General features: G+C 59.9%; 53 protein-coding genes and 11 pseudogenes (2 of these 64 cut by a window edge). 30 read left to right on the top strand and 34 right to left on the bottom strand.

Features of this window, described 5'->3' with window-relative positions; genetic code table 11:
* Positions 1 to 669, top strand: the 3' portion of a protein-coding gene (locus ATY29_RS06350) for an IS110-like element ISRel25 family transposase (RefSeq protein ID WP_011053446.1). Its footprint begins 591 nt before the window's first position; only the last 669 of its 1260 coding nucleotides appear in the window; the start codon falls outside the window, past its left edge; its stop codon occupies positions 667 to 669.
* Positions 670 to 912: 243 nt separating this feature from the next.
* On the opposite strand, the pseudogene ATY29_RS06345 reads toward ATY29_RS06350, so the two are convergent.
* Positions 913 to 1721 (bottom strand): annotated as a pseudogene (locus ATY29_RS06345) (IS3 family transposase); the annotation flags it as partial.
* Between the two features lie 164 nt (positions 1722 to 1885).
* On the opposite strand from ATY29_RS06345, the gene ATY29_RS36755 reads away from it, so the two are divergent.
* The 8 genes and pseudogenes from ATY29_RS36755 to ATY29_RS06300 form a co-directional block, all read left to right on the top strand.
* Entirely contained in the window at positions 1886 to 2392 is a 507-nt protein-coding gene (locus ATY29_RS36755) for a hypothetical protein (protein WP_165779392.1), read from the top strand.
* Positions 2393 to 2840: 448 nt separating this feature from the next.
* On the top strand, positions 2841 to 3047 hold the full coding sequence (locus ATY29_RS37500; RefSeq protein ID WP_225882632.1) for a hypothetical protein: 207 nt from the start codon (positions 2841 to 2843) through the stop codon (positions 3045 to 3047).
* A gap of 195 nt (positions 3048 to 3242) precedes the next feature.
* Positions 3243 to 3608: a pilin major subunit VirB2 gene (gene virB2, locus ATY29_RS06325; RefSeq protein ID WP_077991700.1), complete on the top strand. Its 366-nt coding sequence runs from the start codon at positions 3243 to 3245 to the stop codon at positions 3606 to 3608.
* Between the two features lie 62 nt (positions 3609 to 3670).
* The gene (locus ATY29_RS38475; protein WP_406550286.1) at positions 3671 to 3802 is read left to right on the top strand and encodes a VirB3 family type IV secretion system protein; all 132 of its coding nucleotides are present in this window, start codon (positions 3671 to 3673) and stop codon (positions 3800 to 3802) included.
* 19 nt (positions 3803 to 3821) lie between these two features.
* Positions 3822 to 4292 (top strand): annotated as a pseudogene (locus ATY29_RS06320) (SUMF1/EgtB/PvdO family nonheme iron enzyme); the annotation flags it as partial.
* Between the two features lie 393 nt (positions 4293 to 4685).
* Positions 4686 to 5192 carry a hypothetical protein gene (locus ATY29_RS06315; RefSeq protein WP_011427416.1) on the top strand — a complete coding sequence of 169 codons (507 nt, stop codon included), beginning with the start codon at positions 4686 to 4688 and terminating at the stop codon, positions 5190 to 5192.
* A 1065-nt stretch (positions 5193 to 6257) separates the two neighbouring features.
* A pseudogene (locus ATY29_RS06305) lies at positions 6258 to 6464 on the top strand (DUF1403 family protein); the annotation flags it as partial.
* A 2-nt stretch (positions 6465 to 6466) separates the two neighbouring features.
* Positions 6467 to 6853 (top strand): annotated as a pseudogene (locus ATY29_RS06300) (SMC-Scp complex subunit ScpB); the annotation flags it as partial.
* Between the two features lie 48 nt (positions 6854 to 6901).
* On the opposite strand, the pseudogene ATY29_RS06295 reads toward ATY29_RS06300, so the two are convergent.
* Positions 6902 to 7108: pseudogene (locus ATY29_RS06295) on the bottom strand (DUF1403 family protein); the annotation flags it as partial.
* A 218-nt stretch (positions 7109 to 7326) separates the two neighbouring features.
* On the opposite strand from ATY29_RS06295, the pseudogene ATY29_RS06290 reads away from it, so the two are divergent.
* From ATY29_RS06290 to ATY29_RS06280, 3 genes and pseudogenes are all read left to right on the top strand, one after another.
* Positions 7327 to 8227 (top strand): annotated as a pseudogene (locus ATY29_RS06290) (site-specific integrase); the annotation flags it as partial.
* A gap of 186 nt (positions 8228 to 8413) precedes the next feature.
* Positions 8414 to 8815 (top strand): annotated as a pseudogene (locus ATY29_RS06285) (IS256 family transposase); the annotation flags it as partial.
* A 192-nt stretch (positions 8816 to 9007) separates the two neighbouring features.
* Positions 9008 to 9460 carry an RICIN domain-containing protein gene (locus tag ATY29_RS06280; protein WP_011427421.1) on the top strand — a complete coding sequence of 151 codons (453 nt, stop codon included), beginning with the start codon at positions 9008 to 9010 and terminating at the stop codon, positions 9458 to 9460.
* 194 nt (positions 9461 to 9654) lie between these two features.
* Here the strand turns inward: ATY29_RS06280 and ATY29_RS06275 are convergent.
* Positions 9655 to 9850, bottom strand: a pseudogene (locus ATY29_RS06275) (IS256 family transposase); the annotation flags it as partial.
* A 1494-nt stretch (positions 9851 to 11344) separates the two neighbouring features.
* Between ATY29_RS06275 and ATY29_RS06270 the strand changes: the two are divergent.
* The 3 genes from ATY29_RS06270 (at position 11345) to ATY29_RS06260 (ending at position 14843) form a co-directional block, all read left to right on the top strand.
* Positions 11345 to 12958 carry an RcgA family putative transporter gene (locus ATY29_RS06270; protein ID WP_077991565.1) on the top strand — a complete coding sequence of 538 codons (1614 nt, stop codon included), beginning with the start codon at positions 11345 to 11347 and terminating at the stop codon, positions 12956 to 12958.
* Complete coding sequence (locus tag ATY29_RS06265) at positions 12948 to 13955, top strand: alpha/beta fold hydrolase (RefSeq protein WP_097535548.1); 1008 nt, start codon at positions 12948 to 12950, stop codon at positions 13953 to 13955. Before ATY29_RS06270 ends, ATY29_RS06265 begins: the two co-directional genes overlap by 11 nt.
* A 303-nt stretch (positions 13956 to 14258) precedes the next feature.
* Positions 14259 to 14843: a hypothetical protein gene (locus tag ATY29_RS06260; RefSeq protein ID WP_077991567.1), complete on the top strand. Its 585-nt coding sequence runs from the start codon at positions 14259 to 14261 to the stop codon at positions 14841 to 14843.
* A gap of 66 nt (positions 14844 to 14909) precedes the next feature.
* Here ATY29_RS06260 and ATY29_RS06255 read toward each other — a convergent pair whose 3' ends face one another.
* From ATY29_RS06255 to ATY29_RS06235, 5 genes are all read right to left on the bottom strand, one after another.
* Positions 14910 to 16922, bottom strand: coding sequence for a relaxase/mobilization nuclease domain-containing protein (locus tag ATY29_RS06255; protein WP_077991569.1), 2013 nt, complete (start codon positions 16920 to 16922; stop codon positions 14910 to 14912).
* Positions 16888 to 17280, bottom strand: a complete 393-nt coding sequence (locus tag ATY29_RS06250; RefSeq protein ID WP_077991571.1) for a hypothetical protein — start codon at positions 17278 to 17280, stop codon at positions 16888 to 16890. Before ATY29_RS06250 ends, ATY29_RS06255 begins: the two co-directional genes overlap by 35 nt.
* Before the next feature lie 4 nt (positions 17281 to 17284).
* A complete protein-coding gene (locus ATY29_RS06245) occupies positions 17285 to 17671 on the bottom strand; it encodes a hypothetical protein (RefSeq protein ID WP_077991572.1) in 387 nt (128 codons plus the stop codon).
* A gap of 3 nt (positions 17672 to 17674) precedes the next feature.
* A complete protein-coding gene (locus ATY29_RS06240) occupies positions 17675 to 18424 on the bottom strand; it encodes a ParA family protein (RefSeq protein ID WP_244597355.1) in 750 nt (249 codons plus the stop codon).
* A gap of 102 nt (positions 18425 to 18526) precedes the next feature.
* Positions 18527 to 18925 (bottom strand): hypothetical protein, encoded by a 399-nt coding sequence (locus tag ATY29_RS06235; protein ID WP_077991704.1) that lies wholly within the window; start codon positions 18923 to 18925, stop codon positions 18527 to 18529.
* Between the two features lie 129 nt (positions 18926 to 19054).
* Between ATY29_RS06235 and ATY29_RS06230 the strand changes: the two genes are divergently transcribed.
* From ATY29_RS06230 to ATY29_RS06210, 5 genes are all read left to right on the top strand, one after another.
* Positions 19055 to 19741, top strand: a complete 687-nt coding sequence (locus tag ATY29_RS06230) for a thermonuclease family protein (protein WP_077991576.1) — start codon at positions 19055 to 19057, stop codon at positions 19739 to 19741.
* Between the two features lie 17 nt (positions 19742 to 19758).
* Positions 19759 to 20385, top strand: a complete 627-nt coding sequence (locus tag ATY29_RS06225) for a nuclease (protein ID WP_077991577.1) — start codon at positions 19759 to 19761, stop codon at positions 20383 to 20385.
* Complete coding sequence (locus ATY29_RS06220; protein WP_077991578.1) at positions 20382 to 20978, top strand: thermonuclease family protein; 597 nt, start codon at positions 20382 to 20384, stop codon at positions 20976 to 20978. Before ATY29_RS06225 ends, ATY29_RS06220 begins: the two co-directional genes overlap by 4 nt.
* A gap of 25 nt (positions 20979 to 21003) precedes the next feature.
* Positions 21004 to 21318, top strand: coding sequence for a hypothetical protein (locus ATY29_RS06215; protein WP_077991585.1), 315 nt, complete (start codon positions 21004 to 21006; stop codon positions 21316 to 21318).
* Between the two features lie 133 nt (positions 21319 to 21451).
* On the top strand, positions 21452 to 21997 hold the full coding sequence (locus tag ATY29_RS06210; protein ID WP_077991586.1) for a hypothetical protein: 546 nt from the start codon (positions 21452 to 21454) through the stop codon (positions 21995 to 21997).
* 32 nt (positions 21998 to 22029) lie between these two features.
* Here the strand turns inward: ATY29_RS06210 and ATY29_RS06205 are convergent, their stop codons facing one another.
* Positions 22030 to 22371 carry a helix-turn-helix domain-containing protein gene (locus tag ATY29_RS06205; protein ID WP_077991587.1) on the bottom strand — a complete coding sequence of 114 codons (342 nt, stop codon included), beginning with the start codon at positions 22369 to 22371 and terminating at the stop codon, positions 22030 to 22032.
* Between the two features lie 33 nt (positions 22372 to 22404).
* Between ATY29_RS06205 and ATY29_RS06200 the strand changes: the two genes are divergently transcribed.
* The 4 genes from ATY29_RS06200 to ATY29_RS36750 all read left to right on the top strand — a co-directional run bounded on the left by ATY29_RS06200 (position 22405) and on the right by ATY29_RS36750 (position 24881).
* Entirely contained in the window at positions 22405 to 22755 is a 351-nt protein-coding gene (locus ATY29_RS06200) for a hypothetical protein (RefSeq protein ID WP_097535545.1), read from the top strand.
* Positions 22756 to 22768: 13 nt separating this feature from the next.
* On the top strand, positions 22769 to 23056 hold the full coding sequence (locus ATY29_RS06195; protein ID WP_077991590.1) for a hypothetical protein: 288 nt from the start codon (positions 22769 to 22771) through the stop codon (positions 23054 to 23056).
* A 9-nt stretch (positions 23057 to 23065) separates the two neighbouring features.
* A complete protein-coding gene (locus ATY29_RS06190) occupies positions 23066 to 24451 on the top strand; it encodes a DUF8535 domain-containing protein (protein ID WP_077991593.1) in 1386 nt (461 codons plus the stop codon).
* Between the two features lie 133 nt (positions 24452 to 24584).
* Positions 24585 to 24881 (top strand): hypothetical protein, encoded by a 297-nt coding sequence (locus ATY29_RS36750; protein ID WP_165779400.1) that lies wholly within the window; start codon positions 24585 to 24587, stop codon positions 24879 to 24881.
* A gap of 22 nt (positions 24882 to 24903) precedes the next feature.
* Here the strand turns inward: ATY29_RS36750 and ATY29_RS06180 are convergent, their stop codons facing one another.
* From ATY29_RS06180 to ATY29_RS06105, 16 genes and pseudogenes are all read right to left on the bottom strand, one after another.
* Positions 24904 to 27615 carry a type IV secretory system conjugative DNA transfer family protein gene (locus ATY29_RS06180; RefSeq protein WP_077991598.1) on the bottom strand — a complete coding sequence of 904 codons (2712 nt, stop codon included), beginning with the start codon at positions 27613 to 27615 and terminating at the stop codon, positions 24904 to 24906.
* Complete coding sequence (virB11, locus tag ATY29_RS06175; RefSeq protein ID WP_049730566.1) at positions 27584 to 28633, bottom strand: P-type DNA transfer ATPase VirB11; 1050 nt, start codon at positions 28631 to 28633, stop codon at positions 27584 to 27586. The genes ATY29_RS06180 and virB11 overlap by 32 nt, the downstream gene beginning before the upstream one ends.
* On the bottom strand, positions 28630 to 29964 hold the full coding sequence (gene virB10 / locus ATY29_RS06170; protein ID WP_077991599.1) for a type IV secretion system protein VirB10: 1335 nt from the start codon (positions 29962 to 29964) through the stop codon (positions 28630 to 28632). Before virB10 ends, virB11 begins: the two co-directional genes overlap by 4 nt.
* A 10-nt stretch (positions 29965 to 29974) precedes the next feature.
* A complete protein-coding gene (locus ATY29_RS06165) occupies positions 29975 to 30808 on the bottom strand; it encodes a TrbG/VirB9 family P-type conjugative transfer protein (protein WP_077991600.1) in 834 nt (277 codons plus the stop codon).
* Positions 30805 to 31539, bottom strand: coding sequence for a VirB8 family type IV secretion system protein (locus ATY29_RS06160; protein WP_077991601.1), 735 nt, complete (start codon positions 31537 to 31539; stop codon positions 30805 to 30807). Before ATY29_RS06160 ends, ATY29_RS06165 begins: the two co-directional genes overlap by 4 nt.
* A 59-nt stretch (positions 31540 to 31598) precedes the next feature.
* Positions 31599 to 32672, bottom strand: coding sequence for a TrbL/VirB6 family protein (locus ATY29_RS06155; protein ID WP_077991602.1), 1074 nt, complete (start codon positions 32670 to 32672; stop codon positions 31599 to 31601).
* A 21-nt stretch (positions 32673 to 32693) separates the two neighbouring features.
* Entirely contained in the window at positions 32694 to 32903 is a 210-nt protein-coding gene (locus ATY29_RS06150) for a hypothetical protein (protein WP_077991605.1), read from the bottom strand.
* Positions 32900 to 33691: a conjugal transfer protein gene (locus ATY29_RS06145; RefSeq protein WP_077991608.1), complete on the bottom strand. Its 792-nt coding sequence runs from the start codon at positions 33689 to 33691 to the stop codon at positions 32900 to 32902. The genes ATY29_RS06150 and ATY29_RS06145 overlap by 4 nt, the downstream gene beginning before the upstream one ends.
* 22 nt (positions 33692 to 33713) lie before the next feature.
* Positions 33714 to 34802 carry a lytic transglycosylase domain-containing protein gene (locus ATY29_RS06140; RefSeq protein WP_244597354.1) on the bottom strand — a complete coding sequence of 363 codons (1089 nt, stop codon included), beginning with the start codon at positions 34800 to 34802 and terminating at the stop codon, positions 33714 to 33716.
* Positions 34803 to 34863: 61 nt separating this feature from the next.
* Complete coding sequence (locus tag ATY29_RS06135; RefSeq protein ID WP_077991614.1) at positions 34864 to 37383, bottom strand: VirB4 family type IV secretion/conjugal transfer ATPase; 2520 nt, start codon at positions 37381 to 37383, stop codon at positions 34864 to 34866.
* Positions 37384 to 37386: 3 nt separating this feature from the next.
* Positions 37387 to 37713, bottom strand: coding sequence for a VirB3 family type IV secretion system protein (locus tag ATY29_RS06130; protein ID WP_077991619.1), 327 nt, complete (start codon positions 37711 to 37713; stop codon positions 37387 to 37389).
* 2 nt (positions 37714 to 37715) lie between these two features.
* Positions 37716 to 38087, bottom strand: coding sequence for a TrbC/VirB2 family protein (locus ATY29_RS06125; RefSeq protein WP_077991620.1), 372 nt, complete (start codon positions 38085 to 38087; stop codon positions 37716 to 37718).
* Complete coding sequence (locus ATY29_RS06120) at positions 38084 to 39004, bottom strand: lytic transglycosylase domain-containing protein (protein WP_244597353.1); 921 nt, start codon at positions 39002 to 39004, stop codon at positions 38084 to 38086. Before ATY29_RS06120 ends, ATY29_RS06125 begins: the two co-directional genes overlap by 4 nt.
* Positions 39005 to 39817: 813 nt before the next feature.
* Positions 39818 to 40618: a hypothetical protein gene (locus ATY29_RS06115; RefSeq protein WP_077991710.1), complete on the bottom strand. Its 801-nt coding sequence runs from the start codon at positions 40616 to 40618 to the stop codon at positions 39818 to 39820.
* A gap of 291 nt (positions 40619 to 40909) precedes the next feature.
* Positions 40910 to 42105 (bottom strand): annotated as a pseudogene (locus tag ATY29_RS06110) (IS256 family transposase).
* Positions 42106 to 43283: 1178 nt separating this feature from the next.
* Entirely contained in the window at positions 43284 to 43769 is a 486-nt protein-coding gene (locus ATY29_RS06105) for a hypothetical protein (protein WP_077991622.1), read from the bottom strand.
* 505 nt (positions 43770 to 44274) lie between these two features.
* On the opposite strand from ATY29_RS06105, the gene ATY29_RS06095 reads away from it, so the two are divergent.
* The gene (locus ATY29_RS06095) at positions 44275 to 44544 is read left to right on the top strand and encodes a WGR domain-containing protein (protein ID WP_077991624.1); all 270 of its coding nucleotides are present in this window, start codon (positions 44275 to 44277) and stop codon (positions 44542 to 44544) included.
* Positions 44545 to 44630: 86 nt separating this feature from the next.
* Here the strand turns inward: ATY29_RS06095 and ATY29_RS36745 are convergent, their stop codons facing one another.
* A complete protein-coding gene (locus ATY29_RS36745) occupies positions 44631 to 44795 on the bottom strand; it encodes a hypothetical protein (protein WP_165779399.1) in 165 nt (54 codons plus the stop codon).
* 396 nt (positions 44796 to 45191) lie between these two features.
* On the opposite strand from ATY29_RS36745, the gene ATY29_RS06085 reads away from it, so the two are divergent.
* A complete protein-coding gene (locus ATY29_RS06085) occupies positions 45192 to 45470 on the top strand; it encodes an HU family DNA-binding protein (protein WP_077991628.1) in 279 nt (92 codons plus the stop codon).
* 46 nt (positions 45471 to 45516) lie between these two features.
* Here ATY29_RS06085 and ATY29_RS06080 read toward each other — a convergent pair whose 3' ends face one another.
* The 3 genes from ATY29_RS06080 to ATY29_RS06065 form a co-directional block, all read right to left on the bottom strand.
* A complete protein-coding gene (locus ATY29_RS06080) occupies positions 45517 to 45828 on the bottom strand; it encodes a DUF736 domain-containing protein (RefSeq protein WP_077991631.1) in 312 nt (103 codons plus the stop codon).
* 496 nt (positions 45829 to 46324) lie between these two features.
* A complete protein-coding gene (locus ATY29_RS06070; protein WP_077991642.1) occupies positions 46325 to 46720 on the bottom strand; it encodes a hypothetical protein in 396 nt (131 codons plus the stop codon).
* The gene (locus ATY29_RS06065; RefSeq protein WP_077991644.1) at positions 46713 to 46958 is read right to left on the bottom strand and encodes a type II toxin-antitoxin system prevent-host-death family antitoxin; all 246 of its coding nucleotides are present in this window, start codon (positions 46956 to 46958) and stop codon (positions 46713 to 46715) included. Before ATY29_RS06065 ends, ATY29_RS06070 begins: the two co-directional genes overlap by 8 nt.
* Before the next feature lie 369 nt (positions 46959 to 47327).
* Here ATY29_RS06065 and ATY29_RS06060 point away from each other — a divergent pair, with 369 nt between their 5' ends.
* Positions 47328 to 47741 (top strand): hypothetical protein, encoded by a 414-nt coding sequence (locus tag ATY29_RS06060; RefSeq protein WP_077991647.1) that lies wholly within the window; start codon positions 47328 to 47330, stop codon positions 47739 to 47741.
* Positions 47742 to 47915: 174 nt separating this feature from the next.
* Entirely contained in the window at positions 47916 to 48482 is a 567-nt protein-coding gene (locus tag ATY29_RS06055; RefSeq protein WP_146053991.1) for a hypothetical protein, read from the top strand.
* 91 nt (positions 48483 to 48573) lie between these two features.
* Here ATY29_RS06055 and ATY29_RS06050 read toward each other — a convergent pair whose 3' ends face one another.
* The 4 genes and pseudogenes from ATY29_RS06050 to ATY29_RS06035 all read right to left on the bottom strand — a co-directional run.
* A complete protein-coding gene (locus ATY29_RS06050) occupies positions 48574 to 49506 on the bottom strand; it encodes an ArdC family protein (protein WP_077991712.1) in 933 nt (310 codons plus the stop codon).
* A 285-nt stretch (positions 49507 to 49791) separates the two neighbouring features.
* A complete protein-coding gene (locus ATY29_RS06045) occupies positions 49792 to 50376 on the bottom strand; it encodes a hypothetical protein (RefSeq protein WP_077991651.1) in 585 nt (194 codons plus the stop codon).
* A gap of 497 nt (positions 50377 to 50873) precedes the next feature.
* Positions 50874 to 51526 (bottom strand): annotated as a pseudogene (locus ATY29_RS38470) (DUF7007 domain-containing protein).
* Between the two features lie 326 nt (positions 51527 to 51852).
* A pseudogene (locus tag ATY29_RS06035) lies at positions 51853 to 53550 on the bottom strand (ParB N-terminal domain-containing protein); the annotation flags it as partial.
* Positions 53551 to 53885: 335 nt separating this feature from the next.
* Between ATY29_RS06035 and ATY29_RS06030 the strand changes: the two are divergent.
* Together ATY29_RS06030 and ATY29_RS06025 are read left to right on the top strand one after the other, a co-directional pair.
* Positions 53886 to 54626, top strand: coding sequence for an NYN domain-containing protein (locus tag ATY29_RS06030; RefSeq protein WP_077991652.1), 741 nt, complete (start codon positions 53886 to 53888; stop codon positions 54624 to 54626).
* Between the two features lie 9 nt (positions 54627 to 54635).
* Complete coding sequence (locus tag ATY29_RS06025) at positions 54636 to 54836, top strand: BrnA antitoxin family protein (protein WP_077991655.1); 201 nt, start codon at positions 54636 to 54638, stop codon at positions 54834 to 54836.
* A gap of 1 nt (position 54837) precedes the next feature.
* Here the strand turns inward: ATY29_RS06025 and ATY29_RS06020 are convergent, their stop codons facing one another.
* On the bottom strand, positions 54838 to 55991 hold the final stretch of the coding sequence (locus ATY29_RS06020) for a helicase-like domain-containing protein (RefSeq protein ID WP_077991659.1). Its footprint extends 3934 nt past the window's final position; 1154 of the gene's 5088 nt are visible here — the last part of the coding sequence; the start codon falls outside the window, past its right edge; it ends in the stop codon at positions 54838 to 54840.

Genomic DNA, 55991 nt, shown 5'->3' with positions numbered 1-55991 from the left:
GCAGCCATGAACAAGGACGCTTTCATCAAAGCTGCCTGGGAGGTGGTTGGTCGCAAAGTTGGCAAAGAGCGTTTGTTGGCAGATATTTACGCAACGTCCGCCCGTTCGATAGGCCTTCCAGTTGCACCGGACTCTGACGCTATCTGCATGTTTCGTATGATCCTGGCCGAGGGCAGAAGCCTAATCGCCCAACGTAATGAGATCGAGGCGCGTGCGGTTGCGATGCTGAAGGACAACGCAGATTACCAGCTCTTATGCACAATCCCCGGCATTGGCCCAATCAATGCTCTGACAATCATGGCAGAAGCTGGGGACCTGCGCCGGTTTCAACACCATCGCCAGTTCCTGAAGTTCTGCGGCATGGATCTTGCGACAATCCAGTCAGGAATGTTTCGAGGCCAGACCAAACTCTCCAAATATGGAAATGCACGGCTGAGGCGGACCTTATGGATGGCAGCTCAAGTCGCGATATTGCAGCGCGCCAACAGCTTCCGCGACAAGTTCGAGCGATACATCACCAAGGACCGTCACAACACCCATTTACGTCGCAAGGCGTCAACAGCAATCGCCGCCAAGATGGCCCGCACCGTACATGCGGTTATCAAAAGCGGTGAACCTTATCGCCCCTTCTTTGAAGGGACGATCCACAGCGGAAGGACCCTTCTCTGACAGTGCCGTGGAGGCGTTGAGCTGCTCAGCGACCTCGTAGATAATGTTCAGGCCTTCCGCTCGACGGCAAAAAGGATCTCGTCTTAAGGACGGTGAGAGCCGCGATCATGCGTACTCTGTGTTTGTTATGGGAGAGACCGTTCGTTGACGATTGGCCGGGCCTACATCATAATTCAAACGCATCGGGAGACCGACGCGATAACGACCTGCTGCCAAAACGGCGTTTCATTCCGATTATAGGACGTTGTCGGAGACGATCATTCCGGGCTTGCCACGTCGTTCGATCAGCGTCGTCAGCTCCCGTGCGACGCGGCGGCCGGAGATCGAGGTGTCCGGGATTGCTGCCAGGCATTCGCGCGTCACGTCATCGACAATGTTGAGCACGCGGAATCGTCTGCCGCAGGCAAACTGGTCGTGCACGAAGTCCAGCGACCAGCGGGCATTGGCCTTCGCTTCGACCAGGATCGGTGCACGCGTGCCGACAGCACGGCGTCTGGCTTTACGCTTGCGAACGGAAAGACCCTCCTCGCGATAGAGCCGGTAGATGCGGTTTACCCCGGACAGCTCTCCCTCCCGCCGAAGCAGCACGAACAGCCGCCGGTAGCCGAAACGCCGACGCTCGTTGGCAAGGTCACGCAGCTTTGCTCGCAACTCCGTCTCCGGCGGTCGGTTCGCCTGGTAGCGGATCGTCTTGCGGTCGGCGGATATGATCTGGCAGGCCCGCCGCTCCGAAAGACCCATCACGGCCTTCAGATGCGTGACGGCTTCGCGCTTGGCGGCAGGCCCTACCATTTTTTTGCAAGAAGCTCGCGGAGCGCGGCCGCATCCAGCAACTGCTCGGCCAGCAGCTTCTTCAGTCTCGCGTTCTCGTCTTCAAGCGCCTTTAGCCGTTTCGCCTCGGAGACTTCCATACCGCCGTATTTGGCCTTCCAGTTGTAAAACGTCGCTTCTGAAATCCCGTGCTTGCGGCAGAGGTCGGCTGCCTTCGCACCAGCCTCCTGCTCCTTCAGCACCGCAATAATCTGCTCTTCGGTAAATCTCTGCTTCTTCATTCGTCCGTCCTTTGATGGGCCGGACTCTAATCAATTCTGGAGGAAATTCGCAGTGGCAGGTCAGAGATGATCAAATTCTTCACGACTGCAAGACCATGCCTTGTTGGTGTGGAAGCTTGCGCCACGGCGCATTATTGGGCCCGTGAACTGATTGTCAATGCCGCGTGGGCGGCGTGTTCCTGGCGCATCGTCGGCGAAAGCCGTTGCTCGAAGCTTCTAAAGAGCTCACAAAAGCGGCTGTAGCCGTAACCGTCGGGATGCGACCCACGATACTCCTCCCACAGGATGAGCAGAGTCACGCCGGGCTTCTTGAGTTCGACGGCAAGATCGGCCCAATTGGGTTCGACACGGCGTCTCGTGCCCTGTTTGATGCCGTTGCGAGCGAAGAGCTTGTTCTCGAGCGCATCGTCAGTGAGTTCGCCCGGCAACGGCCAGCTCAATCCAATTGCTGCCGCGCGCTGCTGTTATGCGGGTTCGTGACGAAAGTTCACGATCCGTTCGAGCTTAGCGTGTCGCCAGGAACAAATCTTGTTCCGACCCCAAATACCCCGCTCATTCGAACCGTGCAGCGCCGAATGAAAATCTGGCGCAGTACACAGGCCAATGCGCTGGTGTTCGGGCCATTCGCCGATGCGGCGCGGCAGACGGAAAGTATAGAGGTCGGGCAGTGAGATCATTACCGAACAATACAGGATCGTCATCCGCGCTCTTACCGCCAGGTTGGCCTTCGACAACCGACCCCACCGGAAAACATGATGACCGCCCGCGAAGCCGCCCGCTCGCTACAGCGCTATTGAGAGGCGCGCTCGCGAGCGGCTTCGCTACCTCCGTCACCTGCACCAGGTGCGGGGATACGATCGGAACAACCCGTGAGGCATTCGAGAACATCCGAGTGAGGCAACGGCATTATTTTCTGGGAACACTCTTGGGTGAGGCAATACGAGTCTCAACTAGATTGCGCTACGCACCGGTGCTGTTCAATTTTCGCTTCAAATGAGATTGAAATGTAGAAATCGAAAACTCTAGTGTAACCGAGCCTCCCGATAATCGTGAACATCAGATGACGGCATCTCTTCCGACCGAAGGGGCTGTGTTAGCTATGAGCACGCGGAGATAGGAATGTTGAAGGCAACGGGGCCGCTGTCGATCGTCTTGTTGGCCTCCACGCGCCCGTTCAACGACGCGCCGCCGTGTGCTGGCGGCGAGACGGCTGACGAGGAGCAATTGGCGCTTCGTCGGCCAATCTCCGCCTACAACACAGATTCTTCCACGCACGGCTTTGCGAACGCTACGTGCGAAAAGTTGAAATGGCCGCTCAACAGCTAGTTCCCCCGTCAACCGAGCAGCCGAAGCATGACCGGGAAAAGTCGGCATCCGAAGAATGGGATGTTTGGAGTTCATATACGCGTCGTTCTCCGAAGGGCGGCGCGATCCATCCGGTCCGCCACCGTCGCCGGACCAGGACGAGCGTAAATCCGGAGACCAACTCTTGTTCGATCTAAACAAAGGAGATTCGCAATGATGCGATGCTTTGAGAGATACCGCGTACATCTGAATCGCCTCTCCCTGTCGAACGCGGTGATGCGCCTGGTATCTGGCTATGCTCCTAGCGTGGGCGGCGCGATGGGTTGGAGCATGTTCTCCTTTGGGCCAGCTGCGGCCCAATCCGCAGGTGGCGGCACCGACCCGGCCACAATGGTTAGCAACATTTGCACGTTTATCCTTGGTCCGTTCGGCCAGTCACTCGCCGTTCTTGGAATCGTGGCGATCGGACTCTCCTGGATGTTCGGTCGCGCTTCACTGGGTCTTATCGCCGGCGTTGTCGGCGGCGTTGTCATCATGTTTGGAGCGAGTTTCCTCGGCAAGACGCTGACTGGAGGTGGTTGATTAGTAACCGTCTGGGAGAAGCCCTTTACCTGGCGGCGACACGGCCCGCATTGTTTCTTGGGGTGCCGCTAACGTTGGCCGGGCTATTTATGATGTCTGCCGGCTTTATCATCGTTATCGTTCAGAACCCGCTGTACGAAGTCGTACTCGTTCTCTTATGGTTCGGAGCGCGTCTTGTTGTGTACGAGACTTAATGCTGCCAGTGTGGTCCTGCTGGCGGCTCGTGGTGGATTGGACGACGCAGAATATGCCTGGGGTAACGAGTTGGAGCCCGAGGCCATGCCGATGGCAAGCATCTGGCAGGGGATTTCCGTGAGATCGTCGAAGCTTAAGGGTGCCGAACGCACCAGCGCCGTCGGGTCGTTCCCGGCAAACGGCCACGGCCTCTATGACATGATCGGCGACGTATGGGAGTGGACGACAGACTACTGGTCGACGAGTCACCCCGAGCTCGCACGACATTCCTGCTGCATCCCGAGCAACCCGCGCGGCGGCGATCCGGAGGCGAGCTACGATCCTCGGCAACCGGAAATTCGCATCCGCCGCCGGGTCCTGAAGGGCGGTTCGCATCTTTGCGCGCCGAACTATTGCCGGCGTTACCGCCCGGCCGCCCGACATGCCGAGCCGGAAGGCACCTCGACCAGCCATGTCGGCTTTCGCTGCATCAAAACATTGACGGGCTGAGGAGTGACGCGGGCGGGGGCATGAGTTCGCTTGGACTGTCGACAGTATGGATAGGGAGGAGCAGACTGCGGCTGAGCGCGACGCGATCCAGCTACGGACTGGCGTTCGCCAACTCGGGAGTGATCCGGCGCCCGCTTTCCGCAAGCCCGCTTCAAGGGCGTCGGCGACGTCGGTCTTGAAGCGTCTCTCCCGGATCTTCCGGCTGAACGTCTGCTCGAATCCGGGGTGGAAGCGCCTGAGATCGGCGAGGCCCGCGGGGGCCTGCGGAGATCCAAGCTGAGCGAGGGACGCGGCCCGCAACGCCCTGACGAGAAGGTCTCCGAATTCACCTGTTCTGCAAGGAGGGAGGCCGTCGACCATTCTTGCGATATGCGTTGAGCGCAAGAACCATCGTTGCTTCCCGCGGCGGCGGTTCGACGGCGCCCGAGCTTCTCCCGCCAGAGCGACACCTTCCTCGACCAGGCCGGCGGCGAACATGACGGTGGCAAGCTTGGCCGCTACCTTCGGACTGCCGGGATTGAGCGCCTGAGCGCGCCTGCCAGCTTCGATCGCAGCCTCGGGGCGCCCGCTCAGAAACTGCGCCACCATGAGGGCGGTGTTCGCCCGTGCAGAGAGGGGGGCCATCGCGACCGCCTGGTTAGCGAGGCCGAGCGGCCCATCCGTATCCGATGGATCGAGGGCGAGCTGCGTCCGTGCGAGCGTCGCCAGCACTTCCGCACCAGGTCGATCCCAGTCGACGGTGCGCCGCAGGCAGCGCTGCGCGGCACGGATGCTCGTCTCGCCCTGGGAGATCGAGGGGATGCCGGCCTTCAGGACGCAGACGTTGCCTGCGGCTCGGCCCGGCGCTCGTTCGATCTCGAATTGCCCGATCCCACCGAGCTCTCCGGCAAGCTTCAGTGAAAGCGACTGGACAAGCACCTCCCTCGCGGATACCGCCGATCGATCGTCGGCGTCGATTCCACGCCGTTCTTGACGACATGTCCGTCGGCGTCGTCGGTGACTTGCCACCAGATCGTCCGCACCGCTGATCGGCATAATATTTGAGTTCCGCCGAATAGAGATTTCTCCGGCCGTCGGTGGTCATGGGCTGCCCGGTCGACGTGGCAACCGTCAGCGTATCGAACCCCGTCAGCGCCGAAAGCAGAAAGTCCCTGGTAACGCTCGCCTCGCCCTCGAGCCGCTTCTCGGACGCCGACATGGTCACCGCAAGCAGAGGCTTTTCGATCACGACCGGCCGCGTACTCAACCGCGCCGCCCGCCCCGTAACGGATGTCAAACAGAGGATTGCGACAGCCGCGAAGCGCGGATACGGGAGAATGATTTTCCTTGCCCCTTGCTCTGAAGACTGCAACTCCTGCTCTCAGCCCGTCGCCTCGTCTTCCAGCTCTTCGGTCGGACCAATGTCCTCCTCCCCGAACGCCAGCCGATAGCGCCCTTTCGGCACGCTCAGCATGATCCGATGATCGCCGGACATAGTATTGCTTCAGGAAAGTCCGCACCCGACCGACTTCGATGCGAACAATGGGGTCGGCGGGATCGAAGCTATGGGGTCTCGCCAGCACGTCAATCGCAATGTCGTAGGCCTTGACGGGATCGTGGTGCCCTTCAAACCGTCTTTGCACCAGATACGACGGGATCGTGCGGCTGCGCTCCGTCGCCTGGAACTTCGGATCTTCCAGAAGGCGGCGAAACTCCACGCGCGCCGCATCCATGCTGGCTTCGCAAGCCCTGCCGTGCGTTCCCCAGCGTTCATAGCCGCCCCCCGCTAAGCCGTGGTTCAAGTCGAAACAGACCAGACGGTCTTATCGCTCAAATGACGAGAGGTTTGCAATCGGAGTTGCTGATATACCGTTGCATGATCGCGCCCAGGTAGCTCGGTGGCCCTCACTCCTGCCGTGTTTTAACATTCGCGACGCGGTCTTGCTGACCGCCGCGGGAGATGATCCAGGGGCCGGCGGCAAGGCGCGGCTATTGGCGGTAGCGCCGAAGGTCCGGACCAAGGGCGCCGATCCGGTCATTCGCCGATTGCTGACCGAAGACGCGGTACCGGCGTCCGCTCCGGGCAGCGCTCTGTCACGCTGGGCGGCAAACCGCCTGTTCGAGCGGCTCGAAAGTTTTGAGGCGGTGCGCGCACTGTCCGGCCGGTCCTCCTTCCGGATTTTTGGGCTGTGACGATGGCGGGATCGAGCACAGCCAAGACCAGTCGGCGACAGGCGAAAGGGCGACAGCAAGAAGTCCTGTACGATCGCGAGCTCGAGGACCTGCCGCCGGAGCTGCGCTGGCGGGAATAGATGCTGCGGGTCGAGGCGGTGTGATTTTTGCCTCGGCCGAGCCGATCAGGCGAGAGACCCTGGCGCGGGTGGTCGGCAAAGACTGTAGCATTGACCTGTTGATCGACGATCTCATCGAGGAGCTGTGGGATCGACCGTACGAATTGGTGTCGGTCGCGGGCGGCTGGCCGCACCAAACACGATCGCGGTTCGCCGAGACCATCCGAACTTCGGCAGCGCCAACAAGGGGAGGGGGCGGCGGCACTGTTCGAGTTCAAGGCGATGGTTGTTTTCCTCCCCGTTGCGGCCGTGCATCCTGGCGGCGACGGCGGCCGATTTGAGGGCGAGGCGATCGCGCCAACAGCCCAGCCATGGCGGGTCTGCACGGATTAGATCATCGAGCGATTTCAAAGCGATAGCTGCGGCAAAGGCAGCATCGGATTCGCTGACGTCGCGGCCGCGTGCCAATCCCCAACCTGGTAGACGGTGAGGCCATGGCGACGTCGTTGGAGCGGCGGCAATGAGCGAATCCGTGCGGAAGAGCATAAACATGAGCGCGGTTTTTGCCACCAATAAAGGATCAAACCGCACACCTTGCCGGCACGGTGATATGAACGATAAACTTCCATTGTCGTTCATTAGAGAAATGACGCAAATCACCGAGCAAAACAGCGAAATTCACGTCGAGGCGGGCTCTTCTCCGCCCCTCAGCACGGCGGCCGCCGGTGACATTTCCGCGCCGCAGTGGTCGGCCGCCATCTCGTTCCGTGTGGTGCCGCCGGCAAGGGTTGGGTGCTTCCGCCCGACCCACAGACGGTCGGCCTCTACATCACCGCTTGTGCCGCCGGGAGTGACGGGATCACCGCCTCGCGCGACAATCGCCGGCCGCAAGTCGAATTCGGTCAAACGATCGAGCGGCGACTTTCGGCGCTGACCTGGAATTATGCCCGGCGTGGCACAACGCTCGACCGAAAGGACCGCCATGTCGCTACTGTGCTCGCCGCGATCCGCAACACCCACGCCACGCAACCCCGCCAGAAGGAAGCGGCGCTGCCCGAACACCTGATCGCCATGCTGGAGACGTTGCCCTGCGGCACCTTCTGGGGACTGCGCGACCGGGCGATGCTGCTGATCGGTTTTGCCGGCGGGCTGCGGCGTTCCGAGATCGTCGGGCTCGACGTCGGCCGCGACCAAACGAAGGAAAGCCGCGGCTGGGTCGAGATTCTTGACAAGGGCATGGTCGTCACGGTGCGGGGAAAGCGCGGCTGGCGAAGTGGAAATCGGCCGCGGCTCGTCGGACGCCACCTGCCCGATCGTGACGCTGCAGACCTGGCTCAACCTTGCGAGGATCGCGCACGGCCCCCTGTTCCGGCGGGTGACCGGTCAAGGCAAGGATGTTGGCCCCGAACGGCTGCTGGATCAGGAAGTGGCGCGCCTCGTCAAGAAGGCGGCACTGGCTGCCGGCGTGCGACCCGACCTTACCGAAACCGAGCGTGCGGAAAAGTTCTCCGGCCACTCGCTGCGCGCAGGCCTGGCCTCCTCGGCCGAGGTCGAGGAGCGCTAAGTGCAGAAGCAACTCGGTCACGCATCCGCCGAGATGGCCGCAAGTACCAGCGCCGGCGCGACCGCTTCCGGGTCAACCTTACCAAGGCATCCGGGCTTTGACACGCCCCCTCCTCTGCCACCGTGCGGCGGCAAAGAAAACTCGAGGGTTTTCAGATTGGCATTCGGCCGACCGCGGAGGGCTGAAGCGGCGGCTGCCAACGCCGCGTTACAGCATCGCATGCCGACGGCCCGGGCCAGGCGTCGTAGGAGCAGATCCCATCAGCCGCAGCAGCCTTTGGTCTGCGATTATCCGCCTTCATCGCGACGGCCTTTGCCCAGGAGACCCCGGAGGCAGCAAGCGCTCAATGGCGCAGTGTCGCCGATCAAATCAGACCGAAAGTGCCGAAGCTTGCCACCATCATGGACGACGCTGAAGAGGACGTGCTCGCCTACATGGCCTTCCCGAAAGAGCACCGGGCAAAGCTGCACTCGATGAATCCAATTGAGCGTCTCAACGGCGAAATCAAGCGACGCACCGAGGTCGTCGGCATCTTTCCGAACGACGAAGCCATCGTCCGTCTCGTCGGTGCATTGCTGCTCGAACAGAATGATGAATGGGCCGTTCAACGCGCCAGGTATATGACGCTTGAGACCATGGCCCAAATGAGCGATGATCCCCAAATCAGCCTGCCCGCTGTGGCACGCTGATATCCCCTTCCGACCCATGTCGGGAAAGCACGGCCATCAGCCGCGACCTACACCACCTCCCGGGACACGATCATAGTACGATTTGGCACATACCTTGCTCAGACCACGGTGAAGGCTCACACACCCGATTGTGTCACACCGTCGGGCGGAGACCTGCCTTCACGAAGCCAACAAATCAACAGGAGGCAAGAAATGGGACAGTACGTAATCGAGTTTAAACAGAATCCAGACTTCGTGCTCGGGGTTGACGACCAGAAGGAGGGCGCTAAGGTTGTACTCCGCAAAAAAGACTCGACGGTTTATCGCCACGCTCTCTGGGATCTGAACTCAGATAGTGGCGCCATCACGTTGAACTCGAGCGCTGGCAATCTGGCGATTGGATCCGATCGCCTTGATCCACAAGCTCAGCTCTCGCTCAAGGTTTACAACCCCACCGACGAGAAGCAGCGATGGGAGTTGCTCAAGAAACCAGGCTTCATCCTTAGCAACGGCGACAACCGGCTGTGCATTGACAACGACGCTCGTGGAACGAGTACCGGCAATCGGATCTGGCTATTCCAGTTTAACGGTTCGCCTGCTCAACAATGGAATTTCGTCTCTCTTTCGAATAGGCTCATGTCGACCTTTCAAGAGGCTGCCGAGTAATCCTCGAGCATCGGATTGGCCGAATCTTCGATAGCTCCCCTGCGGCCGCCAAAAATTCCAATCGCGCAAGACCTGCAACGAGATGCAGGGGCTCCTTCGGGGGCCTCTGTTTCAACGGCTCTGCGGCGGCTCGGCCATCCCCCTGATCAAGGAAGCTATGGCGGCTGGCGAAATCATCTGGGCACATGCCCCATGCGGCGCGGTTCAAGGAAGCTCGGAAAGTAGCTGCCTTTGCGCAGCTTCGGGATGCGAAGCTCGACCTCTGCACCCGTGGCCGAGCCTACTTCCAGCTCCATCCGCCGCTCGGCGGCAAAGCCAATCATCTCACGCAATAATCTGCATCCGCGCTCTTCTCAACGAGGGAGCGCACGTCATCATGTCATTGGTCATTGGTCATTGGTGGTCTTTCCGTCAGGTTGGTCTTAAACACCCGACCCTAGCGGAAAACACCGATGGCCGCCCGCAAAGCCGATCACCCGCTACAGCGCAACGAGAAGCGCGCGGGCACTCGGCTTTGCTACCTCCCGCCACCTACACCACGTACTGGGACACGATCCGTACTCTATTTCCTTCGAAAGGAATCCATGCGCGCCGCAAGGCAAGTGTTGCGGTGTTCGCGAAAGCTTTCTGTGTTCCTGCGTGCCATGTGTACATCAGGCGAAGCGGTCAGATGGCCGGCGCTAAGGCAAAGGGGACACACGTGACCGATATACCCCTCAGGGCCTGCTTACACCAAGAAATCGCCCGAACAGGTCGGTGGCGCAGTTAAAACTAATCCTCACAGCGCGAGTGCCTGATCATCAAGGTAGCCGGAAATCCCACTTTGGTCGAGACATCCTATTCAACGCCATGAAGAGGCAGCCACAAAGCTGGCTTCCAAGAGAACTTTTAGCCTAACCATCAATTCTAAAAAGCTAAAAAGCCAGGTTGCCAGCAACGCGATCACAACTCTCGCAACGTTGTCACCCGAATTCCCAGGGGCCATCTTCGGCGTCAACGCCGGAGGCCCTATCTGACTTTCAAAGCATAGAACTACGTCAGGTATTGGACATATGTGTGAAGAATCCGACACGGCACTAGGCTGTGCGATCATGATATGGAGGCCGCAGCCCAACGACAATTATCAATCGGCTTCGCTGATCGATTAAGCTGGCGAAGCCTGCCGTCATAGCCGCATTTGGCACGCTCGTGCAGATGCGCGCCAGCAATGACGAAATTGCCAAGCGGCGGGAAATCGCCACAGGACCTGAGTCTGTCGTCAAAAAATCCATACATGGTAGAAGTTACCCCTCACTTCCGGCGAACACGGTATCGGCATCTCGCGGATACCAACTCTCGAACCTTTGGGGTGGGAGGGGAGCGCGAGGGGAAGCGGCCACGGGGCTCACCTCGCCCTGCTGTGGTCGGGTCCCACCCGCCGGGACAGATAAGTCCAGCAAAAGGCCCGATGATGTGAACTGACCCCCGAAGGTCGATGTCCAGCTTTCGGGGGTCAATCCAGATGGTCCGGGGCCTAGGGTCGGGGCGTCACGCCGATGCTTCGTGCAAGGCTCCCTGCCCTTCACTCCGGTTTGCAGGTACTTGCCGTCAGATTTTTTCGGTTCCATAAATTAGATTACGCGATTTTCGCAACCTTGGATCGTATTTTGCAACGATAGCCTGTTCCCTCCCCTGCGGGCGAATCGCATGCGTTGTGACATTTGAAAACTACTACCCATTGAACATCCACGTAAATCTTACGGCTTCTCCTCCTGCGGGAAGCTTTATTTCTTTACCAATCGGAAGGAGGCAAATATACTCCAGGTAGATTAGCTGTGCCCCAAATCGCGGTGCAATGTGACCTCTCGCGTCAATGAGACGAACCAAGTTTGAGCATTTGAGCCATTGGAAAAAAACGGGAAGATTTTTGTCCCCCCTCCGAAGGACGGGCGCGATTTCAAAGAACTGTTCAAGCAACTAGCCGCCGCCGGCGCGGGCCGGCCCCTGGGTCGGGACGGGTTTCCGCAAGGCCCATGGACGCCAGAATTGTTGGCTGAGGCGATATCACAGATCGACTCCAACCGGCTCGGCGTCGATTTGCGAACAGTTCAGCTCTGGTTTCAAGAAAACGACAAGGGGATCAGCCCTTCCAACATTCGTTGGCTGGCACGGATCTATGGCTGCGATGATCCCGAAGCAACGAGCGAATGGCTCACGGAGCTCAGCGCGGCGCAATCGCGCCTTACCTCCAAAAGGCGAGATTTGAAGAAATCGGCAAGACGCACGGCATCGGTCGCTCCAGAGACGCCGCCGTCTGTGTCCGCTGATGGTGAGACCCATCCTGCAGGCGGGCTCGCACAAGACAGTGACGTTTCCCGAGAAAGACAACGCTTCAGCTTAGCGGAAAGATCGGAAGCGCTTTTCAGTCATGGATCCCCTTTGAACCTTCCGGCATCGATATTCGCCGGTGCTTCCGCCCTCGGGTTTTTGTCGTACATCGTCGGGATCGCCAGCATCACCTATGGGCGGCCGGACGGCGTCGTTAAGGAAGTTGGTTTCCTATGGGCACCGAACTGGACCCTTCTCTTCATGGTACTCCTGCCGCTATTTTTCGTAGTCGTGATTGAGCTGCTGGCCTTTTGGAAACAGGATGCACGCTTACGCCTGGTAGCATACGCCGATAGCTCAGAAAGCACCAAAGCCTGGGCGAGCAATGTTCGCTCTTATTCGTATTCCTATTGGGCTGTTTTTCTGATCTGTATCTTAGTAGCTGGCCTTCTTCAATGGATCGGCGTGTGTCTCGTCCCTCTGCTGGAGGGTAGTGGCGATTACGCCATCAGCTGGGGCACGATAGCGATTGTGCAGCCTGATCTCATATCGGTGCCAGTGGAAATCGTGTTCACCGCGTTTTCCTACCTTTACATGAGCATTTGCTTTTATCTCTTTTTCGCGGGCCTGATTTTGCTTCATACGATTGTCCACGATCTTTGGAAAATCGAAGGAGACGCAAAGGCGCAGCCAGACGTAGCGCATCGGCGCGAACGAGCGGAGATTCGCCTTAGGATCATGCGGGGAATTTTCCGCTGCACCGTCCTTGGTGTTCTTGTCGCCGTGTGCATGAAGATCCAAAGCGCATACTTGAGCTCGAATGGAGAAGACGTCGTGACCTGGCTGATCCACGATATGTCTTCGGTCCTCGATGGCCACCCCGATGGTAGCGAAAGCTTGGGCTATCGAATGCCGACACATTACAGCAGCCTGCTTGTCGCCATTTCAACCTGTGTCGTTTTTGTATACGGTTTTCTTCGTTTGGGTCTAGGAAAGAGGTTTCGTGTGATTTTGTGGAAGATGGCAGCGGTCGTAGGCCTCCTCTTTGCCAGCTATCTGTTGATCGATGCCTTTGCCGGCTTTTCGATCTTCCTCGGCGTTAGTGTTCTACTCGCCTTATACGGCCTCTTTGATCCAGAGTTCGGCCAACGGCGAAATGCTGAATTGGAAGGCAATCAGAGTGTATCATAAATGGCTTGATCATTGGGACGAGCAGCGGGCGCGGCGTGGCGAGGAAGCGAAGAAAGCGACAACTATCGTTCTTGACAGCTGCCTCGCGTTCCCGGGTGAGAAGAGGGTAGGAACTATCGAGGAGTTTTGTGCCCTTGCCGACCAGGCTCTGGCTGATTCAAGCTTTTATGACGAACCGAGCGAGAGCGTTGATCGCTTTGAGATACAAGATGGGTGGTTGAAATATCCTTCGGACATTTTAACGGACGTCGAAGAGAATAACTTTGTTTGGGCGAAGGTAACCGAAAGCGGCTCGCGCAATCAGGCATTGGTGATCTTCCATCACTGGAACGCCAGCCGTCGAAATCATCAGATCGCCAAGTTCTTTTGGCGGCGGGGGATTACGACCGTCGAGATCGCTATGCCCTATCACTTCGAGCGAAGCCGTCCTGGCTCGCTCTATGCCGATGACATGCTCAGCGCGAATCTCGGCCGAACGATCCAGTCTGTAAGGCAGGCCGTATGGGACGGGCGAAAACTCATCCGCTGGCTAAAAAGCGAAGGCTATCGAGAGATCTCGGTTCTCGGCATGAGCCTTGGCTCCTGGGTTGCGGGATTGATCGCGGCACATGAACCGACTGTCACAAAGGCGTCCTTGTTTTTGACGGCGGGTAGCCTCGCTGACATGGTTTGGACAGGCCGTGCGACCCGGACGATACGTGATGGCCTGGAGCGTGCGATCGAGATCACCGATCTTCGTAGGGCGTGGGGTCCGCTGGATTTGGAGAACTACGCGCATAAACTCGCGCGACCCGATCTTGCTCTTCACGCGGTGATCGCGACCAGAGACAAGGTGGTGTTACCCAAGCTATCGAAACACTTCATCGAAAAACTACACGAAGTCGGGGCGAGGCCAAACGTCCTGGAGCTGAACTGCGGTCATTATTCCCTCGCGATGCCCCCGTACATTTTGCTCGCAGGTTGGAGCCTAAAGCGTTTTCTGTCGCGACGAGGCTAAAGTACGAGGACCGCAAGGAATCTTGCTGATGGCCTACAAGCAGAGCGGGCCTCCCGCTCTTTTCGCTCACGCGTCCATAAAAAACTTTCTGTTCTGAATCAATACCCTGCGCCCGACATTTCGTTTGGTTTCGCTAGGATTCTCATTCCATCACGCAATCTGCGATAAGCACCGTAGTTACCAAATGTCAGTTTTCAGCAAGGCGCCGCTCGAGTGAAAGCAGCGCCTTAGCGCTTATTTTGAACGGACACAGATCGCAATCGACAGCGCACAGGGGAAGCTATTTCAGCTTTGAGAGCAGCTATGGATTCTGACGTATTCGACGTGCATTGCATCCGCAGGCAAGTGGGTTCAACCGGCTTAGTCATTTTTGAGCGTGACGACATCCTCCTGAGGCAGAAGCCGCAGTTCGAAGACCAGACACTCGACGATATCGATGCTGATTTCGTGGCAATGCTTCAGGACATGCGTGACCTCGATGTTCGTTTCGGGTTTATTTCCCGTCATCTAGCTCCGCCATTCGACACGCGTGTCCGTATCGATAGCGCGACACTGACACGGCTGCTCGACGATCTTCTGAAGGTATCAGGCGCCCTGCCCGACTTCTGGATAGACGCAGCCTGTACATCGGACCTACGACAGCGCCAGCCTTCGCACAGCAGATCTGAAGTCGATCTGATAACGGAACTGACGGGATGGTACGAAGCCGATCTCAACAGGACGGTATTGGTGCGGAAAGCAGAGGCACCCCGAGTCAGCCCAGAGACGCCGGGTCTCAAGGAAATTTTTTATCCAGGATTAAGCGCTCGCGCGCCCTCCAACACAAGCCGGCGGGCGACAGTCGGTTGGCTTAAGATGATGATCAAGCATGCCTTGGATCTAGAGTAAGCGGGCCCCGTAGTCGAGATGAAGGCTGGTGAAGCCTTTCTCGTTCATGCAGCTCGCCTTTTTCGGTTACCGACCGCGGTCCCGATCCTTTTCCTGCGGCGGGCGCAGCTTGATCGATTTCGGTATCTCGCGATCGCGCTGTTGGTTTCTCTGGCGGTCCGGCCGCTTTTCAGAGCTATCATGCTCGGCATTCGAACGAGCTATGCGCGACTGATCGACAGCACGGTTGCTCGAACTCTTGTTGACGACGCCCTGCTCCGCAACATGGTCGCGTCCGGTCGACGACTTCGTCTCCAGGCTATCCGAAGCGCGCTTATCCTTGCCAGCCTCCGCACGATCCCGATTTTTCGCGACGCGGGAATCGAGCTGCAGCCCAACCACCTTGCCGATGATCTTTGTCGCTTGCTCGAAGATCAACCGATCAGACGGATTGGCGATCTTGGCAGCAACGCTCAAAGCTGTGTTCGCCAGTGTTTCTTTCGCCGCCCTTGCCTGCGCGGCACTAATGGGAGTGGATCGTAGCATGTGCTCTTCGCCTTTCTCTCGTATGGGATCGCGGCCTTCTTGTACCGCTGTTTCGAGCCGTTGGTATTCCCGACGAAGTCCCACGGACAGATCGTGACCAAGATCGCGTGCGGTGCTGGGGGCCGATCGATCTTTTGCGATTTTCTCCAGCATCTCGATGACACGTCCGACGGACCGCCGACTCTGTTCGAGCCGGATGCGAGCATCCTGGCGCTTCGGTGCGGTCGGAGTGTCACGCACCCTCGCCATGACTTTATCAACGACGTTGCCCGGAGCCGTTGCGCCCATCCGCCGGAACATCTCCCATTCCCATCGCTTCACCGGCGGCGGCCCCGCGCGTTCGATGCGCTTCTGACGATCGATCGGGATACCCCGGTCTCGCGCCTTTTCGGCAAAGCGGACACGCCACTCGGTGAAGTCACGGATGTTGGGGTTGAGCGTCTTCCCGTTCGAATCGCGTAGCGCGACAATCACATGCAGGTGCGGGTGCTTATCGGGGTCGTGACGATTGTGGACAGCATAGGCATAACGATGCCCCGCGAATTGCTCCCGCAGGAAATCTCGGCCAGCGAGGATGAACTGGCCGCGATCTACATTGGCTGGTCCTGAGAGCAAAAGGTGCATGAAATCCCGGGATTGCCGGGTCTGCATGAGAACCCCAACCGTCCTGCCCTCCGCGGTCAATACCTTGTGGTCCCTGGTCGTGACTTCGCGCCGCACCTCGCCGAGTTCATACCGGCCGCTCCTGCCAGGCCGCTCCTCGATGCGTGCTTTTGTAGAAAGCGTGACCTCCGCCCCTGCCCGCTGCATGGCATGCAGGGTTGCCGTCAGGCCTTTGGGTCCAGAGGAAAACTCCGCCGGGTAGCGCGAAACCGGAGTAGTTCCAGTGTCCCGCAGAGCCCTGTCCAATCGATCGTCGATCGCACGCACATCCCCTATTTCCGCAGGAACCCGGTTCGCGCTGCTTCGATCCGACCTGTCTTTCTTCTCGTGAGCGATGACCAGGGCAAACTGCAGACGGGTTCCTCCCTTCACGCCTTCGCTGACGCTGAACGCGTAGGTCCGATCTGTGTCGCCGGACTGACGGAAACCATCTTCCGCGAGAGAAGCAAGACCACGAGCGATATCGTCGCGGTTGGCATTCTCCAGTTCATAGGTCAGGCGAAGAATATCCTGACTGCCTTTCCGGTTGCCGAACTCTCGCTCCCAGGACCGCACAGCGTCTCGCAGATCGGTAACCTCGCGGCCATCCTGGTCGTGCGCTTTCTCTTCCTTGCTCTGATAGGCAAGCACGTTGCGCGCTGAAGCCGCGCCCGCCCCATACGACAGGACTTTGACGACAACCGCATTGTTGCCGGAAGCACGACTGAAAGCCGAGGCAGCGCCGGGATGTTTGCCGGCGCGCGGAACCGCCTTGGCCGACGATGGTCGTTTTGCGGCGCCGCCTCCACCGCCGCCTCGTCGCCGGAGTTCGTCTTCTATAAGCTCGAAGTAGCCCGGCAGTCGGCGGCCCTGGGACCTAGATGCGAAGCGACTTTTGGACATGTCGGTCATCATGGTTCCTGATCAAATCGGCGATAAAGGTAGAGGGCCGGACGTAGGCTGCGTCTCTGATAGCATCGAGCGCACCCATGACGTTCTCGAGCTGCTGCGCAATCGCTTTCGCGCTTGCAGCAAGAACGTCTCCTTCGGAAAGGAACTCCTCGTTTCGAAAAGCAAGTTCTCGCAGGAACTGGTGGATGTTTGCCAACTGACGGTCATGTTCTTCGAGCATCGCAGGGATGTGCATGACCTCTCTGGTGACGATGAGCTTGGCGACAATGTTCACAGAGACATCGAGCCTCCGAGACACGGCCTCGAGATTGCTCAGAATGTGAACGGGGAGGCGGAACATCACGGCGGACTCACGCATCTGGTTACAGCCCCCTCGCCTTCAGCGCCTCTAAAATCAGCCGGTGCGTCGCAGAAGAGAGCTGTTCATGCCGCTCCAGCGACACGCGGAATATCTTGGTCAGTACGTCGTCGTCGAGATAGAGCGAGATACGCTTGCGCTTTGTTTCAGCGTCCGTGGCGATCGCTTGCGGTGGCAGTGGACTGGGATTTCGGGTCTTGGCTGGTTGCCGCCGCGCCTGAGGCTCGCGGCTCTCGGCTTCTGCTTCCAGAGCCTCATCTGGCATCAGCGTCTCAAGGTCGATATCCGTCGGCATGTAAGACGTGGCACTCTCTTCCACCTCCTTCGCCTGGTCCTCCCTGGACCGTGCAAGGGCAAGAATATTGCCGGCCGGCGTCCGTTCCCTCGACATACGTTAGGCCGCTTCCGCCTGCAGCAGGCCGATGAATTCGTTGTTGATCTTCTTCACGAGATCAATCGCATCGAGCACGCTCTCGGATGCCCGCCGCTTTGCCGATCGGGTCAGCGAGGAATTGTTCTCGATACTTGCCAGTTTGGAATAGAGCGAGCCGAAACCAGCTCCGACATCGCTGAAATGATTGCTCTTCCGGATTACCGTCTCCACCATCGGAATCCGGCCGCTCGTCAGGATCGCATGAACCTCGGGAAGTGACCTGTTGTGCTTGAGCGCGATCATGTCGATGTAATTCCAGATGGCCGCATAGGGGATCGGCCCTGCAGCGCGCTTTTTGGATATTTCCTTCAGGATCGTCGCCACCTTGATTGCTGACGTCGCAGCGGTCGGCTCCGGGATGATCGGAATGAGGACCGCATCGCACTCGTGATAAACCTCGATAGCCCGTTGATGCACGTAGCCGCCGACGTCATAGATACGGATATCCGCTTCAGGTGCGTTGGCCAGGCGGTCGCGAAACCTGTCGCCAGGTGCGACGCGCAGATGCAGCAACGTGCCGTCTGTCGGGAGCAGCCCGCGCTTCATCGAGACATTGTACCAGCGCGTTGACGACTCCTGCTCGTCGCAATCGATCAGGAGCGTTCGATGTCCCTGCTGCGCGAACTCGGCTGCGAGATTGACGTTCAGGGTTGATTTGCCGGCACCGCCTTTGAACGTCGAGATTGCGAGGGAAAGTGGTTTCACTGCCATGGAATTCTTCACCATCTTGCATCTGTTGGGAGGAAGGGAGTTCGATGGTGGCGGCAAAAGATTGCGGACATCTCCGCCACGCTGTGGACGAACCCGCCCTCGTCATGCCCGAAGTTTGGCTCGTAGCTCTTCCTGCCGCCGAGCGGCAATCAAATCCTCGTTCAGCCGTGTCATTTCGCGTTCACGAGTTGCATCCGCAACCGGATCCCTCCCCGGCCAAAAGCGAAGGATTGGTAAAAACACCAGCGCGAAGAATGTGATCGTGGCCGCTTTGAACCAGGACGAATGAGCGTAGAGATCAGCTACCCATTGCCACAGCGCTTGCGTCCATTCTGTGGGAAGAAACGCATATGAAAATACCAGCGCGACGCCGTATGCGACGAACGACGCAAAAAACAGGCCCACAGCCGACACTATGATAAAATTGGCGCTCAAAACGACGAACCACGCCGCCCGAAACGGGAAGGCAACGACCTTAAGTGACTGCCTGAACGCTGACATCCGCTTTTCTCCGCTTGCGATTTTCAGTGCCTGGACAAGGCATACTCCAATCCGCATGCATTTTCCAGACTTGCACTGCGGTATAATTTCGTGCATGATCGAAAACGTCGAAACAAGGCGGATGCGGACATGAAGAATGGCGCATGGCGGCTCGATCGCCTCCTCTCCCACACCCTCGTCAACATCCTCATCGCGCTGCCCCGGGCTGCTGCGGCCGATACCGATACCGCTGCGGACTTCGTCAAGTACTATCAACACGCCTACGCGCAGGGGCGCGATCTGATACCGGCGCCAATCCTGCCGCTCGATACATCCTCGATTGCAACGCGGCTCGACCTGCAAACCATCAGACCTCAAAGTGCCCTTACCGGCACTGGGTTCGTCGCGCTCGATGGGACGATTGTCAAACTAGCCGGCGCTCAGGGCTGCCTTTCGACAGCAGCAGTAGAGTTCACTGGATTGCGGACAACATGCGCGATGGTCTCGCTTGCGGGAATGACAGCGACTCTCAATGAGGCAGAGGTAGGTGCGGGCAACGCATTTCCCTGTCATGTCTTCGGAAATGCGCCCGGAACACCCACGGTTCACTATGCCGAGTGCTTCTTTGTCGGAGATGGCGGGGTCCAATCGCTTTCGGAAACGCTCATCAGCAGAGGACTGGCGTTTGCTGCCCGTGATGGTGCCGGACGTCCTGTTTTTCCGGAATACGCAAAAGCCGAGGAGCAGGCTCGGCGGGACAAGGCGGGGATTTGGGCGAACGCCTATTTCGTACATCCCTACGGCGCTCACTATCGTGCCGATCTATCAACGAACTGATGCGGGTGAGATCACTCATGCTGATTTCCACGATCACAGTGTCCGGCCTCTCAGCAGCGATGAACATCATGCCGCTGCTTGCACAAGGCGACATGACGCCGATAGCCTCTGCACCGGTCGTCCGAGTTCAGGCCTCTGAACAAGAGTTGCCCGCCACTGGCGCGCGCGACGACGATCAGTCCAAATTCCTTCCCTTTCCTTCAGAGGCGCAATTCGAAACCGGTGACACCTGGATTTCCAGCGGCCGGCGGTATCGCCTCTACGGCCTGCAATCGTGCCTCCGAGGGACAAATATCACGGTGTCTGCCGGCGTCGTGCGCGACTGCGGCGAGCTCGACCTCATCATGGTGCAAGCATTGATCCGGGACACCCGACCCGTCTGCGCCACCATCAAAGATCTCGACCAGAACAATGCGGTCGTGGCGTGCCAGACAACCACCGGCCAACACCGCTACGATCTGGCAACCTATATGATCGCTCAGGGATGGGGATTTGCCGCAGTCGACGGGGCGGGCCGTTTGATCGTCCCTGGATATAGGACGGCTGAGGAGGCGGCGCGATCTGCACGCGCCGGGCTTTGGGCGTATCCTGACATGCCGCATCCGGTTGCGTTCCTCACGCAGCAGGCGAGGACCCAACGATGAAAGCTGTGACCGTTTCGATGATGCTGTTCATGGCGATACCAGCGGCGTCGCTTGCACAAAGTCGACCAGCCGATGTGCCGCGCCAGATCTACGGCATGGTTCAGGTCGTTGATGCAACGACTTTCGAATTCGTCAAGAGCCGACAGGTCGTCCGTCTCGCCGGCTACGAGGCGCCCCGACTGGAGCAGACCGCGACGAGCGCTGGAGTGGGATGGCCTGCCGGTCAGGTGTCACGTGCATGGATGATCCTTCGGACGCTTGGCCAAAACGTCAACTGCGGGCCGATCGGACGCGACGCCAAGCAGGTGTTGGTCGCCCACTGCTTCGTCGGAGAGACCAATCTGGCAGCGACAGCAATTGCCGAAGGCATCGGCTATGCGTTCAACTACCCGGGCGAGCCTCAGGTGCCTGCCTATTTCGACATCGAAAGAAAAGCCAGGGGTCTGGGGTACGGAGTCTGGTCGTCACCCGACCTGCTTGCGCCCTGGCTATACGATGCTTCGGTGGCGAAGGCAGACACGTCCGACCGCAGGCTGCCGGAATCCGAACCGGGACTGCCGTTGCCGCTCCCCGTCAATCAAACAACGCGCTGAGTTGAAGAATCTGCCTGGAGGCTGAATGAAACGTGTTCTCGAAACCCTTGTCGTAGCAATGGCCTTGCTTGCCTCTGTTCCGGTTGCAGCCAGCGCGCAAAATGCTGGTTCGCCCAACCAGATCGAACAGCGAGACCCCGATCACTGCGGTGTCGCCGGCGCCGGATGTGATCCGGCGGACGTGCAGCAATGGAAGGCTGTTGGCAACCGGCTTGCCGACCTGTCGTCGGCAGACCTTAGCCAGTACGCCTACGCCTGCGCGCGTCATCCGGAATGGAAAAAAGACTGCCAAACCGATCCCGCAATCATTCTGAAGCGCCTGGGAATTGAAGGATATTGAGACTGCCGATGAGCAAGTCGGACAATGTCGTCGCCATTGCCGAAATGGCCTTCCTCGTCAGGACGGCCGGCCCTTTCCTTCAAGGATCGGTGGCACCTGGACGCTAATTCAAGAAATAGATGGAGGCGAAGTAATGAGACGATTTTCAATCGTGGTCGCGGCGTTGGCGGCTGGGAGCTTCACCGTATCGAGCCCTGATGCGAAGGCCGACGACGCGTCATGGGGTTGTCAGGTCCTCCTATGCGCGGCATCGCAGAATCCCTCATGGCATGGCGTTCCCTATTGCGTTCCGCCCATAACGAGGCTGATTGCTGCCATGAAGAAACCCGGATTTGATTGGCCTATCTGCCACGAAGCCAATTCGGGCAAGCCAGGCCGCGAGGATTTCGAGGAATGCCCAGCCGGCACGACAGTCGGCTACAGCTTACAGGGCGACAATGGATGGCGAGGTGAGCCGGACCAGTGCATCAAGACAGTCGATGTCTGCCGCTCGCCGAACCTGCGTTCAGATGCGACGAAGTCGCCTGGTCAAACCATTCGTCGCAGCTTTGGAAACGACGACACCGGCTGCGTCCAAAGGATTGCCACTCCGCGCCCGCGACGCGCCGACCCCTATTTCTTCGACATACCCAACGACACGGGCGTCAAGGAGCGGTTCTGGTTCAACCTCAATCATTAGCCGCGTGTTTTCGATCGATCCGGAGAGCCGAGTCAGGCAGCGGGCTCCGCTGTCCTCTTTTTCTTTCCCCGCCGCGATCTCAACGCTGCGACGCGAGTAAGATCGTCTTCGGTGACCTTGAGCAGATCTTCGATAACGACTTTCCACTCGCGCTGCATCTTGTCGAGGGTCGAAAGTTTCACGTCACGCATGCAGCGTGTGACTTGCGACATGTAGGCTTCCGATACGCCGAGCTGCTCGGCCAAATCCTTGTTGGTAACGCGACGCCTAGCCTTCAGACGGGCAATACCGACGGCCAGTCTTTCCTGAAACGACAGCGATGTGAGGATCGACTTGTCCAGTTCTATGTCGGCATCGACCTTCACACGTGGCATTGCACGAATATCCCGCGTTCGGTTGAAAGCGACATGCCGGGAGAGGACGCGTCATCTCTTGGAAAAGAGTCGTCGCTGCGGCGCCTGTTTGTCAACATGTTCGAAAATAAATCAATCATTGCGGATCCGACGGCGACAGATGATCAACATAAGCATGCCTATAACTCTTTGTTGCCCATCGTTGTCATTGGGACGTTCACAAGCTCGTTACCTCTCTACACCGTCAGTCAACAATGCAGCAAGCGGTCCTGGATTGCAGGGGGCTTCGAACTGCGCCCTTTGATCGTCGTCGCGATGATGTCGGACGACATGGCTTGCACTTGTGAACAAAAATTCCATTGCCGAATAATTATACTGCAGTTAAAGTCTATTCGTTATGCTTGATCGGAGGATTTGGATGGTATCGTTCACGACGTCCAGCTATCGATTTGACCTGACGCGTCTCGCCGTCGCGCTTTTGATCCTCGGACTGATTTTCATCACGGCCCGCCTGTCGATCGGCGACAGCCTGACAGTTGGTTACGTTATGGTGATCCCAGTGTACGTTTTTTTGTCGGCCGTTCTCGAGGACGCGCGGCTCGTAAAACACAGCCGCGTCCATGCGTGGGCAGAGAGATTGGCAGCTTTTAGCGCTGCAGCGGCTTGCGGATATACAGGCTACCAACTCTGGATATCAGGGTACTAAGACGTCGGCATGCGGATCGTTGTTCGCAATAGCCCTGCCCACGGTCTCGCCACACTGGAAGAACGCGAGGCAGTTGCGTTGCGCGCCTGGTATGGCAACGCTGCTTCCAGTGAAGACGAGGCCATCGCCCTATCCGTCATCAAGCGCTCTCGGTTGATGGACGGTTGGATCGAATGCGACTGCCTGCCCGGCCGATACCAGCCCCTTCTTGCCCCGATTCAACAGGAACACACATACACCCTACGGCGCCTGCTGCCGAAAGACGAAGATCCCGACCGGCATGAAGAGCGCCCAAACCATGCACATGCCTGCCCGTTTCATGTCGACAAGGATGCCGCGCCCTCTCGCTTCGATCGCGGCTATCAACTTCGCCCGTTGCCCAAGTCGGAACGAAGCTACATCGATGCGCTCCCAGCCATTCCCGGCCGACTTGCTGACGTCTCCGCCTCAGACCGGATCCGATCGGTCGAGCGAAACGATCGGCCCTCCCGGCTTGGATCAATCCTCTGGAGGGTGCTAGATAAAGCCGGCACCAATGTCATTCCGCCCCTGCAGGATGAGCGGGATTTCAGCCTCGGAGATCAGCTTGCGAGGCTACGCTCCGCAGCGCGTGAGTTTCGGGTGCTGCGCACCTGGACGCTTAACGCGTTGATGTCGACATGGGCGGCCGACTACCGTGATCCAGACAGCCGTTGGCAGCGGTTGATCGCAACCTCGCGCCCAGACTGGCCCGAGACTGTACGTCGAACCGGCTTCATGGCGCTGTTTGCGACAAGCGTTTCGACACAGACAATCATGCCGGCATCCTCGGCGCGCAAGCTCGATATCCTGGCAAAAGTCCGCCAGCCCCTTCGTGGCGATCCTACCAGCCGCGGACCATTCCTGACACTGTTGAATGTCGATTTTGGAGACCATGACGATGGGCCGGCCCGAGCGGTCCAAGCCTATGCACAGCCCGTCTACAATGGCGACACCCTGTTTCCGGTGGAATCGGGATTTGAGCGGGACGTAACCCATCTCCTGTTCTGGCTGCAACAGTCACTATTTGAGGCCGCACCAGAACTTCGTATCGAGATCACCAAACCACTCTTCGCCTCTGACACACCCATTGGTCCATGCCGGCCAGACTTCATCTTGAACGTCAGCTATGGAGCAACCCATTCCTTAAACCTTATCATCGAAGCCTTTGGAATGGAGAGTGACGAGTATCGTCAGGCGAAGGAGGTGATGTTGCCGCGAGCTAAGTATCTCGGACCCCTTTTTGGAATTTTTCCGAACGACCTGGCTGCGGCGAACGCGGCTGAGACTGCCCGGCGTCTGCAGTCGTGGGTCATCGATCAGGTGCGACACGCCGGAAATCTTTCCAGCCTATCTGCCGGTGGACGTGCGTCGTAGCTATCCGTCGTCGACGTCGGAACTGGAGCTATCTCCCGCGTTCTGTAATTGAGCATCCCGCAGTTCGGCACCCGCTGCTTGGAGCAAGGCCTCTTGAATGTTCGCTAGGGTCCCGGTTGAACACGTTCCAAACATGCGCGAGACCAGTTCCTCGGCGAGAAGTGCGATCGACGGCGTCAGTCTTTCCGCAGCGGGACTGCCCACCTCGCTTCTCACAGTGGTGAGCGCGTTAACGGCAAGCGTCCGCCTCTCCATCTCGCGCTCGTTCACCATCAACCAGAAACCTGCGTCAGCCTTTGCCGCGGAGACGATCTGCTGGATACTCCGAGGATCTGGAAAATCTGCTTTCGAAAAAGTGTTTAATCTCGCCCATGATATTGCTCTCCTCAAAAAGGTGACGCGGCGCTTCTTGCTTGCCTCGCCGGTTTGAATCGCTGGCGATGGAGACGCGCCTATTCGCCCGGCTCATCGAGTCGCTCGACCTCCTCCCCCAACGGATCGCGCGCCACCCTCGCGAACTGATGCAGGTAATCCAGTGAACTCGTCTGCGTCAGGCGGTTCGATAAGGTCCCGATGAGGAGATCGACGTCCGAATTGAGGTCGGTTGGTTCGAGTGAGAGCTCGTCGGTCTGCTCGAAGATCGCATCGTTCAAGGTCCGCAAGTCGCTTCCGAACGCTTCCCCGACCTCCTGCCGCTTGAGAATGCCTGCCTCCGCAGGGCGGGCGGCTGCATGATCCGTAGACTGGTTGACACCTTGGCGTCGACGACCGTTGCGAGCCGGAGATCCCGAATAGACATTATCCGCAAGTCTCCGCTCGTCGATTTTCAGACCAACGCCGGGGCCACGGTCGGGACCATGCCGGTTCGGCGCGCGGTCCTGTCGACGCCTTCCCAAGGGCTCCGATGCAGGTTCTTTCCGTCGCTGCTTCTGCTCCGCTGCGGATGAATCATCGTCGGCAACCCCAACCTCACGCGCCTCATCCAGATCGAGCCGATCGCGAAGCTCATCGAGGGAGGAGATATAGACATGGCGAACACCGTCTTTGACGATGAAGCGCTCGTCGTTGGCTTGCCACGACCGTGTGACGGCTGCGTGGTCGCGATGGCCGATCGTCGATTCGACCGGCTCCATGCATGGCCGCGACACTGGGCCGAATTTGCGCACTTTAGCGAACATCCGCTCGCCGCCAGAATCGAGTTTCATGATCCGCATCAGCGGCATGCCGGTGACCTGCAGGATTGCCTCCTCAGGCTTCATCATCATCAGCGTGTTGACGGGAAGCAGGTCGACCGAGACCGGCACTTTCGAAATCGATCTTTGGCGGCGTCCGTGGCGGTGGGAATAGGAAGATTGCTCGACCCATTCCGTCGTCTTGCCGGCTGCCATGGAGACCGCTGTCGCGTCCTCCTGGTTCTGGAAGTTCATGAACAGCTTGATCGTCGATGCCCCCATGAGGATCTTCTGGCCCGAGCGTTGGTAGAGGCGTTCGAGCTGGGCACCATCCTGGAGAATGAACACGAAACGCACGCCGTTCTTGCGGATCAGCGGCGCGAGCGTCAGAACCGTATCGATACGGCCGCCGTTGCCGAACTCGTCGAGCATCATCAGGACCTCGTGCTCGCCGTTGCGCAACGGGCCCATCTGGACAAGTTTGTCGGCCATCTGCTGGATGAACATCGAGATCAGCCGCTCGTAGATCTGCATGGCGTTCCAGTCCGCCTGGATATACACCACCATCTTTCGCGTCCTGATTGTGTCGATCGGGATTGACGTGATCGAGGTAAGCGCTTCGACCAGCGGGTTCTGCAAGAAGTTGAGTTTGGCGACGATCTCGGCGGCAATCCCCTCCCCGAGCTTTTCGTGGCGGCCGGCGAATTTGGTCAGTTGCATACGGGTCTGGTCGGAAAGGACCGCCTCGTAGTTTTCAAGCAATTGCACGATCGCCTTGCGCTCGTCGGACATGGAATTGAGGATGCGGTAAAGTTCGCTGAGCGACTTGCGCGAGTCCGGGCATTCGAGCACAAACCCCAGCATCGCCGTCAGTAGGATCCGGGCGCTCTCCTCCCAGAAGTCGGACGAGTCGGACCGCAGGCGTTCCGGCAGCAGCATCTGCGTCAGCTTCTGCAGGTCGGTGATCCGCTGGTTCGGCTCGGTGCTGATCAGATCGAGCGGGTTATAGCCGTCGGTGAATTTCGAGCCTGGCGCCAGAAGAAATACCTCGTAGCCTTTGTCCTTCAGGTATCCCGACGTTTCCTCGAACAGCTCACCGCTCATATCGAGGACCATCTGCGACCCTTCAAAACTCATCATCGTCGGGATGACGAAGCCTCGCGATTTTCCTTGCCCCGGCGAGCCGATGACCATGACGTGCTGGTCGCCGTCGTTGCGCAGCAGAAGCCCTTGTTTCAGACCGAGGACGATGCCGCGCTTGTCGCGTAGACGAAAATCGGCCGCATCCTTCAAGGTCGCCAGACGCGCCCTGCCCATGATCATCCGCTGGCGACGCTGGATGGCCGCGCCGATCGGAAATCCTACCAGAGCGCCGGCGGCGGCAAGACCGGCAAGCGCGGCTAGCACCGTCTGCCGGGAAGGCTTCTGATAGATCCCGGCCGTGTCGGTCGCGCCGAAAGGTGCCTGATACATCGCGGCCAGATGATTGCCGTAGTAGCCGGCGATCTCGGCGTGTTCGCCGGCTTTGGTGGCCACGAGATAGAAGGTCACACCATAGACGATCACGCCGGCATAGGCAGCCGCGAAGACCAGAGCCGTATGCGCGATCAGGCTGAACATCGAGCGCACATGCAAAAGGTAGAGGATCTTGCGCGAGAGAGCCCTGCCTCCCTTCAGCATCCAGAGGCACAGCAGGAGAAACAGGAATGGCGCGGCAAGCGCGAAAGCCAGCAGCGACAATCCGACCGTGTTGCGAGTGTGAATGATCGACCAGGTATAGCGGAGAGCATCGACGAAGCGCACCTGCCCGACATAGTCGAAGTAGGAGGCCGACCCAAAGGAGGAGGTATAGGCGTCGTAGATCAGCGTGAAAAATATAAGCCAAAGCATGACCGCGCAAAGCAGCGCGACCGGCAAGGTAATCAGCGAGGCACGCTGCAGGACGGTCCATTTTGGGCGGTCAGTCTCCGCTGACGTGAATACGCTTGCCATCTTTGTCCACCTCATCGGCAAAGTAGATCTCGCTGACGCCGCGGCCGCCGGCCGCATCGCTCTTCTTCAACTGCACCACGATCGGGATGATCGAACGGATATATCGAATGATATCGTCGCGCTCCATGCGGACATTGCTGTTGAGCACCAGCGTCGACAGGCGGTTGAATGCATGGTGCGGCGAGTTCGCATGGATGGTCGACATCGATCCCGGATGGCCGGTGTTGATCGCGTTCAGGAAATCAAACGCCTCGTCGCCGCGCAGCTCGCCCATGAAGATCCTGTCCGGCCTGAGCCGTAGCGCCGTGGCCAGCAGATCAGTCATGGTGACCCTCGCCTCTCCTTGGCCTCCCTTCGAGACCAGCAGCGACACGACATTTTCCTGTCGCGGTTCGAGTTCCTCCGTATCCTGCATCAGGATGAAGCGTTCCTGGTTTGGAATGGAAGTCAGCATGGTGTTGAGAAACGTCGTCTTGCCGGTGGACGTCCCACCGGAAATCAGCATACTGCGGTGATTGACGGCTGCGAGTTCCAGGAAAGCGCGAATCTTGCCGGCGCGGAGCAGCGTTGAAAGCTCGATATCCACGTCATCGATATAGTCATCGCCAGTAACCTTCGTGAAGCGAAACGCGCCGGCCTTCTCGTAGTCGTCTAGGTCGAAGCGACGAATGAACTGCTTGCGGATCGAGAATGCATGCCCCGTCGCCGACGTCGGACTAAGGACGAACTGCACGCGCTCGCCGCCTGTCAGTGTCGCCGACAATAGCGGGTTCTCAGCGTTGACGGTCTGCTTGGTAAAAGACGCCGCGCGAGACGCCATGTGGCGGATTGCGTCCTGGTCCAGGCCGTCGACCTGTTGGCTAACCATGCTGAGCTGGCCGATCTTCTCGAGCCAGATCTCGTTGCTGCGCTGGCAGGAAATCTCGACAACGGCAGGATCGTCGAGAAAGGCCCGGATGGGTTCCAGCGCCTCTGCCAGAAAATGCCGTTCGGCGGAGATTGCAGGGCGTGCGTTCATTTGCCGTATCTCTGCTTGCGCAAGCTCTCGAACCGCTCACGAACCGGATCAGGATAAAGGTCTGCGAAGTCGAGGTCGCGTGTGACAAAGACGTTGATGTCGGAGCCCTGCGGGATGTGGATGGTCGGCCGGATGTTGCGGCTGTCCTGGAAGGCTTCCGTGCCAAGCTGTTGAATGCCGGAAGCGATGGTCTCTGCGGCGATTTGCCGGGCTCGATCCTGTGACGTGTCGCCGTTGTCCTGCGGGATGCTGGTGACGCTGCCACTGTCGTTGATGATGGTGATATTCCGGTCGGGCTTCTGGCCAAGCTGGGCGATATATTGCGTGGCGCCGCCGATCAGCGTCATCAGAGCCGGCGGTCCGAACCGTTCCCAATATTTCCGGTCGACGACACCCGTCATGCCCGAGCGGCCAAGCCGGTCTGTGCCGTAGGAGCCAAGCTGCACCGAGACACCGTCACCGCGGATCATGCGGGTCCAGACGATCAGGATACGCTCCTGCCCCCGTTCGACCCCGGACTTGTAGTCGCCGATCAGCGAGGAATCGGCCGGAATAAGAATTCGACGGCCGTCAAAGGAATAGACGTCTTCGCGGACAATCCCTTTGACCATGCCGGCGAGATCGGAATTGATCGCTGTCTCCAGCGTTCCCCGGATCATCGTGCCCTGGGGGATCCAGGCGTCGGTGCGACGGTTCTGGGAGGCGACAGAGACTTCGGCGCCTTGCCCACCCATCGCCTTCAAGAACGCGCGGTCACTATCGGCCGCATTGCCATCCGTCGCCGCGCTCGGCTGCGCCCCCGATCCAACCCCTGATCCGAACGGTCCGGCACTCGCGCTATCGGCGGACGCTTGGGCCGCACCGGTCGTCCTGTTTGATTGGTCGAAGACCATGGCCGACGAACGTACGCGCTCCAAAAGCTTTGCCTCCCGCGCGAGTTCGATGCAGCGCGGGTTGTCAGGGTTCTTGCCTCGCGTGCAATCGACTTCCGCCGGGGGTGCTACGGGAGCAGCGGCGGGAACAACAGGTGCGGGCGGTGGCGGAGGTGGCGGCGGGGGAGCCTCTGGGACTTCAACCGTTGGAAGCGGTGGAGGCGCTGGCGTCCTGAAGCCTTCACTGCGCGGCACCTGCGCGGGGCGAAACTCTTCGCGCGGCGACGTGTCGACCGCCGGCTCCCTCTCTCCGCCCGCCAGGAGGAAATACAGGACCACGCCTACGCCCGCGATCGCCGCAACGACCGCGATCGGCCGCATCATGCCGATGCCAGACCGTCTGACCTGCCCGCCGATGGCGGTATCGTTGTCGATCGAGTGGTAGCTGGGATCTGACATGGCGCACCTCCTATCGTGATTGGGATTGCTGGTTGGCGGCTCCGGCTCCAATCCGCTTCGGAGCGACTGCACCTTCGATGGGCGCCGGAGTGTCGGCGGGAGACGTCCGGAGATTGAACAGGCACGTCTCCTCCTCGGTCCCGTACCGGAGGGACCACTGCCGCGAGACCTTGTCGATGACGATATAGTCCGCCTCCCGACGGTAGTTCACGAGGCTCTCGCGCCGCTTGGGGTCGACAATGAAAATCGCCGGGATGTCGCCGGTGAACTTCATGAAGGTCTTCACCCCATCGTCGAAGACCCATCGGGGCTTGGCGGCATCGTTGCCCTTGAAGCCATAGTCGTAATTGACCTTGTCGCGACGAATGTTCTTGATATTCGGATTACGCTCGGCATCCTGAGCCTGCTTCCAGAGCTCGGCAGTTCCTTTCAAGCCGGCATCTTCCGGATAGGTGAATGTCAGCTTGAAGGTCTGGTTCTGCATCGCCTTGCTGTCGTTGACGCGCAGATCGAAGGAATAGGTTCGCTTCGTGGTCACAACCGACAGATTGGTCGCCGCGTCCTTCTCCATCGGCTTCAATGTCAACGAACGCCTGTCGGCCGAGGTGAGGATCTGCCAGGAGACGGTGTCGCCCGCGACGACCTGAGTGATCTCCTCGTCAGTACCGAAGAGAATGGTCGTGACCAGCCCATAGGTGCCGGTGACGAGAAATACCTGCTCGGCGGAATACGGAAGTGACCGGACGCGCGGGTCAAGCCGGCCCGGCCGTGCCAGCAGCTCGCCATGAACGACTGCTGGGCTCAGCAGCAGAACCAGGGAAAATGCGGCGGCGCATCTCTTCATGGGGCGAGCCCCGAAGGCATTGTCTCTGGGACCTTCACATATTCGGTAACGACAAAGCCGAGCGGATTGTAGAGCCGAACCCGGTTGCTGGCCGGCAGATTGATCTGGCGAAAGCGTACCGTTGCAGACCACCGATTGACGACGTCACCGCCACGCTGGCGCTCACGTGTCTCGAACCGGACGGCCATGGTTGAGGCATTGAGCGGATTGACCGAGAGGATCTCCGGACGGATGTCACCGGTCGCGCCCATGGTTTTCACAGGCCCTCGTGGGTTGGAAGGGTTCATCCACTCCTCGTAGTCCTTGAAAGCTTCCGAGTTCGGCTCCGACCAAAGCGCGATCATGTCGAAATTATCCGACAGATAGCGCGGATCGTAGGTCTCCCGCCGTATGACGTAATTGCCAACGAAGGAGGCCCGAACGGCCTGCATTTCCGAGACGCTCGACCGATCTTTGTCGAGCGACGTCACGGTTTCCATGTATCCCGTGTTCTTATCGACGATGAGAGGAACGACCTCGGTGCGCACAAGGGGGAAAAGCTGGGCCACGGAAAAAGAAAGCACGCCGGCGACGACCCAGCCGGCAACGGCGAAGGCCAACAGGATGAGACCAATGAGGGTCCTGAGCGAGCGGTTCTTTTCTCCCCAAGACAAATGCTGATCGTAGATATCCAGCGGACCGGGGAAATGATCGGCCGGGGCGGCCCTCAATTGGTTTCTGAACAATGCCAAGTTTCAAACCTCGAATTCGTGGGCGTCAAAATCGTGGAAACATCTCTGTCGCCGGATCGTCACTCGCCGCTGCGGCGCCGGTTGGTCAGCATGCGGCCCAGTGCGCCGGCACCTGCCAAGCTACTGCTGCCGGCGAGCGCCGCTGCGGTTACCGCGCCTCTGGGGCCCGCCAACATGCCAAGAGCAACCTCTGCGGCCTGCCCGGCTCTCGAATTGCTGGCCGACAGTCTCCTTCGTGCCGATCCATATGCCGCGTCGACGCCGCCCCCGGCCGGCACGCCGGAAATGGCAGCGCCGTAAGCGAAGGTGCGGGCAAAATCAGGGACCTGGAAAATGAAGTAGGAGATCAGCGCCAGGTACAGCACCATGGCCAGCACGATCGCGAGCGCGTTCTCCTTGGTCGCCATGTCACCGTTGATGGTGTCCATCATTCCGATCAGAAAGCCGAACGACAGCCCGGCCATGATGTAGGTGAACAGAAGCATGAACATGCCGTAGGCGACGCCCCTTACCCAGGCGTCGAAGACGAAGCGCGTGATGCCGAAGAAATAGCAAAGGATGGCGATCGGCCCGATCGCTAACATCACCGCGGTGATCATTTTGGCAAAGAGCGTGACGCCGGTCAGGATCAGCAGCATCGGGAGTAGGCCGAAGACGAGGACGATGAAGACGACGACAGCGCCGGTGACATTCGGCAGCCAGCCAGATTCGTAGGAATTGAAGAGCTGCATGGCAAAGTCGTAAACTTTGCGCGCCATCGAGGCGACCTGGCTGGCAAGATCCGATCCGGCTGATTGCCCACCCATTGCCGAGGAAATCGCCGAGCCAAGATCCTGTGGCGTCGACAGCACGAACTGGCCGATATTGTCGTAAAACGTGGCCCAGGACATAATAAGGGCGTAGGCTAACGCGAGCTTGAACGCTGTAACGGCCATGTCCTGTAAAGATACGCTGGAGAACCCGAGCGCGCCCCAGAGAAAGTACAGGATGAGGAAGATCGCCAGGATCCTAGAGACGAGATTGCCGTTTTCGGCAAACAGACCCCAGGCTCGTTCCAGCGACGCTTCGTTGATCTTGTCGAAGTAACGCAAGGCATCGCCATAGAAATTGATCGCGTAGCTGACCGGATCCATGTCGCATCCTGTAAGTGGCTTCTAGAATTGATTGACGGGTCGCATGGGACCGCAATCGTTCACGACGGCTGCCGCCATTGCCCGTTCAGCGGGTCCAGGCTTTTGCTCCTTATCAAAGCCGAGTGCCGGCACCGGGTTCTCGTCGGCGGAGCACTTCGCCAGTTGTTCCTGTTTGCCGGCGCAGCCGGAAAGCGCCACGCAGCCGAGGAAAAGCACCAGAATCAGCCTCACTGTGACTGCTCCTCGAACGCCTTCAGTTGATCCCGCACGGAGACGCCTTGCTGACCGGCACCGTCATCACGCATGACGCTGTCGGGGAGCGTCGCGAAGGTCTTCAGGTTTTGAGACGACGTCGCGAGCGCGGCCTTGTATTGTTGGTTCAACAGCATGACCTGATTGTTGAGCGAGCCGACGGCCTCGTTGGCGGTCTGGTTGCCCTGCAGCACCATCTGGGTGTTCTGCTCCAGCGCTCCCTTCAGATCCTGCGCGGTGCCCACCTGCTGTGTCGCCTGCATGAAGGAGTTCTGTCTATCCTTGGTGGCGCTGTTCATCGCGTCGGTGAGCGCCGTCATGGTCGTCAGGGCGTTTATGCCTTGCGAGTAAGCCTGGTTGGCACCGGAGAGCTCGCCCCCCTTGACCGTGTCGGCGATCATCTTCACCAGATTCAAGCCGTTGATCAGCTTGGCGGCCGTATTCTGGAACTGGCCGCCGATACCGCCGAACACAGCTTGGTTGCCGGACAAGATGCTGTTGAAATCCGGCGCCTGCCCCATGCTGAAACCATTGCCGGTCGCAAGCTTGGCAAACTGGCTGGCATCCTGGGTACGATCGCCGGTAATCGCCTGCAGCGTCTTCGTCGTATTGTCCTTGACGACTGACGTGTCCTGCTGGATCTGCGACGATAGCCGCTTGATCTCCTCGCTCAGAGATATGTTCTCTGCATCCTTGACCGGCACCTGCGAGTGAGCGTGCGAGGCGGCGATGATGCCAAGACCCGCCGCGATAATGAATGCCTTCATGTGCCTAACCTCTCTTTTTCGTTCAGTTTGCTGTCGGTCTGGCGTCGACGACCGTCACCAGACCCAGTGCTGGATCCTGCATAACCGAGAAGGTCGCGACGTCGCCGTTGGCGCGCGCCTGTTCCTGCAGGTCCTCAAGCCAGCGCTGGATCTGTTCGGTCGTCGCCGTCGACGGCACGGCAAAGCAGCGGGTGCTGCCGGTATCGGCGATCGTCGTCGGGCATTGGATCTGCGCCATGACAAGCGAACCGTCCTGGTCCTTCGCATTGCCGCCGCCAGCGCCGCGCAGATTCGCCGATGACGACTGCAACCCGGCCTGAAGACGCTGCAAATATTGCTGGTTCGCTTCCGTCGACTTTTCGACAAACGCGTTCCACACGTTGCCGCGCTCGATCTGTGCCTCTGTGTTGCGATCGACGGCCTTCTTCAACTGCTCGCCGCAACCGGTGCTATCGCTGACAGTTTCCGGCTCGGCTTCGGAGCCAGCGGGGGGAGTGCGGTCGCCATTCTGCGCCTTGTTGCGGCTGTAATAGGCCGAAACCTTTTTGACGTAGTCCTGCGTCTCGGGAATCTTTGGGATCTGTCCATTCTGCAGCGACTGGCGATACGGCCCTGCATTATAGCCGGCGGCGATCAGGTCAAAGCGATTGCCGAACATTCCTTGCAGTTGCTTGATGTATTTGACGCCGCCACGAATGTTGTCGCGCGTATCATAGGGATTGACGCCAAGCCCTGCCGCGGTTCCGGGCATCAACTGCATGACGCCGGTGGCGCCAACGGCGGAACGCGCGGATTGCCGGAAGCGCGATTCCTGTTTGGCAATTGCCATAGCAAAGTTTGGGTCGACGCCCTGGCGCAGCGCCTCGTCCGCGACCATGCGAGCGACCTCCTGTTGGCTCGGGGTCTGCTTCGATAGAGCGGCGGGCGCTGTGTTCCCTGCCATACCTTCCGCCGAACAATCGGCCGGTGCGCCCGAGCCTTGCCCGGGTGCCACGCTGTCGGTCGTTCCGCCCGTGGCGCCCTTTACCCCTTGAGTGTCCGCCTGATAATTTTTGTACCAGTTCAACGTCTCCTGCTGGATCTTCAGACGAGCGTTGTCGATGACGGGCACCTGCGCGTAGGCAGTCGGGGTCGTCACAGCGGCGAGCGCCAGGAGGCTGACGGTCGCCAGCTCAGAAAGCCTTGCGGTCTTCATCGGACGCGCCTCCCTCCCAGTTGCAGAACTTCGAAAGCCAGCCTTTCGGATCGTCACCGTATTCGTCGAGCAGCAGCTCGACTTCGCGCACGGTCTCTTCCCTCCCAGAAAGCACCTTGATGAATTCCGGCATGTGGGACATGTCGACGCGCGCGATGACGCTGCTCTTGGCTTGCTTGATCAGCATGAAGCGCGAACTTGGGTCGCCGTTCTTGACCCAGTCAAATTCGGCCCTGGAAAGCCCGAAATGCTCCATGTAGGAGTTCTCGTCGGCCTTCGGATTGGCGAAAAAAATGTTGGTCGACGTCTGCTCGATGATCGTCCGGCTGACGCTCGATTGAACCACGTCGTCGGCGGACTGCGTGCCAAAGATCACAAGACCGTTCCGTTTACGGATGGTCTTGAAATAGTCTTTCATCGTGCGCTTGAACTCGTCGTCATCGAGCAGCTTCCAGGCTTCGTCCATCAGGTTGATGATCGGCGCCTTGCCGTCATAGATCGCGTCGAGCCGATGAAACATGTACAGAAGCGCTGCTGTGCGCACCGTGGGGTCGTCAAGGATCGACGTCATGTCGAAGCCGATCATCGGCCTGGAAATGTCGAGATTGTCATCGGCATTGTCGAACAGCCACGCATAGGGGCCGTGACCGACCCATTTATCAAGCCTTGCGATCAGGCTCCCCTCGGTTCTCTCGCTGCCGGCGAGAAGAGCACGTAGCGACGACAGACGGCGATAGGATCTGTCCTTCGTCTTCAGTACCGACTTTATCGCGTTGCGAATAATCGCCTCTTCCTGCGGCGTCAGGTTCTCGCCTTCCTTCGAGGGCTTCAACATAAAGCTCAGAAGGCCGTATAGAAAAACCCGGTTCTCTTCGGTGTCATCGAGAAGGAGCGGATTCCAGCCGGACGGTTCTCCGGGCTCCAGCGCCATGTATGTGCCGCCTGCAGCGCGTACCATGATGTCGAGGCCGCGGTCCTTGTCGAAGACAATCGTCTTCAGGCGCGGGCTGACCCTGTAGGCTTGCAGGATCAGAAAAGCCATGATCACGGTCTTGCCCGATCCGGTCGGGCCAAAGACGGTGGTGTGCCCGACATCACCCTGATGGAAATTGAAGAAGAAGGGTGTGCCTGATGTCGTCTCGAAAATGGTGATCGCCGGCCCCCAATGGTTACCGTCCGGCTTGCCATAGGGATAGGCGTGGAAGCTGCTTAAACCCGCGCAGTTAAGAGTCGAGATCAAGGCTCGTCGGGCAATGTACGCCTGGTTGCCGGGAAGCTGCGCCCAATAGGCCGGCTCGGCATTCAGGTCTTCGCGAACGTAGGAGGCGCCGAGCGCTCCCAATTCATTGCCGATGAGGGCCACGGCGTCGTCCAGCTGGGCCGTCGACTTGGCGACGGGCATGACGGTGAGATGGTGCTCGGTGAAGGCGACACGCTTGCGAGCCAGTTCGTCACGGGCAATGTCGAGATTGGCCTGGACGCTAGAACCACCCTCGTCGGCTTTCGACATCTGCCGGTCGAGCCTCTCGATCCGGCTGCGCGCCGCCATGTCGTCGATGAATGACATCGACTGGGTCAGCACGATCTCGAATGGAAGCTTGAGAACATAGTCGAGCATGCCGGCCCCGGTTTCGGGCGGGTACTCCTTCAGCGAAACCATCGCGGCATATCGATCATCGTCCTGCGTATCGCCCTGCAAATGGATGACCCGGTTGCCGATCGACGTTCGACGTGCGGGAAGCATTTGATCGATCGGGATATTGCCAAGCCGGATCGGTCGGACGCGCCCACCGTTCAGGAGCGTGTAGAAGAATTCACACTGTTCCGAGAACCAGATCTTCCGCATGCCCTCCTCGACCACCATGTCTTCGGAGATGTCGCGATAGATCTTCCTTCCGTTCCCAAGATCGGCTTCGACGCGTTGCATATCGCGCAGAACCTTGGGGCCATAAACAGCGAGAGACTTCTCAAGTGCGCGCGTCGCCTCGACCAATTTATCGCGCATCGCCCGAAACTGCTCCCTGCGTACGACATTGCCGCCGACGCCCATGATCCGGGACAGCGCCGATCCTTTCTTGAACAAGGGCCGGACGATCAGCGACACGTAGGTGTCGTTGACGAACATTTCGTTCTTGGAGATGCTCGATTGATAGACGTCGTCGAGGCGCCGCATGAAGGGGTCGGAAAACCCGGACGGTAGCGATGGCGCCACCTTGCGCCTGATGACATGGGTGTAGAGCGCGAAATTGCCGATGGACGAAATTGCCCGAAACGCCGAGTTGCGTTGTCGCTGCAGCATGTTGATCGTCTCGATATCAGCTGTCTCAAATGAGAAGCCGGTCAACTTTATGGTCGAGACCAGGCAATCGTTCTTAAGCCGGATAATGCCGTTTTCGATCGGCACGTAGAATGGAACATGGGTCGAGATACTGCGGTCGGCAAATATCTCCCATCCCTTCGACAAGGTTCCTTTCAGCGATCTCGCCATCGTGCTCATGGGTCAAACTCCGTAGGTTCGGATGCCGCCGCCGAGCCGACGGCCGAGCGGGTTGATGCCGCACAGGCTGAGCCTCCCGACGATGTCGAAGAACCAGAGGTCGAGCTTGACTGTGAGCACATAGAGGATGGTGTGCAGGATGACGAAGGAGACCGGAAACCAGAGGATCGAGCCCAAGATCATGAACACCATCAGCGAGACAAAGCATTCCGCTAGAAAATAGGTGTAGGGTATGCCCATCACGGTCGGCGGCCGGGTGAGCGCGAGAATGACGGGGTGGCACTCGATATAGTCGTCGCCACCGTCTGCATTGCTTGTCGACCCGGCCATGATCAGGATCCGCCGCCAGCCAGGAAGTCGACGAGTTCGGCGGCGGCAAACATGCCGGCAAGGCTTCCGCCGACGCGAAGCAGCGCGCCCCAGGACCAGTATCCGAAGGCTGCCGCCAGAAACATTCCGATGAAGGCGATCGCCCCGACCGAGCGGCCGAAGGGCCCGGTAAAGAATTGTACCAGCCGGTCGGCGGCGTTCTGCAACGCATCGAGATTTTGCGCAGCGGCTGGCTCAAATTGACTGATGAGGAGGATCAGGCTGGCGGTGACGATGACTGCGGCATTGCCGATCCACTTTTGTCTCATCAGCGAGTACCAGACCGCGCGCCCGTAGACGACGAGGATCTGGACTGCATATTCGGAACGATTCATGGGAGCACCTCTTCCTTGACGATTTTTACCGGGCCGCCGAATGGGATTGCGGCGGCCTCCTCTTGGCTGCGGCTCGCCGCCACGGGCGTGCCTAAAATGGAAAAGACAAGCATTGGGGATCTAGCCCGATCAGCCCGACCTGTAGGACGACCAGGGGCCGGGGCGGACGGAGCTGCGTTGGCAGTGCTTGAAGCTGATGAAGGTGACGATGTACCCGTGTAGTAGCCAACGGCCCGCGCCACATAGTCAGCCGTCTCCTGAATCAGCGGCAAGGAATGACGCGCGTCGACGCGGGGTTCGCCGGCATTGTAGGCGGAGGCGACGAGAACCGGATTGCGATATTTGTCGATGAGGAGGCGCAGGAAGCGGGTACCGGCACGGATATTCTGCTCGGGATCCGTAAGGTCGGCAGCGCCGAAAGCCTTCCCAATCTTCGGCATGACCTGCATCAGGCCGATGGCGCCAGCGGCACTGACCAGTTCGGGATCGAAATCGCCATTCTCGGCGCGCATGATCGACAGCACCCAGTTCGGATCGACGCCCTCTTCGACGGCGATCTTTATGGCAAGCGCGGTATACTCCTGGGGCATTTGGGCAATGAGGTCAGGTCGCGCTCCGGCCGCCGCGCTGCTCTTGCGAGGCTCGCCTGCCTGGTTGGCGGGCGCGATCACCGGCTGATCATCAGCGGAAAAAACGCCGATCGACGAATAAACGCCTGATTTGGCTCCGGCAGCTCCGCTCGAGGCCGTGCCTCGCGCGTCAAGGCTGCTTTCCATCGTGTCGACCACATTTGTCCCCAGTGGAGACAGGCTGGGCGTCATCTTTTCGGCAGTGTCGGGTTCACCGATCCGCTGTGAGAAATTGGTCCAATCGATTGCCGGCGGCGAGGCTACGCTCACCTTGGTCGCCGCGCCCACGGCAGCCAAACTCGGCTGGGTTGGAGCGACGCCTGATTTGAAGTTGTCAACAGAGCGCAGCCGGTCGCCTCGCTGAGGCGGTGGCGCGGCTACGATAAACTGACCGCCCTTCCCGGTACTGGCGGTGAAAGACGTCAGGATAACAACAGATGTAAGTGCTGGCCAAAAAACGTGTCGCGACCATTCGGTTTGCGGTCTCTGGAGGGGAGAAAGCGGACTGAGAAACATGGCCAAACCAGTTCATGAATTATACTGCGGTATAATAGTTTGAACTGTATCCCGGCCTGGAAATCAACCGAAAAATTGCACTTGAGTATAATTCTCGGAGAGTTGCGCCTTCTGCGCCAAAAAATTCACAAGAAACTTCAATCCCTTAGGCGCGACCACGGGTCAGGCGTCCACCGGTATTCAAATTGTTCCCGATCGCCAAGAATTCGCGCGAGGCGAACCGCCGTACCACCCTTGATCAACACAGAGCCGACATCAGCTCCTGATTGAGTGCCATAGATTCGGCACACGAAATTTGGCAACTGCCGCTGGACTCTCGGCGCGGGCGAGCACGACGATACCTGATACCGAACGTCCTCACGATCGGTCGCCAGGGCGAGCGCGACCTCTTGTACCGGGCCAAGGCGATGCCGCCCAAACTTCGTGCCATATTCCAGCTGGCACTCGACGATATTGCTTCGATAGTCTCGGCAGGCTGTGAGGCTCAGATATGCAAATGGTGGTGCCGGCGACGGCCGCGCTGGTGGCGGTAATTGCGCGCATCCCGAAAGAACGAGCGGAATGGCGAGAAGTCGCGATAGTGCTCTAGAGATCTGCATGATCCGCCTCCTGATATTCCTGCTGATACCCGGCATCGCCGAGCGCTTTGAGAAAGAGATCGCGGGCAAGCGCGCAATATGGTGACGACGCCTGCGCGAGATGAAGCTGTGTCAGCACCAAGCCAAGATCGGAGACGGTGGCCACCACACTGGCCAAATCGTCGTTGACGGCGTCGCGAAGTACCTCGCGACCGTCATGCCCCCTGACAAGAATGGCGTAGTCGTTGCACGCGATGCTATGCCACAATTCGAGTGTACCGCTATCGCCACCTGGGCTCTCCGTGTCGCAGACGAGCACAACCGCGTAGTCGGGATACGGGAAATCGGTTTCCTCGATCGATGTGCCGCCGCGAAACTCTGTCAGGACCGCGTTCGACGCGAAGATCAGCACCCGTTCATTCACGAGCAGCCGCCTCTGCCCCAAACGCACGAAACCATTCATCACTGAAGACCGGATCGTCGGCGGTGCGAGACCCTCGGTGCAATGCTCACAAATCGGCATCAAGCAATCGTTTCTGAAAGCGAATATGCTATGGAAGCGGTTGACGACGAAGCGCTCGATATTTTGAGTTCGACCGCTCAGCGTTTCGACAAATGCAAACCCGTCCAGTAAAGCCGGGGTCCTCGTCAGGATATCGTTTTCGGCGGAGTCGACGGGATCTCCAATCAAGCTCGACGGCCCCACAACGATGCCGGCAGATCGCGTTTGCGCGCCGCAGCTCGGACAGTCGACGCAAAGCGGGACCTTGTACCATTCCTTGGTCAGGAGAGATCGGCTGTGTGTCATCGAAAAACCTGCGTTCATCAAACGGAGGATTGGCAGCTGGACCAGCCGAGCAGAGGGCGAAAACCGGCGTCGCGTGATACTTATACTTCAGTATAATTATTTGCAACCGGTAGAGGTTTCACAAGTCCGAACCCTGACGCGTTGCCGAAATGCGCCGTGCAGTAAACCCGCCCTCAGAACTCATGAAAGGTGCGTTCGCTGGCGGGACCTGGGTACATTTCATCGCCCGATGCCAGTTGCCTAAAAAGGTCGTGTACGGCAAGTCCTGCAAATAGCGGCTTGGCCTGCTGGTCAGGCTGCTTGACGTAGATCGGCTTTCTTCATCTCCTTCAAGTCGTTCATGTTGAGATAGCGGTTGGCCTCGAGCCAGTTTTCGTGGGTCTCCACGGCGAGCGAGCGGATGAGGCGGAGGCAACTGTCCTCGTTGGGGAAGATGCGCAGCACGATGGTCCTGCGTTTGATCTCCTCATTGAAGCGCTCGAGCATGTTGGTAGATTTCATGTGTTTGTGGTGCTGGCGCGGTAGCCGGTAGAAAGTGAAAGTCTCCTCGATGGCCTCCTCCGCCCAGCTCGCGAGTTTGGGATATCGCGGTGACCATTTCCTCAGCCAAGCAGCGAGGTCGCTCTTGGCCTCTGACAATTCACGGCGATCATAGATCCAACGCAGTTCCTGGAGGCAATCGTCGTCTGCTTTGCGCGGCAGGTGATCGAGTGCGTTGCGAAGGAAGTGGACATAGCAGCGCTGGAACCATGCGTCGGGCAGAACCTCGCGAACGGCCGCGCGCAAGCCGGCATGGTCATCGGCAACGATGTATTCGACACCGTGCAGTCCGCGCTGTTTGAGGCCGAGCAGGAATTCCTTCCACGACGAGTGGCTCTCTCGGTTGGCAAGCTCGACTGCAAGGATCTGACGACGCCCTTCCCAATCGACCCCGAGCGCGACGAGCACGGCGCACGAGCGAACTACACCTGCCTGGCGGACCTTTTCGTACTTCGCATCGATGATGAGTTAGGCGAACGGCTCGTCCAGCCGACGTTGGGCAAAGGCCGTCAAGCTCTCGTCCAGTCGCTTGTTGATCGCCGATATGGTCGAGGCGGAGAAGCTGTGGCCGCATAGCTCTTCGGTGATCGCCTTCACCTTCCGGGTCGAAACGCCCTGAACGTACATCTCTGCCAGTGACGCTACCAGCGTCTGTTCGGAGCGTTGATAGCGCTCAAACAGCTCAGTTGAAAACCGCCCATCGCGGTCCTGCGGCACCCGCAGTTCGAGCTTGCCGACCCGCGTGATCAGAGTCCGATTGTAATGCCCGGACCGATAGCCGATCCGGGCCTCAGCCCGTTCACTCTTCGCGGCGCCGAGCGCCTCGGTCATCTCGCCTTCCAGCATCTCTTGCAGCAGATCCTGCACAATCCTGCGCAACGCGTCCCGGTCGCACGCATCAAATCTTTGACGGCGGCTATCGATGGTTTATTCTCACTCCTGGTCATGGTGGGGCTCCTACGGAGTTGGTGACGTTAGACATCACCAGCCTGCCATGGCCGCTCAGATCCTCAACGGATTTTTGCAGAACCTCCCGCACACTACCCCTAAAAAGCCCATCCGGCAGATCGGCGATTTCCCTATTCGCTCATTCGCACAGCCACCTATTCGCTGAGTCGCGCATTCACTCATCCGCCGATACGCGTAAACCCCCGTTCGCTCATACGCCGATTTACCCAATCGCCTAATTGATCATTCGGCGGATCGGCGTGTCACCTATTCGCCCATTTGCGCAAACACCTATTCGCCGGTTCACACATGTGCTGATTCACCGAGCGCCTTATTCTCTCAAAGACCGATGCGCTCAGACCCCTGTTCACCGACTTGCCGATCTACCCAACCACCCAATTGCTGAATCGGCGGATCGGCATTTCGCCTGTTCGCTCATTCGCGCATTCACCTATTCGCCGAAAATATGTTGTTCCCGATCGCATCCGGCCGTCGATGACCCAAGCGGTCACCCGCCCCAACTTGCCCGTGGGCCCGACGCCTCTTCGCGGTGGTGTCTCTTCTCTGGATCGACGGGAAATGGGCGACGCCTCCGTCGCCGGCTCGCCATAGCGACAATCGCCCCTCGGGCGAAACGGCTATTGGTATACCAATAGCCTATCCTGCCATCTCTCACCAAATCGGCCCGGACGCCGTGCCCGAGGCGCCATGCTGTTGCGAGTCGTCAGACAAAGCAACAGCGATCACAGGCGCAAGCCTGTGATCCGCGCCGGAGGAACAGCGCGGTGGCGGGGCCGATTTGGTGAGAGATGCTGAAGCGAGCTGTCGTCGTGAGCTGCCGTGATGTCCGTGACCGAAGGGAGCCGGCATCGATGGCATGCGAACGATGAGACGGCGAGCGCACCGCAGGAGGAGAGGATCACCGGGAGCGGATGCCCTAGCATGAGGGCGAAGCGCACGGTGATCCTCTCCTCCGTCTTGTTTGAGGAAGTCGCGGCAGCGTCCGCCTACCGGCCCGAAAGGCCGGGCGGGTCTCGACCCGCACCGCATGGAGAGGGGTGTTTGAGGGGAGAGGCGGCAAGTCTCTCCCCTCAAGATCGCGCGCAGGCTCGATGCCGGCAAGCGGTCAAGGGAACGGAAGATCGCGAGAGACGGCCAAGCCGTCTCTCGCCGAGCATCAATCGTAGACGACACGGGCGGCGCTGATGCCGATGCCAGTCTCGCGGGAGATATCGCGGATGATTGGACCGAGCCCGCCCAGCTCTGCCTCGGTCATGTCGATGGTGCAGGGATAGCAGATCTGGATGCCGTCGCAGTCCGCCGACAGCGCTGAATGCCAATCGCCATTGTTGATACGGTACTCATAGGTGAAGTAGTCAATTTCAAGTTCGTCGAGAAGTATGATCCGGAATCTGTCGAGGCACTCTTGTTCCCCTTGAAGCAGGAACGCGGCGAAGCCTTCGGGATCCGGTTTCCATGCGAGCTCGCGCTCCAGCGCCAGGATGGATCGTGTCCGTCGGATTGCGTGTTCAAGGCCGTCTGCCAAGCTGTCGTGCAGCATCCGCGAGAATTCGTCGGCGCAGCCGATCCGGTTCGCAAGGACCACGAGCTTGAATCCTGAAAGCGCCGCGAGTTGATGAGTGTAGTACCAGTCATCGGACATCGTATTGTCTCCTTTCTGTCTCTGACGAAAGGAGGCCGCACCGTAGCCGCGAGGGGTCAAGGATCGCGGAACGCGGCCGCCAAAGGCGGCAAGCGGAGGAACCGATTTTCTGGCAATGGCCCGAAGGGACGGTGGCTGAAAATTGGAGGGGCCGCGCAGTCCTTGACGCCGGAGTGGCGGGTGCACAATGGGACGTCAGAGAGAGATAGACCACGGCGCCCCAGGCGCCGTGTCCGTACCCGGCGTCCAGCCGGCCATGCTGCCGATGCTCGACCATTGCCTTGGAATAATCCGCCGCCCGAGCGGCGGCCGCGAGAGGGGCGTCACCCGAATGGGACGAAACCCGCAAGCGGTTCGGTGAGCGCAGCTCATAGCACCGTCCGCCACAGGCGGCTCGCCCAATCAGCCTCAACCCGACAATCCATCATCGGCGTGAATCGATGAACACCGACCGATTCAAATATCTCGTTGGACGCGGAGTCTGCCTTGTCTGATTCTGCCTGTTATGATCGCGCAGCCCTACCAGCTATATGTCGAACGCACGGACGCCAGGAAGAACATGGCGCGCTATTATGCGATGTCGATCGAGCCCGACCTGTTTGGCGAAGCATGTCTGATCCGCCGGTGGGGCCGCATCGGCGCCAGCGGCCAAAGACTGGTACGTCATTTTGAGAGTGAGGAGGAAGCGGTCGGGCTCTTCCTCAAACTCCTTCGGCAGAAGCGGAGGCGCGGCTACGGCCCCAGATCGCATCTCTCGCGAGAGACGATTGCCTGAGGATCGCAGGCGGCATTCGGCGTGCCGAACCTTCGAGCCTGAGGCGGCGGCCGGCGCGTCAGGCAAGGCGATGGCAAAAGCCGCCCTCAGAAGGGTGGCTCGGCGTCGATTTCGCCCTCTTGCTCTGCGGTGATCACAGCCAGCTCGGCGCTGGCCAGCTCCAGTTCGGTTTCGATCTCGCGGCGCTCCACCGGGTCGATTGCTTCGCGCAGTTCGAGGCGAAGCTCTTCAATCTGTTGCTCCAGAAGCATCGTCGTCATCTCCTTGACGTTTGTGAAAGATGACGCGCGCGGTCATGGGGGCGTGGCGGGGTCAGGGATCGCGGAACGCGACCGCCAGCGGCGGCGAGTGGGGGTGCCGATTTTGTCGAAGCGCAGGGAACCGAAGCGGAGGAAAAATTGGGGGAACCGCTCGTCCTTGAGGCCGTCATGCACACATGGCACCCTCGGAGGGACTGAGCAGATATTCCTCTCCGTATCGCACCCAAAATCGAAGGCGGGCTCGATGCCCGCACTTCGGTTTACTCACATGTGATCTGAATAACTGTGGAGATCCCGGGCTTTCCGCGCCATTTGCCGCAGCGTGTCGATGACAGCTCGGGTCAGTAATGGCAGGGATTCTGCATCTGAAACGATGCGGAGACGAAGATGACCACGACCAACGAAATCGCCGACAAGATCGCGATCGACCATAGCCTTACAAAGGCGCAGGGGAAAGCCATCGTCGAGGCGGTGATCGCCTCTATTACCGAAGCTGCGGTGGCCGGCAACGAAACCTCCCTACCAGGCTTCGGCAAGTTCAAGGTAAAGGAAACGCCGGAGCGCGAAGCACGCAATCCTGCGACCGGCGCGACAATCAAGGTTGCCGCGGCCAAGAAGCTAGCCTTTACGCCGGCCAAGGCACTGAAGGACGCGCTCAACAAGTGACATGACGAAAGCCCCGGTCCGAGCGAGCGGGGCTTTTATCAGTTCGTCAGCGGCGCGTGCTGCGCGACCAGATTAGCTGCAGGCCTTCCTGTCCCTGGACTTCGGTCAGCGTTGCATAGATCGGGGCGGGGAAGCTCGGGTCGTCGAGCTTGACCGAGATGTAGTCGCGCTCGCTCTCCCGGGCCTGTTTCTGCCAGCCGGCGCCGAATTCAACATTGCCCGCCAGAACCCTGAAATCCGGTGCGTCGTCGGAGGAGCGTTCGACGCGGACGATCTTGGCCTTGACGTTGAGGTTGAGGGTCTTGATGGTGCCGGAGAAGCCGTTTTCGGAAGCGGTGAAAGAGCCGATGGTTGCCATTGTGGTGATCCTTTTCAGTTGCTCGGGCCGCGCCCATCGCGGTCTCGATGGCTGTCGATGAGACCGGAAACGATCGGGCCGCACCCCTTGGGGCCGCAACGAAGTGAAGGACGGCCTTTGGCCGAGGCTTTCTTGTGTCGCGAGGAATGGCCGCAGATCCGGGGTCCCCACATGACCCGTCATGTGGGGTGGGCGTGGCCAGGGGAAGAAAACGAGCAGGCCGTTGCGGGAAGACGATCGAGCCGAGCTTGCGAGACGGTTTTTGGTCAGACAAGCCGCATCGAGACCGCGGTGGGCGAGCCGTTGCTTGGGGAAGGGTCAGACAATGGCTCCGTCAGGGCGGGCGCGGATCTGGACGGTGTTTTCCGGAATATCCCTGCAATCGAAGCGCTCCAAGGCCCGTCCGGCTCGGATTCGGTCCAATTTGCCACTCTGGAATTCAGGGCGTCGCGGATGAGATCGGTGCGGTTGGCATAGGACCCGACGGCGCCACTGGCTAGGAACGGTTCACTGCCGCCAGCCTGCGGCTCGCCGCCGCTTGCTTGACGATGCCGGCGATCTTTTTCAGGAAGGCCGGGCTGAAGCTGCCAAGTGGCCTACCCGTTTCGAAGTCGAAAGCCTTGTCGAGCTCGACACGGTTATATTCGTCGAGAATGATCCAGCACGGAAAATCGAGGCCGGCGCGGCGGCATTCCATCTGGCTGATCGACAGAAACAGGCGATCCTCGGAGGGGACCTGTGAAGTAATGGCAAACAGGAAAACGGCGCCCGGGACGGCTGGTGTCCGCACAACGACGCAGACCGGGCGAGCCTTGCGGCCACTCTCCTCGCCGGCATCCGCCTGTCGCTTCCAGAGGTAATGGAAGCGGACGACGTCGCCCGCATTAAACATGATCGTCCTCAAGCAACGCGTCGAGGCCGGTCATCAGCTCCGCATGGACGGCATCCGGTGCATCGTCGAGTCCGTAGGCCACCGTGTGCGAGCCGCCGACGAGCTTTCGATACTGTTCCGCCGTCAGGATGACGAGCTTTTCCTTGCCGCGCTTGGTGAGCGCGACCGGCTCGATCAAGGCTGCCTCCAGGATCTCACCCGAGGCCCGGTTCATATCGGAAAACGAAAACTGCTTCATAGGCACCTCCAGCCAATTACGTAAAATACGTAATCTATGCGGTTCGCGCAAGCCTGTAGTTTGCTGCAACCGGTTCGCTTTCACCGTGAGCCTGAAGAGCCGATCGAGGTATGTTCTCACCAGGCAGCGCAGCCGACAAGGGTAAGAGAGTGATTGTGGCCGTTGCGGGAAATCGATCGAGGCGCAGCCGCTCTTTGGTCAGACGTGCCTCATCGAGGCGGCTATAGATCGGTCCCTTGTCGCGCAATCAAAGGAATTCGTACATGGCTGCGCCGCAAACGCCGAATGCACGTGAAAACGCAGTTCTCCGCATTGACTTTAAATGACGACGAAACAAATGCTTGGCCCGCCTAACAGAGGAGAACACTGATGGCTGACGAAACCACGATTGAGACCACTGCCACGACCGAAGCGCCGGCCGTAGCTGCCGCTGAAAAGAAGACCCGCAAGCCACGGACGCCGAAAGCCGCCGCCGAAGCCAGCTCCGTCGATGCCATCGCTGCACCTGCCGAAAAGCCGGGCAAGAAGACGCGTGCGAAGCGTGGCTCCAAGGCGGCTCCGGTCAAGGCTGAAAAGGCAGTTGCCGCGCCGAAGGCGGCCGCCACTCGCGCGCCTCGAGCCAAAGCCGCTGCTTCCGCTCCGGTCTCTACCGCGGCTGACGTCATCGACGATATCGCCGACCTTATCAAGCTTGAGGAGGAGAATAAGCAGCTTCGCAAGGAGCTCTCCGAAAAGCTGCGCGCCGAAAATGAAGATCTGCGCAAGCGCCTTGGCAAGGCCTGAATTCCGTTTTGAGCGGCGCCACGTATTTCCATACGACGGCGCCGTCGATCTTTCGTCAGACTGGGCGAAGATCAATGCGGCCTTGGTAACAATGAATGACCGCGGCGATGTCCCGCCACCATGCTTTGAAGGTTGAATGCAATGAGAAAGCCATGGAGATTTGTAGCTGACCTGGTGTCGCGTAAGCCGAAAACACATGGTCATGACGAGAGCTCAGCAGTCGCACCGAAGAGCATCGCCCTCGAATACAAGCCTGTGCCCGAGGAGGAACAACCTGGCCTCGATGCGACGGCATTCGACCGCGCCGCTGATCGCGGCTCCGAGACGCAAGTCGAGGCAAGCCGACCCCAGTCCGATACCGATCCGACTGAAGCCCGAACAGCGGCATCAGTTGAAGACGCTCCTGCGGTCGCAGTCGGTGACGACGAGCCCGCAAACCTCGCTACCACGGGGCAGGCCGAGGGAACATCGCCTGCTTACCCGGGGACGGAGGCTGCCAAGGCAACGACCAAGGCAGCGTCCACGCGGCGGAAGAGGGTCGCGTCGATCACGGAGCCGTTGGGCTGGATCGGTACAGCTTTAGATGAAGCTCCTGCCATCGCCGCCGGCCCGAGATCCCTCACGGATGAAATGGCCGACCTTGACGCTGAGGTCGATGCGTTGCGGCGTCAGCTGGCAAGGAAGCTCGTCGAGCAGAACGCGCAATTGCGCAAGATGCTCGCGAGGTTCGACGTGCGTTAGTCGTGGCCCCCGTTCCCGATAGGTGAATGCTCCGCCCAAGGCGGCGTCCCTGATCTTCATCAATCCCGGTTTGGGCGGGACAAGATAAGCGTTAGGCCGCGACTTTCACATCCGCTCCCGGTTGCAACGAATGCAAGAAGCTCACGGCGCGTTGCGCATGGGCTGCCGCCTGGAAGATCGCCCGCTTGTCATTGGCAAGGACCGATAACCAGGACTTCAAATAGGACGCGTGATCCGGCCGCGGCTCGAGCTCCGGCGCGATACCGAGGTCGGCACAAAGGAAGCAACTGCCAAGTTCGGCGATCAGTTCTTCGCGGGCACGCTCCGTGCGATCTTTTGCATACCTTGAGAGATCGCGGTTGAGCCGGTGCGAGGCACCCGCCCAGTGGATTTCCTCATGCGCCAAGGTCGCATAATAGCTCTCCACATCACGAAACGCCTCAATGGGCGGCATCTGGATCAGATCCTGTCCGGGGGCATAAAAGGCTGCGTTGCCGCCATGACGGATTACTGCGCCCGTTGCCAGAAAGAAGGCGTCGGCATGCTCCAGCCGTTCCACGGGTGTGAAGGCCGGCGTGTTCGGCGATGCACCGTAACGCGCAGGCAGCCCTTCGATCTGTTCGATATTGAAGACGGTATAGGCCTTCAGGAACGGGATCTCCTGCTCGACGTCGTCACCGTTGGCGTCGGTTCCGGTTTTCTTGATGCGGTTGGCATAGACGACCATCGAGCCGGTCTCGCCTTTGCGCACATTGCCGCCAAGCTCCAGCGCCTGGCGAAATGTCATCCATGTGCTGGCGGCAAAGCCACGGCTGGTGGCCTCCGACCAGAGGAGCAGGACATTGATGCCCGAATAGGGTTCGCCGTTGAAGCGATGCGGCCGCGACACGTTTCCTGCCAGGCGTATGGCACTCCACGGCTGGACCCAGGGGCGCACGCCCTGCTCCATCTGAGCGACCATGATGTCGGTGATCCGCGTGTAAACGTCCGGGCGTGCTGCGCCGGTCTGGCCAGACGGTTTCATTGGCTTTTTCATCGTCTTTTCCTTCCTCTTCGACACCGCGCCGATCGCGGTTCGTCACGGCGGTCGAAAAAGACGAGGCCGGCTGCTGCGCACCCGCTTGGACCTGGACCACGGGTGCCATGCTGGGAGGCGGGCCGGAACGCCAGTGGAGGACGGCGTGCCGTTGCGCTTCTGCTGTCCGGGCGAGGCTAGACCGCGCTCCGGGACGGGCTGCGGTCAGCGCCTGAGCTCAAACAGCAAAAAGGGCCGGCGTGGCCGGCCCTGGACATGCTGGGAAGGGAGGCGTCAGTCGAAGGCTGACATTTGAAGCGAGGCGGCCTTCTGATCCAGCGAGGCGGTCGGCGTTGCGATCGAGCCGCGTTCATAGGGCTTCCACGTCTCGCCGGTGATGTCCTCGTAGGCGGACACCGCGCCTTCAGCGGCCATGCGCAGGACGTGGGCCTGCAGGCCCATATCGGCGGCGAATTCGCGCTTTCGCTGGGCTCGGCTGTCGAAGCCAACGGGACCGTCCAGATCTTCGTCGCGGAACTCGTTGGCGAGTTTCGTGGTGAGATCGCGCGCTTCGGTCACGGACCGGCTGTAGAATTGCCCGGCGCCGTAGGCCGAACCGACGAACGAGCCGACGATGCGCTGCATGTGGATCTGCATCGCCTTGCCGCCGAGCCCATCCTTCAGCGCGTCGGCGCTGTCGATCAGTTGTTGACGATGAAGGTCTCGAATTCCGTCGCTGTCGACAACGGGAAGACCGAAGCTTTCCGAGATCCGGATCGCCTGGACGCTGTCGGGGCATGCGTGGCGGACCATCTCAAGGGTGGTGGCGCGTTGGGCGGAAGGGCGGGCTTTCGGAGCGGAACGGTTAAGCGATGCCATGGTCTTGTCCTCGTCTGGTTGAGCAAAGCCCGAGAGCGTTTCTTGCGTGCTGTCCCTCGGGTGCGGTCGACAGGAACCGGGCAAGCGGCCCGGCCCAAGGCCAGGACGATGAGAGCAAGCGGGGCGGGGTTGCGGAGGCCGCGGACCAGCAGGGCGGTCGGCGGAAAACGCGGGCCCGCCTTGCGCAGCGCGCATCGAGACTGCCGCAACGCGGCGAGGCACGCGGCCTTTGACCGGGGCGAGTCCGGTTCAGACCGCAGCAAACCCGAGAGACAACTCGCAAGACTGGTGACAGTGCTCCTCAGATCAGGAACGGACCGGCATCTGCTGAATGGTTGTTCGCGGGCGCGGACCGCCTGCCTCCCATTCGCCGACCGGCGATGGTCGATGATGCGGCGGTATCAAGTCCGATTTTTCGGATGCGGTTGCCGATGACGTCGACGCCAGCTGACGCGGATCCGGTTCAGTCGGAGCGTCAGTCGAATGCCCGGCACGAACTACTGCGGCGATGAACCGACAAAGCTCGATGGGCCGTCATATGGCTGGTCCTGCTCTTCGTCGATGACGTAGCCGAACTCACCGATATCATAGCGGTCCTCCGCGACCAGGAAACGCCGCTCGACGAGCTCGCCCGACTTGCCGCCGATGGACTTGCCGCCTCGCCGCCCGCCGAGCGTTGCGATGCACTCGACAAAGCCGGGGTTCTGGGTTGAAAGGATCGCCGAAATGACGATCCAGCGTTCGGCGTTTTCCGCATCAAAGGATCGACGGTCCTTCGCCCTGGACTGGCCTCGCGGAAGCGTCGCGCCGTGGATTGTTTCCCAAGCGTCAGGGTAAACCTGTTTCAGGATCTCATCCGCATCGCCGCGTTCCAGTCCGTGAAGAGTTCGGGGAACGCGGCTGCGACCGCGGCCCACGCGCAGTCTTCTTCATAGAAGCCGTTGTCAGATCGCAGCAGAAGATGGATCCCGGTGTTCCGATCCGCGGTGAGCTCAAAGCCTCCATGGCTGGCCGTGTGGTGGAAAACAATACCCTGGCCATAAACGACCGCGTGCTGAGACTGCCCCAGGGCGTAGAGCGCAACGCCAAGGTCGAGGACCGGCCCAGAACTGCCAGTTGCCGTTGGTGGGCAGCCCACCCTTCGACGCATTCGCGAAACCCTGCCTCGTCAACTGGACGGTGGCCCCCGCCATAAAAATCTGCGGCCGTCCAGTCCCCGATGGTGCCGGGCAAACCCCACGCCTTGACGATGTGATGGCCGTTGTCCGTCGGCATCATCGCGAAGGCCTGGTTGCCGACCCGCGCGGCCAGCACTCCGTCGCGCGTGCGACCATATTCGATGGAGATTCTGTTGGACATCGTATGCTCCTGTCCGATGAGCGGAAATGGAAACGCCGCCGGGGAGCCGGCGGCGCGTGTGGAATCTGGATGCGAAGCGCTATTCGGCCGCTTCGCGGAAGCCGGCGGGTTCGTCCTCTTCGCCGTCTTCCGCTGGTCGTCGACCGTTTCGACATCGGCCACGGCTGCCTCGGGCACTTCGCCTTCGACGTCACCGGTGGTCTCGGCCCCCGACCTGTCGTCGCCCGAACCTGTCGGAGCAAAACGGGCAGCCCAGGCGGAGACCTCGTCGGCAGTAGGGGCGATCGTAGACGCTGGATGGATGAAGCTGCCATCGGCAAAATGCTCGACCAGGGCCGCGCGGGTGTCCTTGACCTTGATCCGGACCGGCACATCCGACGCCTCGGCTGCCGCCTCCAGTGCCCCGCGCGACAGGCAGGACAGGAATTCCTGGGTCGCCATATTGGGCAGAAAGGCATCGGCGCCGATAGCGTCACCGGCAATGCGTGCCGCCAAACCGCTATCGGATCGGTTGCGGCGGCATGACATCACATCGACCAGCAGCGACCTCGCCACCTGCTGCAGCGTGTCCCGGTCAAAGTGGAGCTTTCCATCCTCGCCGATAAACCGCGCCGCATGCTTGCGGCCGTTCGCATGGCCATAGGGGTTATCGGAAGAGCCGCTGGCGATCGTGACATTGGTGCCGGCAAAGCCGAGGATTAGCAATGCCATCAGCGTGTCGTCCTCAATCGGAGCGCGGGCGAGCGCCTCATGCAGCGCGTCGGTACGCAGGTCGCCGATCATATCGAGACCCTTCTGGCTGACGTCGGGCCGGGCCTTCGGCGTCTCGATCGGGTCCTGCGCCGTATCGGCATCGCTCTCGCCCACGGCCGCCTTCTTCTTCGTCTCAGGCAAGCGATAGGCGACGGACTGAACGGAGCCGTCACGCGGGTTGATGTACCAGCCGGTGCTGTCGCCCTTGCCCGGCTTGCCGTAAACCTGGCTCGCCTTTGCGGGAAGCTTGGGCTGACCCCAGTCGTTGACCTCAATTATCGCGCCGCGTTTCGGCAGGTTGTTGGAAAGCCATTCCTGCTGGGCGCCGAGAAAGGCCTCGACATCGGTGGTGTATCGCCCGTCCTGGTCTGCCGGCGCGAAGAGATCCTCCTGCCAGACGATCCCATAGGCGGTGGTAAGCTCGTCGCCGAAGCTCGCATCCTTGGCAAGCATCCGGGTTTTCGTCAGCGCCCGGGCGATGTCCCACCAGGGGGTCTGCGGATCCTGCTTCTTCGGCTTGTACTTCTTCCAGACCTCCGCCTGCTCTTCCTGGCTGGCGGCCGCGATGGTGCGCAATTGCTGCTCGTTCGGCATGTCGCCACGCGCCATCTGATCGAGCATCGCCGGCAGGATATTGGCGAGCAGGCGCAGCTTGCGGATCTGGCGGACGGCAAGCGCCAGAGCCAGCGCGATCGATTCCTCGGTCCATCCGAGTGCGACCAAACGCTCGATGGCGCGCCACTGGTCGACCGGGTTCAGCGGTTCGCGGACAATGTTTTCGACGACCGAGCGGATGGCGCCGTCGGCGTGACCGCCGTCATCGACGAGCACGAGGATTTCTGGCAGATCCGCTTCGATCGCCTGGGCCACACGGCGGTGCCCGGCGTCGATCACGAACCCGTTGCTACCATCCGGCGCCGCAGAGACGACAGGCGGCTGCACGATGCCGACGGCCTTGATCGAGGCGAGCAGCACGGCATCTGCCTGCGCGGAGGATTTCGAGCGACGAGCCTTGTTCGGGTTTTCCTTGAGGGCGCGGGGATCGATGGATATGAGATGCATAGGAATATCCTTTTAGGGTTTCCTGGTACGGCCTGTTGCCGTCCCTTCTCGTCTTCATCCCGAAGACCCCTCCCCGGCCGCAGGCGGATGACGCATCCGCAATTGCGAACGAGCGGCGCCGGCTTGCGCACCAGCGGGTCGTTCGACCTGCGTGAGGGCGCGGGCCGGCGTTGCGACGGTCGCGATTGAGGGAACCGGCGGGTGGGACAGTCGTCTGCGACCCGTTCTCCCCCATCTCCGTTCCATTCCCTAAGCGTCCTGGCGCCGTAGGGACGGCTTGCGAAACCGCAGCGCTTGCCTGAAGGTGCTGGCGGACCACACAGGGAGGAACAGCCATGCCAGAGAGCCGGTCGCCGCGGCTAGCGGTGCTGATCGACGCGGACAACGCCTCCGCAAAGATTGCCGACGGGCTTTTCGAGGAGATCGCCAAGATCGGCGAGGCAAGCGTGCGGCGCATCTACGGCGACTTCGCCAATGCCCGCATGAAGGCCTGGACGGAGGTGCTTTCTCGTCACGCCATCATCCCGCAGCAGCAGTTCGCCTACACGACGGGCAAGAACGCGTCGGATATCACGCTGGTGATTGACGCGATGGACCTACTGCACAGCGGCCGTTTCGACGGGTTTTGTCTTGTATCTTCAGACAGCGATTTCACGCGGCTGGCGTCGCGGATCCGCGAACAGGGTGTCGATGTCTTCGGCTTTGGCGAGCAGAAGACGCCGGAGAGTTTTCGCCAGGCCTGCCGTCGTTTCATCTATACCGAAAACCTGATCGCACCTGCCGCCACGAACGGTGCGGAAGCGGCCGCTGCGCCCGTGCCGCTGCAGGAACCGGTGGCGGCGGCTGCGATCATAAAACGGGTGATCGCCCAGATGGAAAGTGAGGACGGATGGGTGCCACTCGGCCTCGTCGGCAATCAGTTGGCTAACCTCGCCTCCGACTTCGACCCCCGCACCTACGGTTTCCGGAAACTAAGCGATCTCGTCAGAAAGACCGGTTCGTTCGAGCTCGAGCAGGCCGAGGGCAAGCCAATGCGCGTCCGCGCCAAGCCACAGGCGGGGCGCAAAAAGCGCTGACCACGGAGAGTGGCCGCGACGCCCCGGCATCGTTGGCCGGCAAAGAAGGCCGCCCCGCCGGCGCCGGAGAGGTCAGTGGTCCCCACTGGCCGGGAAACAGTTTCGATCCGGATCGACTCGGACGTTCTCGCCTTCTTCCAGGAGGACGGCCCGGGCTGGCAGGACCGCATCAATGCGGCCCTGCGCAGCGTCATGGATGCCGGTCGCTAGGTTACGCCACTTGCCTCGGAACTTCCTCCCTGCCCTCGTCGGTGGCGGCGAGTTCTTTTTCGATTTCGGCAAGCAGATCACATTTGAGGGCAAGCTCGGCTTCGAATGAGAAGCTTTCACCCAGACGCGGCGCGTAAGAGCCGAGACGGCGTCTCGCTTCGGCCAGCCGATGATGGTGGCTCTCGCGCTCGTGTTCGAACCCATCCAGCGCGTGTTCGATCCTGGAGATCGCGCCAATCGGTGTCGTGGTGACGGCCAGGTCGATCACGTAACCGCCACCTGTGCGGTGAAGCAGGGTCTCATAACGGTAGCCATCCTTGCCGAACCGTTCACCATGGTATGCGAGATCGAAACCGCCGATCGTGCCATTGATGGCTTCACCCTCCTGCTGAAGCTGAACCAGCGTCAGGATCTCCTTCATCAGCGCGCGGCCGGCGAGCTTGCGCTCAACGAATGTGTCATTTCCGACGTGCATTGTGAACGCGTCACCCGTGGTCGGGATCAGGCGCTCGATGTCCTTGCTCACATCTTCGATCCGGTGGCTGGAAAACTCGATATCCCGTTCTGCGTCGCGTATCTGCCGACGGACGGCGTGCTGGTCATCGATATGGGCGGCCCGCAGCCGGTCGAGACGTGCGATCTCGGCCTCCAGCCCGGCCTTCTGCATCAGCCGCTCGTCGCCAGAGGCGATCGCCTTGGCCATGGCGAACTGGTTTGCCTGCCCCTCGCCCATATCCTCAAGCCGCCGCACACTGGTGTCGCCGGAGAGAGCCGCCGCGATGAAGCGCGCCTTGCGTTCGTTGTTCTGCCACATGGTGGCATCGAGACTGCCAAGCGTCGCATAAGCGAAGACATCGACTTCGTCATGCTGATTGCCCTGGCGGATGATGCGGCCCTCACGCTGCTCGATCTGCGACGGGAGCCACGGGACATCGAGGTGATGCAGGGCCTTAAGCCGCGCCTGAACATTGACGCCGGTGCCCATGGTTTCCGACGAGCCGATCAGCACGCGCACCTTGCCGGCATTGAAGTCGTTGAACAGCCGCTGCTTGGCCTCGGACTTCTTGTAATCCTGCATGAAGGCGATTTCGGAAGCCGGCACACCAAGGCGGACGAGCTCACCGCGGATCCAGCGATAGGCCGAGAAGCCGCGCG

Origin of the sequence: Rhizobium hidalgonense, from assembly GCF_002914525.1 — a bacterium.
GTDB lineage: Bacteria > Pseudomonadota > Alphaproteobacteria > Rhizobiales > Rhizobiaceae > Rhizobium > Rhizobium hidalgonense.
The sequence above is the reverse complement of the archived record's forward strand: the minus strand, read 5'-3'. Positions and strand labels throughout refer to the sequence as shown.

What these genes read in the sequence shown, in the direction of transcription:
- ATY29_RS06155 (WP_077991602.1), bottom strand. Translation starts at nt 32,672, where the DNA reads ATGGATCCGGTCAGCTACGCGATCAATTTCTATGGCGATGCCTTGCGT.
- ATY29_RS06200 (WP_097535545.1), top strand. Translation starts at nt 22,405, where the DNA reads ATGCCGGGAGAGGACGCGTCATCTCTTGGAAAAGAGTCGTCGCTGCGG.
- ATY29_RS06085 (WP_077991628.1), top strand. Translation starts at nt 45,192, where the DNA reads ATGACCACGACCAACGAAATCGCCGACAAGATCGCGATCGACCATAGC.
- ATY29_RS06080 (WP_077991631.1), bottom strand. Translation starts at nt 45,828, where the DNA reads ATGGCAACCATCGGCTCTTTCACCGCTTCCGAAAACGGCTTCTCCGGC.
- ATY29_RS06280 (WP_011427421.1), top strand. Translation starts at nt 9,008, where the DNA reads ATGGGACAGTACGTAATCGAGTTTAAACAGAATCCAGACTTCGTGCTC.
- ATY29_RS06190 (WP_077991593.1), top strand. Translation starts at nt 23,066, where the DNA reads ATGCGGATCGTTGTTCGCAATAGCCCTGCCCACGGTCTCGCCACACTG.
- ATY29_RS36745 (WP_165779399.1), bottom strand. Translation starts at nt 44,795, where the DNA reads ATGCTTCTGGAGCAACAGATTGAAGAGCTTCGCCTCGAACTGCGCGAA.
- ATY29_RS06255 (WP_077991569.1), bottom strand. Translation starts at nt 16,922, where the DNA reads ATGACCGACATGTCCAAAAGTCGCTTCGCATCTAGGTCCCAGGGCCGC.
- ATY29_RS06205 (WP_077991587.1), bottom strand. Translation starts at nt 22,371, where the DNA reads ATGCCACGTGTGAAGGTCGATGCCGACATAGAACTGGACAAGTCGATC.
- ATY29_RS06135 (WP_077991614.1), bottom strand. Translation starts at nt 37,383, where the DNA reads ATGAGCACGATGGCGAGATCGCTGAAAGGAACCTTGTCGAAGGGATGG.
- virB10 (WP_077991599.1), bottom strand. Translation starts at nt 29,964, where the DNA reads ATGTCAGATCCCAGCTACCACTCGATCGACAACGATACCGCCATCGGC.
- ATY29_RS06240 (WP_244597355.1), bottom strand. Translation starts at nt 18,424, where the DNA reads ATGGCAGTGAAACCACTTTCCCTCGCAATCTCGACGTTCAAAGGCGGT.
- ATY29_RS06030 (WP_077991652.1), top strand. Translation starts at nt 53,886, where the DNA reads ATGCCAGAGAGCCGGTCGCCGCGGCTAGCGGTGCTGATCGACGCGGAC.
- ATY29_RS06060 (WP_077991647.1), top strand. Translation starts at nt 47,328, where the DNA reads ATGGCTGACGAAACCACGATTGAGACCACTGCCACGACCGAAGCGCCG.
- ATY29_RS06230 (WP_077991576.1), top strand. Translation starts at nt 19,055, where the DNA reads ATGAAGAATGGCGCATGGCGGCTCGATCGCCTCCTCTCCCACACCCTC.
- ATY29_RS06115 (WP_077991710.1), bottom strand. Translation starts at nt 40,618, where the DNA reads ATGACACACAGCCGATCTCTCCTGACCAAGGAATGGTACAAGGTCCCG.
- ATY29_RS06070 (WP_077991642.1), bottom strand. Translation starts at nt 46,720, where the DNA reads ATGTTTAATGCGGGCGACGTCGTCCGCTTCCATTACCTCTGGAAGCGA.
- ATY29_RS06235 (WP_077991704.1), bottom strand. Translation starts at nt 18,925, where the DNA reads ATGTCAGCGTTCAGGCAGTCACTTAAGGTCGTTGCCTTCCCGTTTCGG.
- ATY29_RS06225 (WP_077991577.1), top strand. Translation starts at nt 19,759, where the DNA reads ATGCTGATTTCCACGATCACAGTGTCCGGCCTCTCAGCAGCGATGAAC.
- ATY29_RS06260 (WP_077991567.1), top strand. Translation starts at nt 14,259, where the DNA reads ATGGATTCTGACGTATTCGACGTGCATTGCATCCGCAGGCAAGTGGGT.
- virB11 (WP_049730566.1), bottom strand. Translation starts at nt 28,633, where the DNA reads ATGAACGCACGCCCTGCAATCTCCGCCGAACGGCATTTTCTGGCAGAG.
- ATY29_RS37500 (WP_225882632.1), top strand. Translation starts at nt 2,841, where the DNA reads ATGTTGAAGGCAACGGGGCCGCTGTCGATCGTCTTGTTGGCCTCCACG.
- ATY29_RS06125 (WP_077991620.1), bottom strand. Translation starts at nt 38,087, where the DNA reads ATGAATCGTTCCGAATATGCAGTCCAGATCCTCGTCGTCTACGGGCGC.
- ATY29_RS06095 (WP_077991624.1), top strand. Translation starts at nt 44,275, where the DNA reads ATGATCGCGCAGCCCTACCAGCTATATGTCGAACGCACGGACGCCAGG.
- ATY29_RS06245 (WP_077991572.1), bottom strand. Translation starts at nt 17,671, where the DNA reads ATGTCGAGGGAACGGACGCCGGCCGGCAATATTCTTGCCCTTGCACGG.
- ATY29_RS06165 (WP_077991600.1), bottom strand. Translation starts at nt 30,808, where the DNA reads ATGAAGAGATGCGCCGCCGCATTTTCCCTGGTTCTGCTGCTGAGCCCA.
- ATY29_RS06105 (WP_077991622.1), bottom strand. Translation starts at nt 43,769, where the DNA reads ATGTCCGATGACTGGTACTACACTCATCAACTCGCGGCGCTTTCAGGA.
- ATY29_RS06220 (WP_077991578.1), top strand. Translation starts at nt 20,382, where the DNA reads ATGAAAGCTGTGACCGTTTCGATGATGCTGTTCATGGCGATACCAGCG.
- ATY29_RS06050 (WP_077991712.1), bottom strand. Translation starts at nt 49,506, where the DNA reads ATGAAACCGTCTGGCCAGACCGGCGCAGCACGCCCGGACGTTTACACG.
- ATY29_RS06065 (WP_077991644.1), bottom strand. Translation starts at nt 46,958, where the DNA reads ATGAAGCAGTTTTCGTTTTCCGATATGAACCGGGCCTCGGGTGAGATC.
- ATY29_RS06045 (WP_077991651.1), bottom strand. Translation starts at nt 50,376, where the DNA reads ATGGCATCGCTTAACCGTTCCGCTCCGAAAGCCCGCCCTTCCGCCCAA.
- ATY29_RS06215 (WP_077991585.1), top strand. Translation starts at nt 21,004, where the DNA reads ATGAAACGTGTTCTCGAAACCCTTGTCGTAGCAATGGCCTTGCTTGCC.
- ATY29_RS06210 (WP_077991586.1), top strand. Translation starts at nt 21,452, where the DNA reads ATGAGACGATTTTCAATCGTGGTCGCGGCGTTGGCGGCTGGGAGCTTC.
- ATY29_RS06250 (WP_077991571.1), bottom strand. Translation starts at nt 17,280, where the DNA reads ATGCGTGAGTCCGCCGTGATGTTCCGCCTCCCCGTTCACATTCTGAGC.
- ATY29_RS06195 (WP_077991590.1), top strand. Translation starts at nt 22,769, where the DNA reads ATGGTATCGTTCACGACGTCCAGCTATCGATTTGACCTGACGCGTCTC.
- ATY29_RS36750 (WP_165779400.1), top strand. Translation starts at nt 24,585, where the DNA reads ATGCGCGAGACCAGTTCCTCGGCGAGAAGTGCGATCGACGGCGTCAGT.
- virB2 (WP_077991700.1), top strand. Translation starts at nt 3,243, where the DNA reads ATGCGATGCTTTGAGAGATACCGCGTACATCTGAATCGCCTCTCCCTG.
- ATY29_RS06130 (WP_077991619.1), bottom strand. Translation starts at nt 37,713, where the DNA reads ATGGCCGGGTCGACAAGCAATGCAGACGGTGGCGACGACTATATCGAG.
- ATY29_RS06145 (WP_077991608.1), bottom strand. Translation starts at nt 33,691, where the DNA reads ATGAAGGCATTCATTATCGCGGCGGGTCTTGGCATCATCGCCGCCTCG.
- ATY29_RS06180 (WP_077991598.1), bottom strand. Translation starts at nt 27,615, where the DNA reads ATGGCAAGCGTATTCACGTCAGCGGAGACTGACCGCCCAAAATGGACC.